This is a genomic window from Streptomyces sp. NPDC102283, from assembly GCF_044766265.1.
Classification (GTDB): domain Bacteria; phylum Actinomycetota; class Actinomycetes; order Streptomycetales; family Streptomycetaceae; genus Streptomyces.
Map to the genome: position 1 here is coordinate 1 of NZ_JBIWLQ010000016.1, position 57,671 is coordinate 57,671.

The following is a 57,671-nucleotide window of genomic DNA, read 5'->3' on the forward strand; positions in this document are numbered from 1 at the left end:
CTTTCGCGTTTTCCCTTTCCGGCGAGTCCGACTTTACCAGACTCTTTTCCGTTCCGTTTCCGGTCCGAATTTGATTTCCGGTGGCCAGCGGAGTGGCCTTGCCTTTCGGCGGATCCGACTTTATCAGAGGTTCTGAGTCGGAATTTCCGCCCCGTTCGCGATTTTCCCAGCACACGAGTGCGCGTGGTGCTTCCCGTTCAGGCGGAAACGTAAACGTACTGGAGCGGGGCTCCCCGACGCAAATCGAGGGCCCCGCTCCAGGTCAGGCGGTCGTGAGGGGTCAGACCTCGACGACGACCGGGAGGATCATCGGACGTCGGCGGTAGGTGTCGGACACCCACTTACCGACCGTCCGGCGGACCATCTGCTGGAGCTGGTGGGGCTCCATCACGCCGTCCTGCGCCGACTTGTCCAGGGCTTCCTGGATCTTCGGCGTGACGGCCACGAAGGCGCTGTCGTCGATGCCGGAGCCCCGGGCCTGGATGTGGGGGCCGCCCACGATCTTGCCGGAGGAGCTGTCGACCACGATGAACACCGAGATGATGCCCTCGTCGCCGAGGATGCGGCGGTCCTTGAGGGAGGTCTCGGTGACGTCGCCGACGGAGAGGCCGTCGACGTAGACGTAACCGGCCTGGACCTTGCCGACGATCTTCGCCTTGCCGTCGATGAGGTCGACGACCACGCCGTCCTCGGCGATGACGATGTGGTCCTTCGGCACGCCGGTGAGGGCGCCCAGCTCGGCGTTGGCGCGCAGGTGGCGCCATTCGCCGTGGACCGGCATCAGGTTCTTCGGCTTGCAGATGTTGTAGAAGTACAGCAGCTCGCCGGCCGAGGCGTGGCCCGAGACGTGGACCTTGGCGTTGCCCTTGTGGACGACGTTGGCGCCCCAGCGGGTCAGGCCGTTGATCACGCGGTAGACCGCGTTCTCGTTGCCAGGGATCAGGGACGACGCGAGGATCACCGTGTCGCCCGGGACGATCCGGATCTGGTGGTCGCGGTTGGCCATCCGGGAGAGGGCGGCCATCGGCTCGCCCTGCGAACCCGTGCAGACCAGCACGACCTCGTCGTCCGGGAGGTCGTCGAGGGTCTTGACGTCGACGACCAGTCCGGCGGGAACCTTCAGGTAGCCCAGGTCGCGGGCGATGCCCATGTTGCGGACCATCGAGCGGCCGACGAAGGCGACCCTCCGGCCGTATTCGTGTGCGGCGTCCAGGATCTGCTGGATGCGGTGCACATGACTGGCGAAGCTCGCCACGATGATGCGCTTCTGGGCGTTCGCGAAGACCGTGCGCAGGACGTTGGAGATGTCCCGCTCCGGCGGCACGAAGCCGGGAACCTCGGCGTTCGTGGAGTCGGAGAGGAGGAGATCGATGCCCTCCTCGCTCAGCCGGGCGAACGCGTGCAGGTCGGTGAGACGGCCGTCCAGCGGAAGCTGGTCCATCTTGAAGTCACCGGTGGCCACGGCCATGCCCGCGGGGGTGCGGATGGCGACGGCGAGAGCGTCCGGGATGGAGTGGTTGACCGCGATGAACTCGCAGTCGAAGACGCCGATGCGCTCGCGCTGACCCTCGGTGACCTCAAGGGTGTACGGGCGGATCCGGTGCTCCTGGAGCTTCGCCTCGATGAGCGCGAGGGTCAGCTTGGAGCCGATGAGGGGGATGTCCGGCTTCAGGCGCAGCAGGTACGGGACACCACCGATGTGGTCCTCGTGGCCGTGCGTGAGGACGATGCCCTCGATGTCGTCCAGGCGGTCCCGGATCGTGGTGAAGTCCGGAAGGATCAGGTCGATGCCCGGCTGTTCCTCCTCGGGGAAGAGGACGCCGCAGTCGACGATGAGCAGGCGGCCGCCGTACTCGAAGACCGTCATGTTGCGGCCGATCTCGCCCAGGCCGCCGAGCGGGGTGACCCGCAGGGCGCCCTTCGGGAGCTTCGGCGGGGTACCGAGTTCAGGATGCGGATGACTCAAAAGACTCTCCTTACCACGCGCGCCACGTACCGCTGAGGCACGTGGCGCGTATGTCATTCGTGCACTTGCTGTTGTCTTGGGGTGGTGCTCGATGCGAGTCGCCTCGCCTGTTCAGTTGTGAAGTCCGTGTTCAAAGAAGTCGGTGCTTAGAGCTGTACCCCGCCGGCGGCGAGATCGATCTTGAGCTGGGCCGTCTCCTGGGCGCTGAGCTCCACCAGCGGCAGGCGCAGCGGTCCGGCCGGGAGTCCCTGGAGGGTCAGGGCGGCCTTCGTGGTGATGACGCCCTGGGTACGGAACATCCCGGTGAACACCGGGAGCAGCTTCTGGTGGATCTCGGTGGCCTTCTGGACGTCGCCGCTCACGTACGCGTCGATCAGGGCCCGCAGCTCCGGGGTGACCATGTGGCCGACCACGGAGACGAAGCCGACCGCGCCGACCGAGAGGAGCGGCAGGTTGAGCATGTCGTCGCCGGAGTACCAGGCGAGTCCCGATTCGGCGATGGCCCAGCTGGCGCGGCCCAGGTCGCCCTTGGCGTCCTTGTTCGCGACGATCCGCGGGTGGTCGGCCAGCCGGACGAGGGTCTCCGTGTCGATCGGCACCCCGCTGCGGCCGGGGATGTCGTACAGCATCACGGGCAGGCCGGTGGAGTCGGCGATGGCCGTGAAGTGCCGGAGCAGGCCCTCCTGGGGCGGCTTGTTGTAGTACGGCGTCACCGCGAGCAGGCCGTGGGCACCGGTGCGCTCGGCCGTCCGGGCGAGCTCGACGCTGTGCCGGGTGTCGTTGGTGCCGATGCCGGCGACGACATGCGCTCGGTCGCCGACCGCTTCGAGCACCGCCCGTACGAGCTGGTCCTTCTCCGTGTCACTGGTGGTCGGGGACTCACCGGTGGTGCCGTTGACGATCAGGCCGTCATTGCCTGCGTCCACCAGGTGGGCGGCGAGCCGCTGGGCGCCGTCGAGGTCGAGAGCGCCGTCCGCCGTGAAGGGCGTGACCATAGCGGTGAGGACCCGCCCGAAGGGGGTCTGCGGAGTGGAGATCGGAGCCATGGGTAACACGCTACTCGCTGCTCAGCGCGCGGGGTCCCCTCGGGGGGACGAGGAAGAGGAGCCCGGCACTGCCTGCTCGGGGGTTCAAGCAGTGCCGGGTCCGTTTGATCAGCCTAGATGAACTTCTCGAAACGCCGCAATACGGACACCGCCTACGGGGCTACCCGTCCATTTTTGTTGAAGGCCGCATGAGTGAGCGGCATGAGCCGCTCCCAGTGGGCTTCCATCTGTTCGCCGACCATCTCGATCTCGCGCTGCGGGAAGGACGGAACCTTCGCCAGCTCGTGCTGGGTGCGCAGACCGAGGAAGTGCATCAGGGAGCGTGCGTTGCAGGTGGCGTACATCGTGGAGAAGAGGCCGACCGGCAGGACCGCACGGGCGACCTCGCGGGCCACGCCCGCGGCCAGCATCTCCTGGTACGCCGTGTAGGAGGCCCGGTAGGACTCCTCCATGGCGCGGGTCGTCAGGTCGTACTGCTCCTCGGTGCCCTCGACGAACTCGTACTTCCCGGGGCGGCCCTGCTGGACCAGCCTGCGGGAGGTTCCGGGGACGTAGAAGACCGGGTCCAGCTCCCTGTAGCGGCCCGATTCCTCGTTGTACGACCAGCCGACGCGGTGCCGCATGAACTCGCGGAAGACGAAGATCGGGGCGCTGATGAAGAACGTCATCGAGTTGTGCTCGAACGGGCTGCCGTGCCGGTCCCGCATGAGGTAGTTGATGAGCCCCTTGGAGCGCTCGGGGTCCTTGGTGACCTCTTCGAGCGACTGCTCGCCGGCGGTGGAGACCCGGGCGGCGAACAGCACGTCCGCGTCGCGCGCGTCGCTCTTCACCAGCTCGACGGTGACGTCACTGCGGAAGTGGGGCTTTGCGGGTTCGGGGGTGTCGGTCACCGACAGGGGTCCTTCCAATGGCGTCGCTCGGGCGGCGACCACTTTACGGGCCGGGCGGGCGGCGCATGCACGCGACGGTCTCGGGCAGCCGTTCGTGGAGTCCTTCAAACGTTACGGCGATTCGGGGCACCGATCGAGCCGTTCGTACGTCTGACTCATTAGCAGCACCCGTCACTGAGATCAAGGAGAGTTTCCTCATGTTCCGCCGGCGTGAAGCCGTCCCGTTCTCGTTCGTCGCCGAGTCCGACCGATTCCGCAGCAATGTCACTCCCCCTCCCTCGACCCGTGCCACCGTTCCGGAGCTTCTGGGGCGGTCCCTCGTCGGGCTTACCGTGGTCGCCGGCCTCGTGGGCTCACTGCTGCTGGGGCTCCCGGCTCTCGAATCCCCGCAGTCCCCGGCGCACGGCAAGCAGTCCGAAGCGTCGCAGGGTCGCTGACCCGTACGCCGCTGACTCATGAGCCGCTGACTCGTACGGACCCCCTGGGGTGGTCGCGCCGGTGGCACTCTCGGTAGCCTCACCGGGCACAGCAATCGAGCGTGCTTGTGAGTGAGGATGAGTCGTGCCCCTGCCCTTTCTGACGGCCGACCGCGCATTCGACGCGAGCGCGGAGGACGTCGCGCTGCCGTTCGACGACCACGACAGCTGGCGGCGGCCCTACCGCCCCGGCCCGTGGCGGGTCGCGGCGGCGGCCACCCTGTTGTTGCTGGCCTCGTTCGTTCTGCTCGCGGCCATGATCATCGGTGTGGCCGGAGCGCCTTCGGGCGCCAGCGTGTGTCTGGTTCTGGCCGGTGCGCTGATCGCCGCCGCCCTGCGACTTCTGCGGGTCGGCGCGTGGGTCAGCCGCCACGGAGTGCGGCGCGTCGCGTTCTTCCGGACCACCACGGTGGCCTGGAGCGGCACGTCCGCGGTCCGTACGGTCCAGCAGCCCGTCAAGTGGATGGGTCTTCCCCGTACGGTCCAGGGCCAGGCGCTCGTCGTGGTCCGGCAGAGCGGTGAGACGCTGCCTCCGCTGACCACCGACCACAACGCGGACTTCCTCGGGCGCGAGGAGGCGTTCGAGCGGGCCACGGACGCGGTGGAGGCCTGGGCGGACGAGTACGGGCAGGGGTGAGCCCCTGCCTGCCGCCCCCTGTACGTGGATGAGCCCGGAACCCCTTGAGGGGTTCCGGGCTCATCTGCGTACGGCGGGAAAGACGTCCTCACTCGCCGGACGGGCCGGGGGGCGCGGACGGGCTGAGCAGGGGGGACGGGATGGATCTGTGCAGTGCGATCGCCCTTTGCATCGCCTTGCGGGCTCGCGGGGTGTCCCTCGCGTCCTGGTAGGCGACAGCCAGCCTGAACCAGGTGTGCCAGTCGTCCGGGGCGTCCTCGGTCTCCTCGCGGCGCTTGGTGAAGACCGCGTCGGCGGAGTCCCGGTCGATGCGGCCGGACGGCGTGCGGGCCAGGTCGTCGACCGGCAGGCCGCCCTCCGCGTCCAGCTCGGCTGCCAGGGCGTTGGCGCGGCGGACGAACTGGGTGTTCTTCCAGAGGAACCAGACGCCGACCACCGGCAGGATCAGCACGGCGACCCCGAACGTGACCGTGACCAGTGTGCCGTGCCGGATGAGCATCATGCCGCGGCTGCCGACCAGGACGAAGTAGAAGACCAGGACGGCGGCCGTGACGATGTACGTGATCTTTGCGCGCATGGTGGGCTCAGTCAGTTCAGGTCGAGGAAGTGTTCCAGGCCGAACGTGAGGCCCGGAGTGGTCACCACACGGCGGACGCCGAGCAGGATGCCCGGCATGAAGCTGCTGTGGTGGAGCGAGTCGTGGCGGATGGTGAGGGTCTCGCCCTCGCCGCCGAGGAGCACTTCCTGGTGGGCCAGCAGGCCGCGGAGCCGGATCGCGTGGACCGGGACGCCGTCGACGTCCGCACCTCGCGCGCCGTCCAGGGCGGTGGCGGTGGCGTCCGGCTGGGGTGCGCTGCCGGCCTTCGCGCGGGCCGCCGCGATGAGCTGGGCGGTGCGGGTGGCGGTGCCGGAGGGGGCGTCGACCTTGTTCGGGTGGTGCAGTTCGACGACCTCGACGGACTCGAAGTAGCGGGCGGCCTGCTCCGCGAACTTCATGGTCAGGACGGCACCGATGGAGAAGTTCGGGGCGATCAGGACGCCCGTTTCCGGGGAGTTGTCCAGCCAGGTGGTCAGCTGCGCGAGCCGTTCGTCGGTCCAGCCCGTGGTACCGACGACGGCGTGGATGCCGTGCCGGACGCAGAAGTCGAGGTTGCCCATCACCGACGCGGGGGTGGTGAGCTCGACGACGGCCTGGGCGCCGGTGTCGGCGAGGGTCTCCAGCTTGTCGCCCCGGCCCAGGGCCGCCACCAGCTCCAGGTCGTCGGCGGCCTCGATCGCGGTTACGGCCTCGGAGCCGATGCGGCCCTTCGCACCGAGAACGGCTACGCGCAGCTTACTCATGGTGATTCCTTAAGGGATTAGGAGACCGCTTCGTGGAGGCGGTCCGCCTGCTTGTCCTTGAGCGGGCCGATGACCGAGAGCGAGGGGCGCTGGGTGAGGAGTTCGCCCGCCACTTCCCGTACGTCGTCGGGGGTGACCTCCGCGATGCGCGCGAGCATGTCGTCGACGGACATCTGCTCGCCCCAGCACAGCTCGCTCTTGCCGATACGGTTCATCAGCGCGCCGGTGTCCTCCAGGCCGAGGACGGTGGAGCCGGAGAGCTGCCCGATGGCGCGGGCGACCTCGTCGTCGTCCAGTCCGTACGTGGCGACCCGGTCGAGCTCGTCGCGGCAGATCTTGAGGACGTCGTGGACCTGGTTCGGGCGGCAGCCCGCGTACACGCCGAAGAGGCCGCAGTCGGCGAAGCCCGAGGTGTACGAGTACACGCTGTAGGCCAGGCCGCGCTTCTCCCGGACCTCCTGGAAGAGGCGGGAGCTCATGCCGCCGCCGAGGGCGGTGTTGAGGACGCCCAGAGCCCAGCGGCGCTCGTCGGTGCGGGCGAGGCCGGGCATGCCGAGGACCACGTGGGCCTGCTCGGTCTTGCGGTTCAGCAGCTCGACCTTGCCGGCGGTGCGCAGGGTGCGGGATCCCTCGCGGGGCGCCATGGGGACGGCGTCGTGGCGGGAGAGGGCCCCGGCGCGCTCGAAGGCCTTGCGGACCTGTCGTACGACCGTGGCGTGGTCGACGTTGCCGGCGGCGGCGACGACGAGGTGCGTGGGGTCGTAGTGCTTCTTGTAGAAGCGGGCGATCTGGCCGCGGTTCAGCGCGTTGATCGTGTCGACGGTGCCGAGGACCGGGCGGCCGAGGGGGGTGTCGCCGAGCATGGTGTGCGCGAACAGGTCGTGCACACAGTCGCCCGGGTCGTCCTCGGTCATCGCGATCTCTTCGAGGATGACGCCGCGCTCGGCGTCGACGTCCTCGGGGGCGATCAGCGATCCGGTCAGCATGTCGCAGACGACGTCGATGGCCAGCGGCAGGTCGGTGTCCAGCACCCGCGCGTAGTAGCAGGTGTACTCCTTCGCCGTGAAGGCGTTCATCTCGCCGCCGACCGCGTCGATCGCGGAGGAGATGTCGAGGGCGGTGCGCTTGGCGGTGCCCTTGAAGAGGAGGTGTTCGAGGTAGTGGGTCGCGCCGTTCAGGGTGGGCGTCTCGTCGCGGGAACCGACGTTGGCCCAGATGCCGAAGGTGGCGGACCGGACGGAGGGCAGGGTCTCGGTGACGATCCGCAGACCGCCGGGGAGGACGGTCCGGCGGACGGTGCCGATGCCGTCCTTGCCCTTCAGAAGCGTTTGGGTACGGGCGACGGCCCGCGCCTCGGAGGAGGCGCGGGCCGTCGTCGCGGAACTACGGGACGTCACTTGTCGGTGTCGTCCTTCTTCTCGTCCTCTTCGCCCTCGATGACGGGGATGAGGGAGAGCTTGCCGCGGGAGTCGATCTCGGCGATCTCCACCTGGACCTTGGAGCCGACCGCGAGCACGTCCTCGACGTTCTCCACGCGCTTGCCACCGGCCAGCTTGCGGATCTGCGAGATGTGCAGCAGACCGTCCTTGCCCGGCATGAGCGAGACGAACGCACCGAAGGTGGTGGTCTTGACGACCGTACCCAGGTAACGCTCGCCGACCTCCGGCATGGTCGGGTTGGCGATCGCGTTGATCGTGGCGCGGGCGGCCTCGGCCTGCGAACCCTGCTGGGCACCGATGTAGATGGTGCCGTCGTCCTCGATCGTGATGTCGGCGCCGGTGTCCTCCTGGATCTGGTTGATCATCTTGCCCTTGGGGCCGATGACCTCACCGATCTTGTCCACCGGGATCTTGACGGTGATGATCCGCGGGGCGTTCGGGGACATCTCGTCCGGGACGTCGATGGCCTCGTTCATGACGTCCAGGATGTGCAGACGCGCGTCACGGGCCTGCTTCAGCGCGGCGGCCAGGACCGAGGCGGGGATGCCGTCGAGCTTGGTGTCGAGCTGGAGCGCGGTCACGAACTGCTTCGTGCCGGCGACCTTGAAGTCCATGTCGCCGAAGGCGTCCTCCGCACCGAGGATGTCGGTGAGGGCGACGTAGTGGGTCTTGCCGTCGATCTCCTCGGAGATCAGGCCCATGGCGATACCGGCGACGGCGGCCTTGAGGGGCACACCGGCGTTCAGCAGCGACATGGTGGAGGCGCAGACCGAGCCCATGGACGTCGAGCCGTTGGAGCCCAGCGCCTCGGAGACCTGGCGGATCGCGTAGGGGAAGTCCTCGCGCGAGGGCAGCACCGGCACGATGGCGCGCTCGGCGAGCGCTCCGTGGCCGATCTCGCGGCGCTTGGGCGAACCCACGCGGCCGGTCTCGCCGACCGAGTACGGCGGGAAGTTGTAATTGTGCATGTAGCGCTTGCGGGTCACCGGGGAGAGGGTGTCCAGCTGCTGCTCCATACGGAGCATGTTGAGGGTGGTGACGCCCAGGATCTGGGTCTCGCCACGCTCGAACAGCGCCGAACCGTGCACGCGCGGGATGGCCTCGACCTCGGCGGCGAGCGTACGGATGTCCGTGACGCCACGGCCGTCGATGCGGACCTTGTCCTTGATGACGCGCTCGCGGATCAGCTTCTTGGTCAGCGCGCGGTAGGCACCGGAGATCTCCTTCTCGCGACCCTCGAAGGCCGGGAGCAGCTTCTCGGCGGCGATCTCCTTGACGCGGTCCAGCTCGGCCTCGCGGTCCTGCTTGCCGGCGATGGTGAGCGCCTGCTTGAGCTCGGAGGTGACGGCCTTGGAGAGCGCCTCGAAGACGTCGTCCTGGTAGTCCAGGAAGACCGGGAACTCGCCGACCGGCTTGGCGGCCTTGGAGGCCAGGTCCGACTGGGCCTTGCAGAGCGCCTTGATGAAGGGCTTCGCGGCGTCCAGACCGGCGGCGACGATCTCCTCGGTGGGAGCCTCGGCACCATCCTTGACGAGCTGGATGGTCTTCTCGGTGGCCTCGGCCTCGACCATCATGATCGCGACGTCGCCGTCCTCCAGGACGCGACCGGCGACGACCATGTCGAAGACGGCGTCCTCGAGCTCGGTGTGCGTCGGGAACGCGACCCACTGGCCCTTGATCAGGGCGACGCGGGTGGCGCCGATCGGGCCGGAGAAGGGCAGGCCCGCCAGGATGGTGGAGCAGGAGGCTGCGTTGATCGCGACCACGTCGTACAGGTGGTCGGGGTTGAGCGCCATGATCGTCTCGACGATCTGGATCTCGTTGCGCAGGCCCTTCTTGAAGGAGGGGCGCAGCGGCCGGTCGATCAGGCGGCAGGTGAGGATCGCGTCCTCGGAGGGCCGGCCCTCACGGCGGAAGAAGGAGCCGGGGATCTTGCCGGCCGCGTACTGCCGCTCCTCGACGTCCACCGTGAGGGGGAAGAAGTCCAGGTTGTCCTTGGGCCGCTTGGAAGCGGTGGTGGCCGACAGCACCATGGTGTCGTCGTCCAGGTACGCGACGGCGGAGCCGGCGGCCTGCTTGGCCAGGCGGCCCGTCTCGAAGCGGATGGTGCGGGTGCCGAAGGTTCCGTTGTCGATAACGGCCTCGGCGTAGTGGGTCTCGTTCTCCACTAGTGATTTCTCCATACTCGTCGTCTTTCGTCCTCACGCCCGTGTGGCGGGGGACGGTGCGGGAGAGGCGCACCGTGGATGCGGGCCGGTCTTCGATCGAAGCTCCCGGGCATGTTCCCGGGGGCCACTACCGAGGACCGGCGGCGGCGTCGTCGCGCCTCTCCCTCGTACTTCGGGTCCTGCGTTCCTGCGTTCTTACGGTCCTGCGTTCTTGCTCGTGCGTTCCCGCTGACGCGTTCTCGCTCGGGCGGGTGTCACTGCACCCAGGTTACTGAGCTTGACACCGGTCGCGCACGTACGGCAAAGGGAGCGGTCCCCTCAAACGCGGGAACCGCTCCCTTTTCCACAGCGTCCTTACTTGGCGCCGCCGGCCGCGCCACGGCGGATGCCGAGGCGGTCGACGAGCGCACGGAAGCGCTGGATGTCCTTCTTGGCCAGGTACTGCAGGAGGCGGCGACGCTGGCCGACCAGGATCAGCAGACCACGACGGGAGTGGTGGTCGTGCTTGTGCGTCTTGAGGTGCTCCGTCAGGTCCGAGATCCGGCGGGAGAGCATGGCGACCTGGACCTCGGGGGATCCGGTGTCACCCTCCTTCTGGGCGAACTCGGACATGATCTGCTTCTTCGTAGCGGCGTCGAGCGGCACGCGTACTCCTCTTGATGTTCGAAGCGCCCACGAGTGCCCCTGGTCTTGATCTCAGGAGAGCTTCCGTGACTCGGAGGCGAAGGTCCGATGAGCGCAGCCCCCAGGATGATCCGAGGACGCGTACACAAACGGCCACTGGACAGAGTACCAGCCATTCGGGTCACGCCCAGCCGCCGGTCAGCCGGTGCCCACTGCTGGTCAGTCGGCGTTCGCCGCTGGTCAGCCGATGCCCTTCGGTGATCGGTTCGGCGCGTTCGGCGCCTTCCGATGATCAGCTGGTGAGTGCGCGGATCGAGTGGTAGACGTCGAAGACCGCGAGGCAGAGCGGGAGCAGGGTCAGCAGGACGACCGTCTCCGCGATCTCCAGGAAGCGTCCCCAGAACGGGGTCACCCCCTTGCGCGGCACGATCAGGCCGATGGCGGTGATCAGGACGGCGACGCCGGCTACCGCGGCGGCGAGCCACACCGTACGGATGTCGAGTGCGGCGCCCTCGCCGCGCAGAGCGTCGCGCACCATGGCGACCGGCGGGTTGAGGGAGAGCCCCAGGCCCAGCAGGACGAGGGACCCGAGGCCCGCGGCGAGCGCGCAGCCGACCTGGGCCGTGTAGCGGAACAGATGGGCGCGCATCAGCATGGCGACGCCGGTGGCCAGGGCGAGCAGCTGGCCCCAGACGTTGTTCGAGAACCCCAGCACCACCGCGGCCGCCACGGCGACCAGGGCGCAGCCTCCGACCAGGCCGAGGAGCAGTTCATGGCCGCGCCGCGCCTGGGCGGCGAGGCGTACGGCGTCCACCGGGCCGGTGGCCGCGGGCTCGGAGGTCCCGTAGTCGCCGACCGTGGTGCGGGGCGGCTCGAATCCGATGGGCAGCCGGGCGAAGCGGGTGGAGAGTCCCGGCAGGAAGGCGAGGGCCCCCACGGCGAGCGGGGAGCACACGGCGGCGGCCTCGATCGGCTTCATGTCGCTCAGGATCGCGATGAACGTGACCAGCAGGCCGACGGCGCTCGCGAAGACGAACGCGACGAACGGCCCGTCCCCGCCGGGCGCGACGATCATCAGAATGACCGCCACGACCAGGACCGCCGCACAGGCGAGCAGGAACTGAAGCCGCCCGATGCCCTGTCCGGCGCTCAGGGGAAGCAGGCCGGAGCCGGCCACCGCCGCGTTCACCAGGGCGCCGGTGCCGAGCGCGATCGACGAGGCGCGGTCGTCGTACACCCGCGCACGCACGCAGGCGAAGGCGAGCAGGAGCAGGGCGACGACGGCCGCCAGGATGCCCGGCAGGCCGTGCATGTCGTGGAGCGGGTCGGCCGTCCACAGCACGAAACCGAGCAGGGCCAGCAGGACGGAGCCGCCGAAGAGGCCGGCGCCGCGCATGAGTGCGTCACCCCAGAGCGTGCGGTCCTTGGCCACTGCGGTGGCCACGGCGTCCGAGACGTCGTCGAAGACGGCGGGGGGCAGTGATTCGGAGAAGGGCCGCATCGACAGCAGCTCGCCGTCGAGGATGCGGTGGCCGGCGAGCGTGCGCGCGCTGTCCAGGACGGTGCCGTCGCGGCGCACCAGGTGGTAGCCGACCGGTGCGCCGGGGGCGGGGCTCTGTCCGGACAGCCGGAGGATCTCGGGATACAGATCGGCTACGGGGATGTCCTCGGGCAGGGCCACGTCGACCCGGCTGTCGGGCGCGACGACCGTGACCCGGCAGAATCCGGTGCCGCTGCCGGACGGGGTCCCGTGACTTTGCCGACCGGATCCGGTGGCTGCCGCTTGGGCCGTCATGGTCACCTGGTGCTCCCCCTACTACTGGCTTGACTGGCTTGCTTGACTAGCTTGTTCTGCGCTTCTGCGCGGCTGTTCGCCCTGTTGCTGTCTCGCTCGACTGCTGCCGTCTCGCTCGACTGCCGCCGTCTTGTCTCTCTTGCTGCTGCCTGGCTCAGCTGCTGCTGTCTCGCACAGCTGTCGCCGCGGCTCCCGCCGACCGGCTTTCCGCTGCCCCGCTTCCGCCGGACCGCGTCCGCCGGGGCCACGTCCGCTTCCGCCGGAAACACACCGCCGGGAGCACGGATCGCACCGCACGTCCCGAATGACCGTCTTCTCTCGACAGTTAGCGGATGCGTACACGCGTCGCGACACCCTACCGCCATGGGACCGCCGTCACGCCAGTAGGATCCTTCCCGCGGATGGAGCCCGTCGCCACGGGGGCGCCGATAGGAACACTTCCGTCCGGCAAGGGAATTGGTGAGCTGTGAGCCAGATCGTCGTCAAGCGCCCGCCGCGGGCCCTGCCCACCGAAGTGCCGGTCGAGCAGGTGCAGTTGCAACCTCCGCCGGAACTCCCCCGGGGCCAGCAGGAGGGGGCGCTGATGCAGCTCCTGCCGATGCTGGGCATGGGTGGCTCCGTCGTCTTCTTCTTCATGACGCCGAACCCGATCATGCGCATCATGGGCATGATCATGATCGCCTCGACGTTGGCCATGGCCATCGCGATGCTCGTGCGGTACCGACGCGGCACTCAGGGCGAGCTGGCGGACATGCGCCGCGACTACCTGAAGTACCTGACGCAGACCCGGCGCACGGTGCTGAAGACGGCCCGCAAGCAGCGGGACGCGCAGTTCTACCTCCACCCGTCTCCCGAGCAGCTGTGGGCGCTCGTCGCCGAGGGCAGCCGGGTGTGGGAGCGGCGTGCCGGTGACGCGGACTTCGCGCAGGTGCGCATCGGGCTGGGCAGTCAGGAGCTGGCCACGCCGCTCATCGCGCCCGAGACGGCGCCCGTGGACGAACTGGAGCCGCTGGCCGCCGGGGCGATGCAGCAGTTCCTGGCGACGCACTCCACGCTGGACGGTCTGCCCATGGCCGTCTCGTTGCGGGCGTTCTACCACCTCACGATCAGCGGCCACACGGATTCCGCGCGCTCCGCGGCGCGGGCCATGGTCGGCGGGCTGGCCTCTCTGCACTCCCCGCAGGACCTGGTGATCGCGGTCGCGACCGGTGCGGAGGCCGCGCCGCAGTGGGAGTGGGCGAAGTGGCTCCCGCACGCCCAGATCTCCGGGCCCGTGGACGGTGCGGGGAGCCGGCGCCTCATCACCACCAACGCCCTGGCCCTGGAGGAACTGCTGGCGGGCCGCCTGGAGGGCAGGCCCCGCTTCCAGCCCGGCGGTCAGCCGCTCCTGGAGCAGCCGCACGTCGTCGTGGTCCTGGACGGTGAGTCGGTGCCCCCCATGTCGGTGCTCGCCTCGGCGGAGGGCCTCCAGGGTGTGACGGTCATCGAAGTGGTGCCGGGTGAGGTCACCGGGTCCCGCGGGGGCCTCTCCGTCGTGGTACAGCCGACGTCGTTGCAACTGGAGTCGGGCCAGGGGCTCGTCTACGACGGCCTTCCGGACCTGCTGAGCTACGAGGCAGCCGAGGCGCTCGCCCGCCAGTTGGCCCCGCTGCACATGGCGACGGGCGGGGACGACGACGAACCCCTGCTGGCCAACCTGGAGTTCACCGACCTGCTGAACCTGGGGGACGCCGCCTCGATCGAGGTCAGCCGGACCTGGCGGCCGCGCTCGCAGGCGGAGCGGCTGCGGGTGCCGATCGGTGTGGGCGAGGACGGCTCGCCCGTGATGCTGGACCTCAAGGAGGCGGCCCAGGAGGGCATGGGCCCGCACGGTCTGTGCGTGGGCGCCACCGGTTCCGGCAAGTCCGAGCTGCTGCGTACATTGGTGCTCGGTCTCGCCGTCACCCACACCTCGGAGACGCTGAACTTCGTTCTCGCCGACTTCAAGGGCGGCGCGACCTTCGCCGGTATGGCGCAGATGCCCCACGTCGCGGCCGTGATCACCAACCTCGCGGACGACCTGACGCTGGTCGACCGTATGGGTGATTCCATCAGCGGTGAACTCAACCGTCGGCAGGAGATGCTGCGCGACGCGGGCAACTACGCCAACATCCACGACTACGAGAAGGCGCGCGCGGCCGGTGCGCCGCTGCAGCCCATTCCCTCGCTCGTCCTGGTCATCGACGAGTTCAGCGAACTCCTCACCGCCAAACCGGACTTCATCGAGATGTTCGTCCAGATCGGCCGTATCGGCCGGTCGCTGGGTGTGCACCTGCTGCTGGCCTCGCAGCGCCTGGAGGAGGGGCGGCTGCGCGGTCTGGAGACGTACCTGTCCTACCGGGTGGGTCTGCGGACGTTCTCGGCGGCCGAGTCCCGGGCCGCGATCGGTGTGCCCGACGCCTACCACCTTCCCAACGTGCCCGGTTCCGGGCTGCTCAAGTTCGGTACGGAGGAGATGGTCCGGTTCAAGGCCGCCTACGTCTCCGGGGTGTACCGCTCGGGCGCGCACCGGGCCGCCACGCCGGGTGCGCCGCTTCCGGTGGACCGCAGGCCGGTTCCGTTCACGGCCGCGCCGGTTCCGGTGCGGTACGTCCAGCCGGCGGCGCAGCCCGGAGGCGTACCGGACCAGCGCTCGACGCAGGACGACGCGCTGGCGGACACGGTGCTCGACGTGATCGTGCGCCGCCTGGAGGGCCGTGGGGCCTCCGCCCACCAGGTGTGGCTGCCGCCGCTGGACAATCCGCCGTCGCTGGACGAGCTGCTGCCCGGGCTCTCCCCGGTGCAGGGCCGGGGGCTGACACAGCCCGGCTTCGAGGGCGCGGGCCGACTGGTCGTACCCCTGGGCGTCATCGACAAGCCGTTCGAGCAGCGGCGTGACACCCTCTACCGGGACTTCTCCGGCGCCGCCGGCCATATGCAGATCACCGGAGGGCCGCAGTCGGGGAAGTCGACGCTGCTGCGGACGCTCATCGCCGGCTTCGCGCTCACCCACACACCGGAGGAGGTCCAGTTCTACGGCCTCGACTTCGGTGGCGGCGGCATGTCCTCGATCGCGGGTCTCCCGCACGTCGGCGGCATCGCGTCCCGCCTCGACCCCGAGCGGGTACGCCGTACGGTCGCCGAGGTGTACGGCATCATGGCGCGGCGCGAGGAGTACTTCCGCAGCGCCGGGATCGACTCCATCGCCACGTTCCGCAGGCTGCGGGCGCGCGGTGACATCTCCGCGACGGACCAGCCGTGGGGTGACGTCTTCCTGGTCATCGACGGGTGGGGCAACTTCCGGACGGACTACGAGGCGCTGGAGGCGGCTGCCACGGACATCGCGGCCCGCGGACTCGGCTACGGCATCCACCTGATCGTCACGGCGTCGCGTTCCATGGAGGTGCGGGCCAGCCTGAAGGACCACCTCATGAACCGCCTGGAGCTGAGGCTCGGCGACGTGATGGACTCCGAACTGGACCGCAAGGTGGCGGCGAACGTGCCCGCCGGGGTGCCGGGCCGCGGCCTGACCCCGGAGAAGCTGCACTTCATGGCGGCGGTGCCGCGGATCGACAGCATCAACTCCGACAGCGACCTCTCGGAGGCCACCGCGGCGATGAACCAGGAGGTCGCCCGCCACTGGACGGCCGCGCCCGCCCCGGCGGTGCGTCTGCTGCCGCGTGCGCTGCCCGCGGGCGAGCTTCCGGCCGGCTACGCGGTGCCGGAGCGCGGCGTCGCCTTCGGCATCGACGAGAACAACCTGGAGCCGGTGTTCCTGAACTTCGAACAGGACCCGTTCTTCCTGGCGTTCGGCGAGAGCGAGTCCGGGAAGTCCAACCTGCTGCGGCTGCTCATCAAGCAGCTGACCGAGCGGTACGACGGAGATTCCTGCAAGCTCTTCGTCATCGACAACCGGCGTTCGCTGCTTGATGTGACCCCGCGGTCGCACCTGGCGGAGTACATCCCGATGTCCAACAACATGGAACATCACATGGCGGCGCTGCACGACCTGATGAAGCGCCGCACACCGTCCGCCGACGTCACGGCGCAGGAGCTGCGCGACCAGAGCTGGTGGCAGGGCCCCACGGTGTACGTCGTCATCGACGACTTCGACCTGGTCTCCACGTCGAGCGGCAACCCGCTCTCGGCGATCACGGAGCTGCTGCCGTTCGCCCGCGACGTGGGCGTCCGCTTCATCATCGCCCGCAACACGGCCGGGGCGAGCCGGGCCCTGTACGAGCCCTTCCTCCAGCGCATGATCGAGCTGGGCGCGCAGGGCGTGGTGCTGTCGGGCGACCCGAACGAGGGCGACATCCTCGGCAACGTACGACCGCGCCCGATGCCTGCGGGCCGGGGCATCTTCGTCACCCGGCGGCGGGGGAACCCGCTGGTGCAGACGGGGCTGGTGGAGGGGTAGCGGCGGGCCGGGGAGGCGGAGGCCGGAGCGGGGGCGGGACGCACGGATTTTCCGTGGGTCCCGCCCCCGCCCTCGCCTCCGCTCCGAGGCTCTTGAACAGGCCCGGCTCGGCTTCGGGGTACAGCTCAGGGTGGACACCTCCCGCGCGTGTCCACCCTGATGTGCTGTGCTGTGTCTGTGCAGTGCTGTGCTGTGCTGTGGTGCTTTTGGTGCTGGGTCGAACTTCGTCAGAAGTTCGCTGCCGCCCGCTTGTCACCGCTGCGGTAGATGGGCGACGCCTCGCTGACCTTCCTGGCGATGTCGTCGAGGTTGCCGCGGATGGCGTCGGCGTCCGTCCTCCACCTGTCCTGGGCGGCGGTGTAGGCCTGCTTCGCCTCTCCCTCCCACACTTCCGAAACCTTCGCGATCATGGACTGGATCTCCTTGAGGTCCATGTCGAGCTGCTTGGCCTGCTTCCGGATCTCACCGGCCGCGAGATCCAGGCTCGCGTAAGTGACGACCGTCGTACCGTCGTTGTTTCCCATGCGGTCCTCCGCTGCTTTCGAGTTACGGGATAAGGGTCAGAAGCTGTTCAGGCTGGACGACTGTTCCTTCGCGCTGGTGTTGTGGCCGTCGACAACGTCCACACCCGCGAGGGCCTGGCGAATCTCGTCCTCGTTGTCGCCCGAGATGGTACGGGCGGCCTTGATGGACTCCTGGAAACGGACCAGCTGCTTGGCCAGGCTGACCATGCGGTTGTTGATCTCGGTCTGCTTCTGGTTGAAGTGGTTGGCGCCGATGCCCTTCCACTTGCCTTCGAGGTTGTCGATCGTCGCCTGGAGCTGCCGGAGCTGCCCCTTCACCGAGTCGAACTTGATGCTGAGGTCACCCTCCAGCTTCAGGAGCGCGGCATCTGAGACCTTCTGATCTGCCATGGTTCTCTTTCCTTTTCGGTTGGTTCTGCAAGGCCGGCATGGATCGCCGGCCGGTACATGCGGACCGTGCGGTCAAGCGGCCCTACGCCTGCGGACCACGGCGTAAGCCACTCCTCCGAGCACGACCACAACTGCGGCCACTCCGAGGATCAGGCCCAACTGGCTGTCTTCCCCCGAGGACTTGGTTTCTTCCGCCGCTACGGGCTTGTCGCCTTCCGGGCCGTTCTTGGCGGGCTGCGGCGAAGCGGAGGTGGAGGCGTCGGGCTTGGAGGACCCGGCGGCGGCACCGGTCGTCCTCTCCTTGGTGAGCGGGCTGATGTCCGGGTCGCCGGGGTCGCCCTTGCCCTTGAGGACGTTCATCGAAGGGCGGATCAGACCGTGACCGAGGTACTTGCTTGTCTCGCCCTTCTTCCAGTCACGGCCGGCCGTGTCGAAGAGGACGTTGAGCACCTGGTTGGCAGTCCAGTCGGGGTGGAGGGACCAGACGAGGGCGGCGGAGGCGGAGGCGATGGCGGTGGCGGCGCTGGTGCCGCCGTCGCCGTCGCAGTAACTCTTGAAGGAGTTGTCACACCACACTGGAACGTCGCTCCCGGGAGACGCGACATCCACTGTGCCCGCGTGTTGCGAATAGAACGAGACCTTCCCCTCGCGGTCTGCTGAAGCAACACCAACTACCTCAGGATATGCGGCCGGATACCCCCGCTTGTTCTGCTTATGCCCTTCGTTCCCTACGGCCGCGAAGAGCAGCTTTCCCTTTCCTTCGGCGTACTTGATCGCTTCACGTTGCTGAGGCGAAGAATAGAAACTACCGAAGGACATGCTGATGATCCGTGCATCGCTGTCGGCCGCAGCACGGATAGCGTTCGCAGTGTCCTGGATCGTGATGGAAGGCTTCTCTTCCTCAAACTCACCGAAGGCAATGCGCAGAGGAATGATCTTGGCTCCCGGGGCGAGCCCCTTAAGACCGCCTCCTTTGCCCGTCCCGGCGATCATCTCAGCCATCGTCGTACCGTGACCGCTGTAGTCGTCGGTTTCGTCGCCTGCCGCCTCGGTTGCGTCGACCCCTCTGAGGACTTGTCCCCGCAGCGACGGCGTGGACGAGTTCACACCCGAGTCAATGACAGCGACCTTGACGCCTTCGCCCGTCGTGACCTTCCACATGTCCTCAGCCTGCATCGCGCTGAGGTACCACTGCTTCGCCTGTGTGTCGGCTGCGGCAGGCTGCGCCGCGCCGACAAACACCACACTCCACGAAGCGGCCACAGCCAGCGCGCCGAGCACACGCACGCGCCTCTGAGCTCGGCCCATTCCTGCTGTCATCCCGACTTCCGAACCTTCCCTGGAGCTGTTATTCGACCACCGGCGGCACAGCTCCGCGCCGTCCGGCGTTCCATGTCTCTTCGTCTTCCGTCAGGTAGTCGGGGCGGGTCGAACCATTGTCTTCCTCTTCCTCCCGGCCGGAGTTCCTCCGACCGGCGGGACCGCGTACGAGCCCTGCCCCGCCCGATGTGAAGCCCTTGGCGTTCGATCCCGCTCCGGCAGCCTTGCGCGGAGCACCCACGACACCGTTGGCACCCGAAGCCTGGGCAGGTCGACCGCCGGGGCGGGCGGCGGCAGCAGCTGCTCCGCGCCCTCCGATCACTCCCCGCTGGCCGGGAGCGCCGGCAGCGGCTCTGCCCTGAAGCGCACTCTGGGGAGTTCCACCGACAATGCCGGCTCTACCACCCGAACGAGGTCCGCCGACCGTGGACGTACCCCCCTGGCCGGTGATCGGCCGTCCGGTCGTAGGAGTGGGACGGCCGGTGACCGGCGACTGCGTGCCGACCGGCGGACGGCCGGTGGACGATCCTCCACCCCCCATGGGGCTGGGGCGTCCGACCGGAGGCCCACCACCAGGCCCCTTGGCCACGGGACTTCCCCCTGCGGACTGCGCCTTGCCCACCCCCAGGCCGGGCTGGTTCGCCATCCGTTGCGTTGGAGGCCCGGCCGTACGCGACGGGTTTCCCTGCATGGTGTTCATGAAGGGCGGCGACACTGTCGTCGGCGGCATCCCGGTCGGCCCCGTCGAGGTCGTGGGCGACGGCAGCGGAGGCGTGGCGGCGATCGTCGTCGGAGCCAGCGGAGGCGCGACGCTGTTGATCTCCGTACCCGTTCCCCTGTCCGGCAAGGGTGCCGAGGCGAGGACCTCAGCCGGTGGCCGATTGGCTGCTGCTACTGGAGCGGGTCCCCCCTGCGTAGAGCGTCCTGCAGCGTCTGGCACTGCATTGCTACCGAGACTCTCGGAGCGCTCGCCGGAAGTACCGGATGACGGTGGGAACCAGCCGTGGTCGCTCGGCGGCGGCATATTAATGCCCAGTTGCTTCTCGAACCGCGGCGGCTCCTGCCCCGCCAGCACCTCCTCGGAGACCGAGTAGTACGACGCCAACCGGTTGATCTGGTTGATGGCTTCCTGGCGGTTCTTCTCCACCTCAAGCGCAGCCGCGTACTGCGGATTGGTCTCCGTCCGGGCCGGGAACAGGATGTCCTTCACGTCCGTCTGGATCATCCGGCGGTCACGCGGCGGCATCGCGCTCTTCACCGACGCCAGACCGGAGCCCGCGACCGTGATCTGGGTGCCCGCCGCGTCCGCGAAGTCACCCAGCTTCTCGGCGTGGGCGACCAGGCCCGTACCGAAGGCCCGGAAGGCCGTGCCCGACTCGCCCTCCCAGTCGACCCCCTTGAGGTGGTCCTTCAGCTCCTTCGCCGCGCGCCGGATGGCGTCCCTGGCCTTCCAGAGGGCCTCGCCCGCACTCTCCAGGTGCTCCGGGTTGGAGTTCTCCACCATGTCGATGAGGGCGTTGAGCTGGTGTCCCTCGAAGGAAGTACGCCCGCCGGTGCGGGGGTTGCCGAAGCCGAAGGATTCCAGGGCCCGGCCGGCCATCTCCGTCATGTCCGTGACGACGATCTGGGTCTGGACCCGTCCCTCGTCCTGCTTGTGCTGCTCGGCCGGAGTCAGGTTCGGCTGCTTCTCGTCGCTCATTCCGCTGCCCACCCGGAGTCCGACTGCTGGTCATTGTTGGTCTGTTCAGGCTTCGCCTGCTCGGACTTCGCGTGCTTCTCGCGTTCCTCGTCCATGCGCGTCTGGATCTCGTAGAACCGCCGCCTGATGTCGTCCTCGACGTTGTCGAAGCCGACGGTCGCCGCGTGCACGCCCAGGCTCAGGTACTCGATCTGATCGCCGAGGGACTTGGAGAGCGACACGAGGGAGGAGTGGACCCGGTTGTACTGGGTGTAGAGGCCGTCCGCCTCGGCGAAGCGTGCGTTCGGGCCGCTCAGTGAGGCCCGCGAGACCTTCTGGTCGGCGACCTTCGTCTTGCTGGCGGCCGAGCCCTCGAAGTCCGCCAGCAGTGCGTCGACACGACCCTTGAACTTCTCCAGCGCACCCACTCCGCGCCTGAGGTCACCCGTACCGCCACCGCCACCTGGATCGGTCACAATGCCGTCCTCCCCGTTCTGCATCCCCGTTTGCTCGGATCGTCCCGCGTTGCTATCGCACTGACGCGGTCCGCTCCGATCTCATCCCGACAACTCTAGTCACTGCGTACGACAGCGCCAATCGACTTGAGACGCACGTGACTTGTCTCATGACCGAGTCTTCACTGTTCTTCACCGTTCCCGTCGTTATGCCTCGCTCGCCAGTCGCCCCGCGCGTCTCCGCTTGTCCCGTACCGCCACAGCCGTACCCGCGATGGCCGCCACCAGGACGCCGCCGCCGACCATCACGTACGTCGCCAGGCGCGCGTTCCGCTCGTCGGCCGTTTCGCCCAGGTGGAGCTCTGCGGGGGCGGGGGCTTTGCCCTTGCTCATCCCCTCGCCGGCGATCGGGCGGTCGATCGGCTTGTCGTCCTCGGTGAGGGCGCGTACCGGGTCCACCACGCCCCAGCCGACCAGGCGGTCGTGGCCCGCCACCGAGCGTTCCGCCGTCTGCTGCATCTGCGCGACGATCTGCGCCTGCGTCCACTCGGGGTGCTTCGCCCTGATCAGGGCGGCGACGCCGGCGACGTAAGGGGCGGAGAAGCTGGTTCCGTTGTCGGCGCAGTGTCCGCCGCCGGGGACCGTGGAGATCATGTCCACGCCGGGGGCTGCGATGCCGACGAAGTCGCCGGACTGGGAGAAGGCCGCCCTTTCGTTGTTCCGGTCCGAGGAGGCGACGGCGAGGACCCCCTTGAAGGACGCCGGGTAGGTCTCCTTGACGTTGCCGCCCAGCCCGTCGTTGCCTGCCGAGGCGACGACCACGACGTCCTGGGCGAGGGCGTTGTCCACGGCCTGCCGCAGTCGCGCGGACGGCTTCACGGCGTCGGCGGTGTCCTGGGAGATGTTGATGACGTCCGCGTCCGCGTCGTTGACGGCGTACTGGATCGCTCGGGCGAGGCTGTCGGTCGTGCCGTTGCCCTCGGCGTCGTTCTGCTGGATCGGGATGATCGTCGCGTCGGGGGCGAGGCCGCTGAAGCCCGTGCCCTTCATCTCGCGCGCGGCGATGATGCCGGCGACCTTGGTGCCGTGGCCCACGGTGTCCGTGGTGCCGTTCTCCTTGCCACGTTCGATCTTCGTTCCGTCGTCGGCCTTGAGGTCCTTCGGCAGGAAGTTCCGGCCGGCCCCGGTGTCCACAGCGGGCTTGAGCTGTTTGTTCCTGACGTCGACGCCGGTGTCGATGACCGCGACGCGTACGCCTTTGCCGGTGGACTGCTTCCACACCTCGTCGAGCAGGACGCGCTGCAACGCCCAGGGGCGGCCCGGGTAGTTCTTCGAGGGGAACGTGCACTGGGCCGAGTCGGCCGCGGCGGCGGGCAGCGCCGGCAGGGTGACAGCCAGGACGGCCGCCGCCGCCGCGGCGGTGAGCAGGCGGCGGGCCGGGCGGTGGTGGTGGTCGTGGGTCGCCATGCCCGTGCCCCCGCTCACGAACCCTGCGGCTGGCTGGCCGCGCCGGTGGAGAGCCGGGGGCCGGTCGGCAGGAGGGCGGACCAGACCGCCGGTACGGGGTTGGGGTCGACGTCCTTGTAGCCGAGCCGGTTCTGCGCCTGCTGCGCCTCCTGCTGCTGGGACTCCCGCTCCTTCTTCGAGCCGGATGCGCCGATGCCGGAGTCGTCCTGGCCGCTGTCGCTGTTGGACTGCATCGCGTAGCGCAGGCCGGTGTCGGTGACCAGGAACAGGAAGCCGGCGCTGGTCGTGGAGCCCTTGAACTGGCGGAAGAACTCGCCCGATCCCGGCGTGACGTAGGCGCTGCTGGAGCCGGTGGGGAGCGTCGCGGGGAAGCTCGTACCCACCCAGGTGCTCAGCGTGGTGGCACCGCTGTCCGCGTCGACGCCGCGCAGTACGTTGCACACGGTGTTTCGGCTGCCCTTCTTGACGTCCGGGGAGTTGACGGCCTCGGGCTTGCTGACCGGCCAGTCCCTCTTCTGGTTGAAGGGGGCGCCCGGTTCGAGTTCGGCGGCGCTGACCGGTTTGGCGTTGCCCGCCTGCTTGAGGTCCACCAGTTGCCGGCTGCTGAGCAGGAGCTTGGCGGTGAAGTCCGAGACGGGGGCGACCCTGCCCGGCAGGACGACGTAACTCTGGGTCCTGGTTCCCGCCGTGGCGGTCAGGACCATGCCGACCCGGTTCGACTGATCGTCCAGGGTGCCGGGGGCGCCCGCGGGGGCCCCCGGGGTGCCGTCCACCGTCGGGAAGGTGATCGGGGCCCCGGTGTGGAGCGTCGCCAGCCAGGCGGCCGAGACCCGTTGGGGCTCGGCACCCTGGTCGACCAGGGTGCGCAGGAGCAGTTCGTCCTTCTGGACGGGGTAGGCCTTGCCCGCGGCGTCCACGATGTAGCGGGTCCGGTCCGGTCCCTCGATGTACATCAGCTCACCGCCGTCCAGGGCGTTCTCGCCCTCGGTCTTCTTCTCCTCGCGCTCGGCGAAGATGAAGGTCGCCTTCTGGATGGCCCTGCCGCCCTCGCCGGGCCGTTCGCAGACCGCCCAGCGCTTGGCCGCGCCCGCTTCCTTGGCGTCGGGCAGCCGGTCGGGGGCGTACGGGATGCCGAGCGTCGCACCGTGCGGAATCTTGCCGCTGTCCAGGACCGACTCGTTGACGTTGACGACGGTGCCCTTGTCCGGGGCGAGCAGGAGCTTGGCGGAGGCCATGTTCAGGACGGGGTGCAACTGCTTCTTGCCGTCGGTCTCCAGCACCACGTACCGGGTGGTGGATTTGCTGGCGATGATGACGTGTTCCTTGGCGACGTTCCACTTCTGGGGGGCCACCGGCTTGAACATGCCCCAGGCGCCGAAGACGGCGAGAACCACGACGGCGACGATGGCCCCGGGCAGTACCGCGCGCAGCGGTTTGGGGGCGCCTTCCTCGGAACCTGTGGGGTTGGGTTGCAGGAACTGTGCGATCAACCTCCGCTTCGCAAAGGTATAGGCGTTGAGCTCATCCCGCCGTGATGCCATGTGTCCGCTGACCCTTCTCCCCAGTGATCGAACAGGGTCCCACGCGCACCGTCGGCCCCCGCTGCCGTACCGCGCCCCTACTATGCCTGCTGGGGTTCCGCTCCCTGTGCTCAGGTAGGGTGACGACCCGATCAACACCCGTGTAAAAAGCGGTGAATACGGACACGAGGGGGCAACGCGGCGATGGGTGCAGCTACGCGCGAGCGTACCGGGCGGGGCGGCCGTCGAACCTCCGGGGCTTCCCGGAGGCAACGTAGCAACGAGTCGCCCGCGACACCTCCCGCACAGCCCTCCGGCGCCCACGGGCCGAACGCCCCCGCCGCGACGACGCTTCGTTCGATCTCCCGGACCGACCGGGTACGCCCGGTGCTGCGGCAGCTGGTGATCGTCGAGGCGGGCCTCGTGATCGCCGCCGTGGGCGCGGCGCTCGGTGGGGCCTGGCTGATCCCGTCGCTCGTGGTGCTCTGTCTGCTGGTCGCCCTCGCGGTGGTACGCCGTCGGGGCCGCGCGCTCCAGGACTGGGTGTCGAGCGCCCTCGGGCTCCGGGCCCGGCGCCGGTCCGCGGCCACGCCGCCCTCGGACGCGGAGCCGATGCTGGCGCCGGTCGCCGAGAACGTGCCCGGCTTCGGCCCGCAGGTGTATGTGGACCGGGCCCACCGGACGGTCGGCATGCTCGGCGACGGCACGTTCCTGACGGCCGTGGTGCGGGTGGAGGCCAGCGGCGAGTCGCTGCGGCCCGCGTTCGGCGCCCGGTCGCTCCCGCTGTCACTGCTGGGCGACGCGCTCCAGGTGGACGACATCGTGCTGGAGTCGGCCCAGTTGGTGCAGCAGGTGCGGTGCGCACCGGCCCCTCATCTGCCGCAGCAGTCGGTGGCCCGGCTCAGTTACGCGCCGTTGCAGGACCAGACCGGGGCGCCCGCCCTGCGGATGACGTGGGTGGCGGTGAAGCTGGATCCCGAGCTGTGCCGTGAGGCCATCGAGGCGCGCGGCGGCGGGCTGGAGGGTGCGCAGCGCTGCCTGGTGCGGGTCGCGGACCATGTGGCGAGCCGGGTGACGGGCGCCGGTTTCCAGGCCGCGGTGCTGGACCAGGACGAGTTGAACTCCGCCGTGGCCACCTCCGCTTGCGCCAATCCCATCCTGTCGGGGCGGGCGGGCCGGCCGGACGCCTCTCCGCAGCGGCGCACGATGGAGACGTCCCGGGTCTGGCGGTGCGACGACCGCTGGCACACCACGTACGCCGTGGACCGCTGGCCCGAGCTGGGCCGGGGCGCGACGCCGCTGCCGCAGCTGGTCGCGCTGCTGACCTCGGTGCCCGCGTACGCGACGACGTTCAGCCTGACGGTGCGCCGCGGGGTGCGCCAGGGCTCGACGAGCGTGGCCGGGCATGTGCGGGTCACCGGCGGTTCGGACACCGAACTGATCGGTGTGAGAAGGACGTTGGAGCAGGCAGCCCGGCACGCCAAGGTGGGGCTGGCACGACTGGACCGCGAGCAGTTGCCGGGCGTCCTGGCCACGCTCCCGCTGGGAGGCGCACAGTGAGCAACCGGACCGAGCCCCGGCGCGGGCTGCGCGGCCCCCGTCACGCGGGTCACACCGTGGCCGCGGACCACCTGGGGGCGTTGTCGCTGCCGGTCGGCGACGACGGCGTGATCATCGGCAACGACGCGAACAACAAGCCGCAGCTGATCGGCTTCCACCGCCCGGTGCCGTACGACGTCACCCTGATCGGCGGGCTGTGGACGGCACAGATCCTGGCGCTGCGGGCGGCGGGCACCGGAGCGCGGGTCGCGGTCGAGACCGGTCGCGTCCAGGCCTGGACGACGCTCGCCCAGGCGGCGGGCGCGGGGCTGGAGTGCGTGTCCCTGTACGACGTGGGCCGTGTTCCGCCGACGGGAGCGACCGTGGGCAGCCCCGTGGTCGTCGTGCGGGACTGCGGGATGCGTCCGCCGCGCGGCCGGGTGGTGTCCTCGCCGTGGCAGTCCGTACTGACACTGCTTCCCTATCTGAGCCCTGTGGCACCGCGGTTGATGCGGTCGTCCGCGCTGGTGGGCATCCAGCGGGTCTCGCCCGGCGAGGCCGAGCAGATCGGCCGGATCCTGGGGCTCGCTCGCGCGGAGTACGAGGCGCTGCCCACCCTGGCGGACGGTGTCACCCTCTGGGTGGCGGGGCCCGAACACCATTGGGTGATGACGAACGCGACGGACGCCGAGACCGGACTGCTGGGCACAGCTCGCCGGATGGACTGATTCCTGCACCGTTCGGCCCACGGACACCTCTCCCTCCGGGGAACATGGACCACGCACCGAATCCGTTCGATCGAAGGGACGCCGTCATGGGCACCCAGCAGGAAAAGGACGAGCTCTACGCTCTCGACATCTCGGATGTGACGTGGCTCAGTGCGCCCGGCACCGAGGAGGCCGAGGAGCGGGTCGAGATCGCGCATCTTCCGGGCGGTGCCGTCGCCATGCGCTCCTCGCTGGACCCGGGCACCGTCCTGCGGTACACGGAGGCGGAGTGGACGGCGTTCGTCCTGGGCGCCCGCGACGGTGAGTTCGACCTCACGTAGCTCCCTCGCGTAGCCCCCTCACGTGAGGTCGGGCGTCGCGCGGGCTCGGCCTCGCCGAGGCGCGGAGGCCGCGAAGGGTGGCCGCCGGAGCGAGCTGCCACCCTTCGCCCTGTACGTGTATGGCATGGATTGACCGTCTCATCGTTCCCTTTCCGTCGCGCGTCCTTCACCGGGGTGTGACTCATGGTCCGTGGGGCGGAGTTTGCCGTTCCCTACGCCCTGCCTGGGTTCGCCGGATGGCGATTAGGGTGGGTGGGGCGCGGCAGAAGAAACCTGCGAGCAGGTGATGCGCGTCGCAAGGGGGAGAGCCGGGCGGACCGGCACATCGGGAACGGTCGCCCCCACCCACCACGGCACAAGGGTGCTCGACCACACCAGGAGGCAAAGTGAACGGCGATCGGAACGAGATCCGCGGCGGATGGGACCTGCCCGTCGACGAGTCGTCCGACGCGGATCCCGCCGAGATGACGGGTGAGTTCACCATCGACTACACCCCTCCCGCCTGGTACACGCAGAACGCGGCGGGGGACTCGTCGGGAGGAGCGGGCTCGCACCTGGCGCCCCCTCCGCCGCCGATCGGTGCGCCCCTGTCATCGCCCGACCTGTCGGCGACGCCCGGCGGCTTCGACCCCAACTGGGCGCCCGCTCCTCCGGCGCACGCCGAGCCGGCCGTCCCCGCGGCTCCGGAGGCCCCGGTCTCCCCCGCCGTGCCGGAGACGCCGCACGCTCCGGCTCCGCACACGCAGGTGCCGGGTGCCACGCGGGCTCCGGATGCCCCGACCGCTCCTGCGGCCGACAGCGGGGACGCCGGTCCGTTCGGCGGCGGCGATGTGGAGAGCGGCTCGACGATGCGGTTCTCGCCCGCGGCGCTCAAGCGGGAGATGGCGGAGCGCGAGGCGGAAGCCGTAGCCGGATCCACCGACGGGACGGGGGCCGGGTCCACCTCGGACGGCCTGCCCGGTGCCGGGACGACGGACGACGCGAAGGCCGACGCCTTCGCGTCCGGTACGGACTCCGAGGTAGCGTCCCCGTCCGCCACGTCATCCGAGTCGGCCGCCCCCCTTCCCTCCCTCGCCGAAACGGATTCCGAGGCCGCCTCCCGTACGGACGCGGGTTCCGAGGACGGCGGCGCGGCCGGTGCGAGTACCGGCGAGGCCCACGGCCCCGGCGACCTGCCCGCCCCCGACATCGCCACGGTCGCGGGCGCGGCCGCGCAGGGCGTCGTACCGCAGAGCGCGGGCCCCCAGGACGTTCCTCCCCCCGTCGCCGACGCCCCGCAGGCCGCTGCCGCACCGGTGCCGTGGTCGCCGCCCGCGCAGGGCGGCGCGCTGCCGCCGCTGCCGCCCGCCTTCCACCCGGCCGCTCCGGGGCCCTCCGCACCGCAGCCCGCGGCGCAGTGGCCCGGTTCCGCCCCGGCGAACGAGGCGCCCGGCGGCTACGGCTTCCCGCCGCAGGGACAGCCGCCACAGGCACCCCAGGCTCCCCAGCAGCCGCACCAGCAACAGCCGTTCCCCGGCTACCCAGGTCAGCAGGGAGCCGGCGCACCGCTGCCGCCGCAGGCACACCCCCAGGCCCCCCAGGCCGCCGCCGGGTACGGCTTCCCGCCGCAGGGCGGCTACGGCTTCCCGCACCCCGGCCAGCCGGGGCAGCCGGGTCAGCCGGGACAGCCGGGGCAAGCGCCCACCGCTCCGCAGCCACAGCAGCAGCACGCGCCCTTCCCTGCCCAGGGCACCCCGAACCTCCCCGCTCCCGTCGCCCCGCAGCAGCCGGCCCCGTACGGACAGCAACCCCACGCCGCCCAGGCCCCGCCGCCGCCGCAGCAGCAGCAACAGCCGCCTGTCGACCCTCGTACGGGCGGAGCCTGGCCCACCCCGGTCGCGCACGACCAGCGCGAGCGGTCGGTGCCCGGCGCCCCGCTCGGGTACACGGCGGCCGTCGAGCTCTCCTCCGACCGGCTGGTGCGCGGCAAGCAGAAGGCCAAGAGCAGCCGCAACCCCTCCGCCGCCTCCCGGTTCAAGCTGGGCGGCAAGAAGGAGGAGGCCGAGCGGCTGCGCAAGCTGGAGCTGATCCGCACCCCGGTGCTGTCCTGCTACCGGATCGCCGTCATCAGCCTCAAGGGCGGTGTCGGCAAGACCACCACGACGACCGCGCTGGGTTCGACGCTGGCCACCGAGCGGCAGGACAAGATCCTCGCCATCGACGCCAACCCGGACGCCGGGACGCTGGGCCGACGGGTGCGCCGGGAGACCGGGGCGACCATCCGCGACCTGGTGCAGGCGATCCCGTACCTCAACTCGTACATGGACATCCGGCGGTTCACCTCGCAGGCGCCCTCCGGTCTGGAGATCATCGCCAACGACGTCGACCCGGCGGTCTCCACGACGTTCAACGACGAGGACTACCGGCGCGCGATCGAGGTGCTCGGCAAGCAGTACCCGATCATCCTCACCGACTCGGGCACCGGACTGCTCTACAGCGCGATGCGCGGGGTGCTCGACCTCGCCGATCAGCTGATCATCATCTCGACGCCCTCGGTGGACGGCGCGTCCAGCGCGTCGACGACGCTGGACTGGCTCTCGGCGCACGGCTACGCCGACCTGGTGCAGCGTTCGCTCACCGTCATCTCCGGCGTCCGCGAGACCGGCAAGATGATCAAGGTGGACGACATCGTCCAGCACTTCGAGACGCGCTGCCGCGGAGTCGTCGTCGTGCCGTTCGACGAGCACCTGGCAGCGGGCGCCGAGGTCGACCTCGACATGATGCGGCCCAAGACCCGTGAGGCGTACTTCCACCTCTCGGCCCTGGTGGCCGAGGACTTCGCGCGGGCCCAGCAGCAGCAGGGGCTCTGGACGGGGGACGGCCAGAACCCGCCGCCGCAGTTCGCCCCGCCCATGCCCAGCCAGCAGGGCTACCCGGCTCCGGCCCAGCCCATGCCCGGACAGCAGGTTCCCGGACAGCAGATCCCGGGCCAGCAGCCGTACGCACCGCACCAGCCCGGCCCCGGCCAGCCCTACCCGCAGCAGCAGCCGCAGCACCCCGGGCAGCCCCACCAGGGACACCAAGGACAGCAGGGACAGCAGGGACAGCAGGGACAGCAGGGACAGCAGGGACAGCAGCAGCCGTACGCCCAGCAGCAGCCCTACGGTGGACAGCCGCCGTACGGGGGATATCAGGCGGCCGGTCAGCCGGGTGGCCCCTATGCCCCGCAGGGGGCGCCGGGCGGACCGCAGAGCGGGTGGCTCCAGGCACCTCCCCCGCAGGCCGGGCCCGGAGCGCCCGGGACCGGCGCACCGCAGCAGGCACAGCCGGAGCCGCAGGGCGGGCAGGCCAACCCGGCAGGCCAGCCCGAGTTGCAGGGTCCGGTGCCTCCCGCGGGCTGGCAGCAGACGCCTCCGCAGCCGCCGCCGGCGCCTCAGCAGTAGGACCAAAGTGGTGTAGACCAATGGGGGCCGATGCAGGGCCGGTGAAGGACCCGTACCGCTCGCGCGGTGCGGGTCCTTCCGCTATTCCCGCAGCCCACACGCTGTTTGACTGACCGTTGACGAGCCTCGACCACCGCTGATAAACCTTCGCTTCACCAACTGGCGAACCAGAGATCTACCCGCCTTCTTCAGCGAGTGATGACGCGAGGTCCCCGTCCATGGTCACTAGAGTTCCCCACCACTCCACCCGGCCACGCCGACGCCTGCGCCTCCTGCTGGCCTCCGGCGTGGCCGCCCTGGCGCTCACCGCCGGATCCGTCGTACCCGGAAACCTGCTCGCGCCCGCCCCCTCCGAGGCGCGTGCGGACGACGGGAAGACGACGCTCACGGTCGCCGTCGCGCAGAGCGTCGACTCGCTCAGCCCGTTCCTGGCGCAGCGGCTGCTCAGCACGAGCGTCCTGCGGCTGATGTATGACTTCCTCACCAACTACGACCCCAAGGACAACAAGGCGATCCCGGGCCTCGCCACCGCGTGGGAGCCCTCCGCGGACAAGCTGACGTGGACGTACACGATCCGCTCGGACTCGAAGTGGTCCGACGGGCAGCAGGCCACCGCCGAGGACGCGGCCTGGACGTTCAACAAGATGATGACCGACGAGGCCGCGGCGACCTCGAACGGCAGCTTCGTCGGCAACTTCGAGAAGGTGACCGCCCCCAGCAAGGACAAGCTGGTCATCACGTTGAAGGAGCCGCAGGCCACGATGGCCGCGCTCGACGTGCCGATCGTCCCGAAGCACCTCTGGGAGAAGGTCGGCGACTTCTCGAAGTTCAACAACGACAAGGAGTTCCCCATCGTGGGGAACGGTCCGTTCATCGTGACGGACTACAAGGTCGACAGCTATGTGAAGCTGAAGGCCAACAAGGACTTCTGGCGCGGGTCCCCCAAGTTCGACGAGCTGGTCTTCCGCTACTACAAGGACCAGGACGCCGCCGTGGCCGCCCTGCGCAAGGGCGAGGTGTCCTTCGTCGCGGGCAGCCCCAGCCTGACCCCGGCCCAGTCCGCATCGCTGGAGAGCGCACCGGACATCAAGGTGAACGACGCTCCGGGCCGCCGCTTCTTCGCGCTCGCCGTCAACCCCGGCGCCCGCACCAAGGACGGACAGAAGTTCGGTGACGGGCACCCGGCGCTGCTGGACCAGAAGGTGCGGCACGCGCTGTTCATGGCGGTCGACCGCAAGACCATCATCGACAAGGTCTTCCAGGGCCACGCGGTCGAGGGCGAGGGCTACATCCCGCCACGCTTCGGCGACTACTTCTGGAAGCCGTCGGCGGACCAGAAGCTGGCCTACGACCCGGCGAAGGCCGCGACCCTGCTGGACGAGGCCGGGTACAAGAAGAACAGCGCGGGCAAGCGCGTCGGCAAGGACGGCAAGCCGCTCGACTTCCGCATCCTCTGCCACGCCACCGACCCCAACGACAAGGCGATCGGCAAGTACCTCCAGGAGTGGTGGGGTGAGCAGGGCATCGGGCTGAAGGTCGACTGCCTCGACAACGTTTCCGACCCCTGGTACGCCGGTGAGTACGACCTCGCCTTCGACGGCTGGTCCGTCAACCCCGACCCCGACTTCGTCCTGTCGATCCACACCTGCGACGCGCTGCCGGCCAAGGCGAAGGAGACGGCCTCGACCGACAACTTCATCTGCGACAAGCAGTACGACGAGCTCTACAAGAAGCAACTGGCCGAGTACGACCCCGCCAAGCGGGCGGATCTGGTCAAGCAACTGGAGTCGCGGCTGTACGACACCGGGTACATGAATGTCATGGCGTACCCGAATGCCGTCGAGGCCTACCGCACCGACCACATCGAGTCCATCACCACCATGCCGTCGGCCGCGGGCAACATCTACGGCCAGGACGGTTACTGGAGCTGGTGGTCGGCGGTCCCTGCCGCCGGGGCCTCCTCCTCCGGTTCCTCCGACTCCGGTGGCAGCTCCACCGGGGTGCTCATCGGGGTCGGGATCGCCGTCGTCGTCCTCGCCGGTGGCGGACTCCTGTTCGCCATGCGTCGCCGCTCCACCGCGGAAGACCGTGAATAGTCCATGAGCTCAGAAAGCACTCCCGCCCTGCGAGAGGGCGCGGCGGGCGTGGAGAGCACCGAATCCGGCGGCCCGGCTCCGGCCGGGCCGTCGGCCCGCTCCCCGCGCTCCCGCTCCGCCACCGCCTACGCCCGCTACGCGGCGGGCAAGCTCGCCGGGGCGGCCGTCTCCCTCTTCGCCGTCCTCGTCACCAGCTTCTTCCTCTTCCGGCTGATCCCCGGCGACCCGGTCAAGCAGATGACCGGCGGCCGTCAGGTGTCGACCGAGCAGATCGCGGCGATGCGCCGTGAGTTCGGCCTCGACCTGCCGCTGTGGGAGCAGTTCACCCAGTACTGCGGCAAGGCGCTGACCGGCGACTTCGGTACGTCGTACCAGTTCCGCGCCCCGGTCGTCGACAAGATCGCCGAGGCCCTGCCGGCCACCCTGCTGCTGACCGGCACGGCCTTCGTGATCTACACGCTGCTCGGCATCTGGCTGGGCGCGCGCTCCGCCTGGCGCAACGGAAGTGCCGGGGACCGCGCCAACACCGCGTTCGCGCTGACGCTGTACTCGGTGCCCTCGTTCTGGCTCGGTCTGCTCCTCATCATCACCCTGTCGGTAGGCATCGGTCCGATCCCCGGGCTCTTTCCGACCGGCGGTATGGAGTCCGGCAGCACCGAGGGCTTCGACCGGGTGCTGGACATCGCCCACCACATGGTGCTGCCCGTCATCACGCTCGTCGCCGTGGAGTACGCGCGCACCCTCCTGGTGATGCGCTCCTCGCTGCTGGACGAGATGGGCAGCGACTATCTGACGACCGCCCGCGCCAAGGGGCTGCGCGACGACCTCGTCCGCCGGAGGCACGCCGTGCCGAACGCGATGCTGCCGACCGTGACGCTGCTCTTCGTGAACCTCGGCACGACGGTCGCCGGGGCGATCCTGGTGGAGACGGTGTTCTCCTGGCCGGGGCTCGGCGGCCTCTTCTACCAGGCGCTGAGCGTGCCCGACCTGCCGTTGGTGCAGGCGCTGTTCTTCGTGTTCGCCGCCGCGGTGATCCTGATGAACACGCTGGCCGACGTGATCTATCCGCTGCTCGATCCCCGGGTGGGCCGATGACGACGTCGATGCAGAAGCCCGAGCCGCTGGAGCCGGACGCCCCGACGCCCTCCGGGCAGCCGGAGAAGGCAGTCCCGGTGCAGAGCCCGCGCGCCCTCACCCGGGCCCGGCGGCGGCAGGCGGTCGCCCGCTTCTGGCGGCAGTACCGCACGCACCGCGCCGGTCTCGTCGGACTCGCCGTGCTGGCGGTGATCGCCCTGCTCGCGCTGACCGCCCCGCTGCTGGTCGGGGCCGACTCGCAGAGCGTGACCAACGCCCCGGGCGGCCCGATGGAGGCGCCGAGCGGTGAATTCCCGCTCGGGACCGACCAGTTCGGCCGCAGCCTGCTGGTCCTGATGCTCTGGGGCACCCGGGTCTCGCTGACGGTAGGGCTGCTCGCCGCCTTCCTGTCCGTGGCGATCGGCACCCTCATCGGGATCACCGCGGGCCACTTCAAGGGCTGGTACGCCACCGTCATCATGCGGGTCACCGACTGGTTCCTGGTGATGCCGACCCTCGTGCTGGCCATCGCCCTGGCCACGGTCCTGTCCCGGTCGGTGTGGACGACGATCCTGGCGATCGGCGTGACGACCTGGCCGACGACCGCCCGGCTGGTCCGCGCCCAGACGCTGTCCGTCGAGTCCCGCCCGTACATCGAACGCTCCCGGGCGCTCGGCGGCGGACACCGCCACATCATGTCGCGTCACGTCCTGCCCAATGTGATGCCGCTGGTGCTGGCCCAGACCACGCTCGTGATCTCCACCGCCATCCTCACCGAGGCGACCCTCGCCTTCCTCGGGCTCAGCGATCCCACGATCGTCTCCTGGGGCGGTCTGCTCCAGGACGCCCGCGAGGCCGGCGCGGTCAGCTCCGGCAACTGGTGGTACCTCGCTCCGCCCGGACTCGCCATCGCCGTGGTCGCCCTCGCCTTCACGCTGTGCGGCCGCGCCATCGAGTCCGTGCTCAACCCCAAGCTGGGGGTGTCCCGTTGACCGCCACGACCACGACCACCACGCCGAACCCGGACCCGGCCGGCTCCTCCGACCCGACGAGGCCCACCGGCGATCCGCCGCTCCTGGAGGTACGGAATCTGACGGTCACCTACGGGAGCGGGGCCGACGCCGTCCCCGCGGTTCGGGGGGTCGATCTGCGGGTCGAGGCCGGGCAGAAGCTCGGCATCGCCGGGGAGTCCGGCTGCGGCAAGTCGACGCTGGCCCTCGCACTGCTGCGGCTGCTGCCCGCGACGGCCACGCTGACCGGCGAGATCCTGCTCGACGGCGAGGACGTCCTGACCATGAAGTGGGGGCGGCTGCGGGCGGTCCGCTGGGCGGGCGCGTCGATCGTCTTCCAGGGCGCGATGCACTCGCTGAACGCCGTGCACCGGGTCGGGGACCAGATCGCCGAACCGATCCTGCTCCACAGCAGGGCGACCCCCGCCGCCGCCCGCAAACGGGCGGGTGAGCTGCTGGAGCAGGTGGGGCTGCCGGCCGCGCGGGCCCAGGCCTATCCGCACGAGCTGTCGGGCGGTCAGCGGCAGCGCGTGATGATCGCCATGGCGCTGGCCTGCGATCCGCGGCTGATCGTCGCGGACGAGCCGACCACCGCCCTCGACGTGATGATCCAGGCGCAGATCCTGCGGCTGATCGAGGCGCTCGTCGCGGAGCAGGGCGTCGGGCTGATCATGATCAGCCACGATCTCGCGGTGCTCGCCGACACCTGTGACCGGCTCTCGGTGATGTACGCGGGCCGGGTCGTCGAGGAGGGCCCCGCCCGGCAGGTGTACGCGGATGCCCGCCACCCCTACGGCAAGGCGCTCTCCGCCGCGTTCCCCAGGATCGGGGACCCCTCCTCCCGGCGCGCCCCGCGCGGTCTGCCGGGAGACCCGCCGGACCCCTCGGCGCTGCCGGGCGGCTGCACCTTCCATCCGCGCTGCCCGGTGGCGCTCGACTCCTGCGCCACCGAGGACCAGGAGCTGCGGGAGGCCGGGGCCGAACGCCGGGCCGCCTGCGTCCTGGTGGACGCGCCGGCCGCCGACGACGCGAGGAGCACGACATGAGCACCATCCCTGCGACCGGTGCCACGCCCCCCGTCGCCGCCGCTCCCCTGCTCAGCGCCGAGACGCTGAAGGTCGCCTTCCCCGGCCGGCGCGGGGCCGCCACCGCCCGTGCCGTCGACGGCGTCGACCTCGACATCCGGCCCGGCGAGATCGTCGCGCTGGTGGGCGAGTCCGGCTGCGGCAAGACGACGCTGGCCCGGTCCCTGCTCGGCCTGGTCGCTCCCACCTCGGGCCGGGTCACCTTCGGCGGCGCACCGCTCGACTACACGGGCCGGGCGCTGAAGGCGTACCGCAAGCGCGTGCAGCTCGTCCTCCAGGACCCGAGCGGCTCGCTCAATCCCCGGCACACGGTGTACGACGCGGTGGCCGAGGGCCTGCGCATCCACGGGTACGCGGGCGACGAGCGGGCCGCCGTCTCGGAAGCCCTCTCCCGGGCCGGGCTGCGGCCGCCGGAGCGGTTCTTCCTGCGCTTCCCGCACGAGCTGTCGGGCGGTCAGCGCCAGCGTGTGGTGATCGCCGGGGCCCTGGTGCTGGAGCCGGAGCTGATCGTGGCCGACGAGCCGGTGGCATCGCTGGACGCGTCGGTACGGGGCGAGATCCTGGCGCTGCTGCTGCGCCTGCGGGACGAGCTGGGCCTCTCGGCGCTGGTGGTCACGCACGATCTGGGGCTCGCCTGGAACATCGCGGACCGGGTGGCGGTGATGTATCTGGGCCGGATCGTCGAGACGGGCCCGGTCGAGCAGCTGCTGACGGCCCCTCGGCACCCGTATACGCGGGCCCTGTTGTCCGTGCTCCCGGAGGCGGAGGGCGAGCCGGTCGTGCTGGCCGGGGAGCCGCCGGACCCCTCGAAGGTGCCCGGCGGCTGCCGGTTCCACGTCCGCTGCCAGGTCCTGGCCTCGGGCGAGGCGGAGCGGGCGGGAGTGGCGGAGGCGTGCCGCACGGTGGATCTGCCGGTGCTGGGCGGCGGCGGGGACACCCAGGTGGCGTGCCACTGGGCGGCGGCGTGCGGCGAGGAGGACCGGCGCGGGCCCGCCTGAGGCCTGTGCTGTTCAGCGGGTCCGGTAGCGGGCGTAGATCAGTCCACTGGCGAAGGCGCGCTCCTCGACCAGTTCGAGGTCGAGGCGCACGTCGTCGGGGAAGAACCGCTTGCCGCCGCCCACCACGCTCGTGGTGATGAAGAGGTGGTACTCGTCCACCAGGCAGGCCGCGATGGCCTGGGCGGCGAGGTTCGGGCCGTCGACGGTGAGGTCGTGGTCGGCCTCGGCCTTGAGCCGTCGCACCGCGTCCGGGTCGAAGGCCCGCTCGATCCTGGTCCTCGCGCTGGACACCTCATCGAGCGTCGTGGAGTACACGACCTTCTCGGCGGCCTGCCAGTCACGGGCGTACCGCAGGATGTGCGGCGGCTGGCCGGGCTCGGTGTGCGCGGTCTCCCAGTAGACCATCGTCTCGTACATCCGCCGTCCGTAGAGGTACGTGCCGACGGGGCGGAAGAGGTCACCGACGAAGGTGTGCACTTCCGGGTCCTCGGCCCCGGTGCCGAGGTTGCCGTCCGCCGCCTCCGCGTAGCCGTCGAGCGAGGTGATCATGGAGTAGATGAGCTTGGCCACGGTGTCTCCTTCGGGTGCGAGCGCTTGTCCGACGACCGCTTGCCTGTCGGCGGTCCTGTAGCAATGACCTCCACCCGGCCCGGAACTCATCGGTCGGACAGCCCCGGCACAGACCGCGAAGAGTTCTTCGCGAAGAATCCTTTGCGAAGAACTCTTTGCGGTCTAGGCTGTTCGTATGACAACAGATGACGCGTCGGACCGGTCGGACGCCCCGGCCACCGGAGAGGGATCGGTCGTCCTGGACGCCAAGGGGCTGCGTGCTCTGGCGCATCCGGTACGCGTGCGGTTGGTCGGGCTGCTGGGGAAGCACGGCCCGTCCACGGCCACCCGCCTCGCGGAGCGGCTGGGGGTGAACTCCGGGACGGCCAGCTACCACCTGCGTCAGCTCGGCGCGGCCGGCTTCGTCGAGGAGGACACGGAGCGCGGCAACGCACGCGAGCGCTGGTGGCGTTCGGTGCACCGGACGATCTGGTTCAACGATCCGGAGCTGACCGAGCAGGAGCCCGAGGCCGCACTCGCCTACCAGCAGTCCGTCGCCGCCATCCACACCCTGCGCACCCAGCAGGCCGTGAACGGGCTGCGGACGATGGACCGCGCCTGGCGGAACGCCTTCGACATGAGCGACTGGGCCCTACGGCTCACGCCCGAGGAGACAGCCACCCTGTACGAAGAGCTGGCCGAGGTCATCACGCGCTACCGGCGGGACACGCCCGAAGCCGCGGCAGGCGCCCCCGAGGGCGCCGAGCGGGTCGGCCTCATCACCCACATCCTGCCCGAGCCCGAGGCCCCCGCGCCAGGAACGGAGACGCGGTGACCTCGGACGCTCCCGGCGGCGCCGGCGGAGCATCCGCGAAGCGTTCCTTACGGCCCCTGGTCGGGGTGCTGGCGGCCATCGCCGTGTCCGTGACCGGCACGCGGATCTCGCTGGTGGCCCTGCCCTGGTTCGTGCTCGTCACCACGGGCAGCGTCACCATGACCGGTCTTGTCGCCTTCTGCGAGATGGCGCCCTACGTGGCGGTCAAAGCGTTCACCGGCCCTCTGGTGGATCGGATCGGGCCGCGGGCCGTCTCCTGGACCACGGATCTGGCGAGCGCGGCCGCCGCAGCGGCGATCCCGCTGCTCCACGCCCTGGACCGGCTCTCCTTCCCCGTCCTGCTGGGCCTGGTCGCGGTGATCGGCGCGGCGCGCGGCCCGGGCGATCTGGCCAAGGAGGTCATGGTCCCGGAGGCAGCCGAGCGCTGCGGGACACCCCTGGTGCGGGCCGCCGGCCTGTCCGGTGTGATCGAGCGGCTCGCCTCCACGATCGGTCCGGCGACGGGCGGCGCCCTGGTGGCGCTGCTCGGCCCCATGACGGGCCTGGTCGTCAACGCGGGCTGCTTCGCCCTCGGTTCGGTGATCGTCGCCGTCGCGCTGCCTCGCGGTATGGGGCATCCGGTCGTGGACCCCTCGGCACCGGCCGGCGGAGAGGAGGCGGGCTACTGGCGCCGGTTCGGCGAGGGCTTCACCTTCCTCCGGCACGAGCCGCTGCTGCTCGCCGTGATCGTCATGGTCGGGATCACCAACCTGCTGGACGCGGCGATGACCACCCTGTTGGTTCCCGTGTGGGCGGGGGAATCCGGAAACGGCCCGGCGGCGATCGGCCTGATCGGCAGTGTGATGGGGGCGGCCGCGGTGGGCGGGAGTCTCATCGCCGCGCTGGCCGCGCACCGGCTCCGCCGCAGGTTGATGGTCCTCGGCGGATTCCTGCTGGCCGGGGCGCCGAGATTCCTGGTCCTCGCCGTCGACGCCCCCCTGGGTGCGGTCCTGGCCGTCTTCGCCGTCAGCGGGTTCGGCGCCGGGTTCATCAACCCCGTGCTGGGGGCCGTCCTCGTGGAACGGGTGCCGCGCCGGATGCTGGGCCGGGTCAACGCGCTGGGTGACTCACTGTCCTGGTCCGGAATCCCGCTCGGTGGGCTGCTCGCCGGGGTGGCGGTGTCCGCGGTCGGCCTGACTCCGGTGCTTCTCGCCTGCGGGGCCGCGTACTTCCTCACCACGAATCTGACGGGGCTGCGGCCGGAGTGGCGCGCGATGGACCGTCCGGGCGAGGGCGACGGCGAGGGCCAAGGCGACGGCGTCCTGCCGCCGCAGGCGGAGAAGGGCGCCGAGCGAGGCGGTGCGACGGTGCCCTGACTACTTCCGGGCGGCCGGTCCGCCGTGGTGGATCGCCCCCGTCAGTTCGCCGAGCGGTCGGCCCGTGCCGCCCCAGCGGTGCTGGACGATCTCGGCGGCGATCGAGACCGCCGTCTCCTCCGGCGTACGGGCTCCGAGGTCGAGGCCCACGGGTGAGGCGAGGCGCGCGAGGTGCGCCTCGTCCACCCCGGCCGCGCGCAGCCGGGCCAGCCGGTCGCGGTGGGTGCGGCGGCTGCCCATCACCCCGATGTACGCGGCGGGCGTGCGCAGAGCCGCGACGAGCAGGGGCACGTCGAACCTGGGGTCGTGGGTGAGCACGCAGATCACGGTGCGGGCATCGACCGCGGTGGACTCCAGGTAGGTGTGCGGCCAGGCGCGGACGACCTCGTCCGCCGTGGGGAAGCGTTCCCGGGTGGCGAAGGCGGGGCGGGCGTCGCAGACGGTGACCCGGTAGCCGAGGAACGAGCCGATGCGGGCGGTGGCCGCCGCGTGGTCGATCGCGCCGAAGACGAGCATGCGGGGCGGCGGGGCGTACGTCCGGACGAAGACGGCGACCTCCTGCATCCGGCGCTGGCCCCGCGCCCCGTACCGCTGGATCGCGGTGTGCCCCTGGGCCAGCAGCCCCCGGGCGTCGTCCGTGACGGCGGCGTCCAGCCCTTCGGAACCGAGAGTGCCGCGGCTGCCGGGGGTGTCGGCCGGCCGGACGACCAGGCGGGCCCCGGTCTCCGCCGCGCCGGACAGGACCGTGGCCTCGGCCACCGGCAGACCGGCGGCGATCAGGTCCAGCACGGCCGCGAGATCCTCGCGTTCGACGGCGGTCGCACAGGCGCGCACCAGGACCTCGATGGTGCCGCCGCAGGTCAGGCCTACGCCGAACGCCTCGTCGTCGCTGATCCCGTACGACACCACGCGCGGCGCGGCCCCGGCGAGCACCTCGCGGGCGACCTCGTACACATCGCCTTCGACACAGCCTCCGGAGACGCTGCCGAGCACCGTCCCCGCCGCGTCGACGGCCAGCACGGCGCCCGGGTCGCGGGGCGCGCTGCCGTGCACGGCGACGACGGTCGCCAGGGCGAAGGGGATGCCGTCGGCGCACCGGGCGCGGAGGTCGGGCAGGATGTCGCGCATCCTGTCAGCATCCGCCGTCCCCGGGCGGATCGCACGGCGGGGTGGGGCCTGTCGTCAGTGGGTGCCGTCGTACGCGGCGGTCAGCTCGCTGGAGCGCTTCACATCGGCGGCCATGGCGACCAGGAGGTCGTCGACCGAGTCGAACTTCAGCATGCCGCGGACGTACGCGAGGAAGTCGACGGCCACGTGCAGCCCGTACAGCTCCAGGTCGACGCGGTCGATGGCGTACGCCTCGACGGTCCGCTCGACGCCGTCGAACTGCGGATTCGTGCCGACCGAGATCGCGGCGGGCATCGACTCGCCGGCCACCTCCAGCCATCCGGCGTAGACGCCGTCGGCGGGAATCGCGGTGTGCGGCAGGGTCTCGACGTTGGCCGTCGGGAAGCCCAGCTTCCGGCCGCGCTGCGCGCCGCGCACCACGATGCCCTCGACCCGGTGCGGGCGGCCGAGGATCTCGGCGGCGCCGGAGACGTCCCCCTCGGCGATCAGCCGCCGGGTGAGCGTGGAGGAGAACGGCTGTCCGCCGCCCGCCTCGCCGGTGACGTACAGGTCGATGACCTCGACGGTGTAGTCGTAGGCGACGCCCAGCTCGGTCAGGAGCGCGACGTTCCCTGCGGCCTTGTGGCCGAAGCGGAAGTTGGGGCCCTCGATGACGGTCCTGGCGTGCAGCCGGTCGACGAGGACCTTCGCGATGAAGTCGGCGGGCGACAGCTTGGAGAACTCGGCGGTGAACGGCAGGATCAGCAGGGCGTCCACGCCCAGCCGGTCCATCAGCTCGGCGCGGCGGTGGTGCGGGGCGAGCAGCGGCGGGTGGCTGCCGGGGCGGACGACCTCGCTGGGGTGCGGGTCGAAGGTGACGACGACGGACGGGACGCCCAGCTCACGGGCGCGCTCGACGGCCCGGCCGATGATCAGCTGGTGTCCGCGGTGCACGCCGTCGTAGGAGCCGATGGTGACGACGCTGCGTCCCCAGTCCTGGGGGATGTCCTCCAAGCCACGCCAGCGCTGCACTGTGACCGCTCCTCGCCCGAACCTGTGTACGTGTGTATGTCGATTACGCAGGTCTAAGACTGCCATGCTCACGTCCCGCCGCCTGCATCGGCATCGGCATCGACGGGCGTGATGTCTCCAACGCCTCGACCGTGCGCCGGGCGCTCGGCCCCACGACCGCCGCCCACTCCTGCGGGGCGTCGGCCAGCCAGCGGGTGACGAGTGCGGCGAATCCGGGCACGTCGCGGGCGAGCTCGACCAGGCCCCGGTCGAAGCGGGCGGCGCCCTCGGGGGTGCGGACCAACAGCATCCCGGTGCGGTGGACGAGTGCGCGCGTACGGACCTCCGGGCGGCGCTCGGAGCCCTCGGCGGCGGCCCGGAGCAGGGCCTCCAGCACATCCGGGTCCCGGCCGGTGACCTGCTCGAACTCCAGCAGGACCTCCAGCAGCTCCGCCCGCAGCGGCCGGGACTCGGCGCTCCCCGCCCCGGCGAGGACCCGGGCGAGCGCGGCGCGCACCGGCGGCGGTGCGGGGCGGTCCCGCAGCAGCCCGGTCACCAGGGGCAGGAGAAGTGCCCGGGCGGCCGGACCGTGCTCCAGGCGCAGGTCGACGTACTCGGCGGCGTGCGTGCCGTCCTCGGGATGGGCGTCGATGTACTCCCGTACGAGTCCGGCGACGTGCAGCGCGAGCGCGGGCGTGTCGAGCCCGGCCAGCGCCCGCAGCACCGCTCCCCCACCGTCTCCGGGGCGGGCGAGGCGGGCACGGAGGGCGGCGAGGACCGCCTTCTGGTGAGCGGGGAACACCTCGGCGAGCAGTTCGACGGGCAGCCGGGGGTCTCCGGCGGCGAACGCCCGCAGGGCATCGGGGAGGTGGCTCGCCCTCGCCACCGGGTCGCGGACGAGGAGGCTGAGGGCGGCGGCGTGCAGGGCGACGTCCTCGGGCCGGTCCAGCAGCACGAGAGCGGCGGAGCGCAGCAGGGCCAGGTCGCCCTCGGCCGTGACCCGCTGCTGGAGGAGCCCGGCGTAGCGGGCGGCGGCGGAGCGGCGGGCCGGGCGGTCCTCGTCGCGGGCCCAGCGCTCCACGGCCCGGCAGAGCGCGGTGGGCCCGTCCTCGGCGAGGGCGAGCAGCAGTTCCCCGGCGCGTCGGTGCGGAGTGGCGATCAGCGCGTCGGCCAGGCCGTCGGGGGCGAGGTCGCGGCGGGCGTACAGCAGGGCCTGCGCGGCGGCGGCGACCGTGGGCCGCAGCGGGACGTCCGGAGCGTCGGGGCCCACGAGCAGCGGGCGTTCGTCGGTGAACCAGCGGCACAGCAGCGGCTGCACGGCCGGGGCGTCGAGGGTGAGGCGGCGGGCGACCGCGTCCAGATAGCGTTCGTCGCCGTCGGTGCGGGGCAGCCCGTCGGCGGGCACCAGGCGGCGGAGCAGATCGATCCGGTCCTCCTCGGGCAGCCTCAGCCGCCGCCAGAACCAGGGCCCGAACTCCCCGTACGCCCCGAGGCCGCCGGGTCCTCCGGGGGCGGCGGAGCGGCGGGTGATGCGTCCGGCGAGGACCCGCAGGACGCCGAGATAGGGGCGGGCGTCGGGCACTCGCAGCAGGCTGCCGTTCAGCAGGTGGGCCGCCCACCAGGCGGCGTCCTCGTCGCGCGGGCCCGCGTCGGTCCACAGCCGGTCCAGCGCCTCGATCAGGTCGGCCATCCGGTGCGCGAGCGCGGCGGTGCCCTGACGGCGGCCCAGGAGGACCATCGCCTGGATCACCGGTCCGATGCGGTGCCGGGGCACGGGCAGGCTGCGGGGTTCTCCGGCGGTGCGGGGGTGCGGCACCCGGTCCGGGCCGCCACTCCCCCGGTGCCAGCGGTGCACCAGGGACCGCAGGGCCGCGTCCAGGTCGAGGTGGGCGCCCTGCACCCAGTCGCCGAGCTCCTCGTGGGCGAAGCGGTAGCCCGCCCCGGCGGGGACGAGGAGGCCCTCGGTGAGGACGGCGGAGGCCCAGCCGGTGCGCCAGGGGAAGACCTCCTCGAACGCCACCCGGTCCAGCTCGCCCTGGCCCGGGCCCAGGCAGCGGCGGGCCGCCTCGTGGACCTGGCCCGCCACGCGCGCGGCGAGCCGGCGCACGGCGGCGCCGCGGGGCTGTTCGTCGGCGGCGGCCGCGATCCGGACCGCGACGCGCACGCACAGCAGGTCGAGGTGGGCGCCGAAGACGTCCTCCGCGTCGGGGCGGCCCGGCACACCGGGCGGCAGTGCGGCGCGGACCTCGGCGAGGAGCCGCAGGGTGAGCGGGTGCCGGTCGTGGCCGGGGGCGAGGGCGGCGGCCGGGATGCCGTAGGCCTCCTTGGCCCGCTCGGCCTGATCGGGTGCGAGGTCGCCGAGGCGCAGGGCGGGCGGCAGCCGGCGGGCGGGGCGGTCCGGGAGGTGCAGGGCGCCCGGCGGGTAGAGGAGGCCCGCGGTCTCCCAGTGCTCGGGGCGGCAGGCCACGACGAGCATGACGCCCCGTTCGCGCAGCCAGGCGGCGGTGCCCGCCGTCCAGGCGGCGAGCCGGTGGGCCAGCAGTGGCGGCATCTCCTCGGGGCCGTCGAGGACCACCAGGAGCGGCTGCCCGGCGTCGGCGGCGAGCCGGGCGACGCGCTCCGGGGTGGCCGTGTTCATGTCGCCGCGGGCGCCGGCGGCGGTGACGATCCGGGCCGCGCGGGTGAGCGTGCGGCCCGCGGCGTCCGCGATCGAGGAGTCCTCCGCCAGCAGGTCCGCGCCGCGCAGCCAGAGGGTGGGCGCGGGCGTGCCACCGTCCGCGCGGCGGGCGGCGAGGGCGGCCAGCTCGGTGGTGCGGCCGGTGCCGGGCGCTCCGACGAGGCCGAGGACCGGGCCCGTACCGGCTGCGAAGGCGGCGAGCTCGGCGTGGACGTCGGCGCGCTCGACGGGGGCGGTGCGGGCTCGGGGGCCGTCCGCCGAGCCGACGGAGGTGGCGGTGAGCTGGAGGGCCCCGGCGAGGTTGAGGTCGGGGCCGTAGGCGGGGGCGGCGGTGGCGTTGCGGCGCAGCAGGGCGTCCAGCGCGTCGTCCGCGCCCCGGGTGATCGGGAGGGCGAGGCCGGCCGCCTCGTGCGGGGCGGTGAGGGCGGTGCAGAGGATGCCGACGACCGCGCCGGTGGCCGGGTCGGTGACGGGCCCGCCGATGGCCGCGCCCCCGGAGCGCAGGGCGTCGCGGCCGTCGGTGCCGAGGGCCAGCTCCAGGGCGGCGGGGACCGGGTGGCCGACGCCGTCCGGTGCGGTGTAGGTGGCGGGGGTGGTGCCGAGCACCCGGGCCTCGCGCCGTCCGTGGGCGGCGATGTCCACGTAGCCGCCGGGTTCGGCGCGGTCGCGTCCGGCGATGGGCAGGGGCTCCGCGTCGAGGGCGTCGGGGCCGCCGGTGCGCAAGAGGGCGAGGCCGAGGGCGGGCAGCGCGGTGATGTCGTCGGGGGCGACGGCGCGGGTGCGTCCGTCGGTGCCGTGGAGGAGGAGCGGGCCCGGTGAGGTCACGGCCTGGTGGGCGGTGACGACCGTGCCGCGGTCGTCCGCGACGAATCCCGTCCCTCGCGGCCGGCCGGCCTGATCACAGATTCTTACCAGCTTCGACCGGTCCCCACTGCCCATGGTGCGACGTTAGGCCGCCGGTGATCGCCCGGAGCGCGCGGACGGTGAAAGCGCCCCCCACGCCCCCGGTATTCACTCCGAGCGCCCGTCCGATGGGGTGAATAGGCGTGTCCCTCGGAGAGCAGGAATGGTGCCGGGGAGGGGAACGTGGAGCGGGCACCGGGTGGGGCACGGGTGCCCGCTCCACGGATGACGGGGTGTGGCTCAGGCGAAGACGGCGAGGCTCTTGGCCTTGCCCTTCTCCTCCTCGACGAGCACGAGGAACGCGCCGTCGGGCCCGAAGACCGCGACGGGCCCCGGCGGATGGGCGGGCATGTCCAGCCGTACGCCGTTGAGGAGCAGCTTGGCGCGCTTCTCGTCCACGTCCCAGCGGGAGAACGCCGAGGCGGCCGCCTCGGCGACCGGCATCACGGTCAACTCCTCCTGGTGCTGGTCGAGCGTCCGGGCCGCGTCCAGTCCGTACGGGCCGACCCGGGTGCGGCGCAGCGCGGTGAGGTGGCCGCCGACGCCGAGCCCTGCGCCGAGGTCGCGGGCGATGGCCCGGATGTACGTGCCCGAGGAGCAGACCACGGAGACGACCAGGTCGAGGACGGGGGTGCCGTCCTCGGCGACGGCCTCGCGGACGTCGTAGACGCGGAAGGAGGAGACGGTCACCGGGCGGGCCGGGATCTCGAACTCCTCGCCGCCGCGCACCCGCGCGTAGGACCTCTTGCCGTCGATCTTGATGGCGCTGACCTTGGACGGGACCTGCATGATCCGGCCGGTCAGCGCGGCGACCCCGGCGTCGATGGACTCGCGGGTCACGCCGGAGGCGTCGGTGGACGAGGTGATCTCGCCCTCGGCGTCGTCGGTGACGGTGTCCTGGCCGAGCCGGATCGTGCCGAGGTACTCCTTCTCGGTCAGGGCGAGGTGGCCCAGCAGCTTGGTGGCCCGCTGGACGCCGAGCACGAGGACGCCGGTCGCCATCGGGTCCAGCGTGCCGGCGTGGCCGACCCGCCGGGTGCGGGCGATGCCGCGCATCTTGGCGACGACGTCGTGCGAAGTGAAGCCGGACGGCTTGTCGACGATGACAAGGCCGTCCGGCGTGGTGGTCTGCTCGGTCATGCGGAGGCCGGGCCCTCGTTCTTCTCGGAGGATCCGTCGGTCCCGGTCCCGGTCTCGTCGGTCCCGGTCTCGTCGTCCTCGTCCTCGGGCTTGCGGTACGGGTCGGCGTCGCCGGCGTAGCTCGCGCCCGTGGACACCTGGCGCACCTCCGCGTCCTTGGCCCGCGCCTTGTCGAGGAGGTCCTCGATGGTGCGGGCGTTGTCCGGGAGGGCGTCCGGGACGAAGGCCAGGCTCGGCGTGAACCTGACCCCGGTCTGCCGGCCGACCTCGGTGCGGAGGACGCCCTTGGCGCTCTCCAGTGCCGCGGCGGAGGCCGCGCGCTCCTCGTCGTCGCCGTAGACCGTGTAGAAGACCGTGGCCTCCCGCAGGTCTCCGGTGACCCGGGCGTCCGTGATCGTCACGAATCCCAGCCGCGGATCCTTGATTCGCCGGTCCAGGGTCTCCGCGACCACGACCTGGATGCGATCGGCCAGCTTGCGGGCCCGCGCGTTGTCGGTCACCGGTCCGTCACTCTTCCTTCTGATTTCGCTCGACTGTCAGTCTTCGTCACTGTGCAGCCGCCGTCTCACCGACAGCAGCTCCACCTCGGGGCGTCCCGCGACCAGCCGTTCGCAGCGGTCCAGTACGTCCGTGAGGTGTCCGGTGTCACCGGAGACCACGGCAAGGCCGATCTCGGCCCTGCGGTGGAGATTCTGTCCGCCTGTCTCGGCCACGCTCACCGCGCATCTGCGCTGGAGCTCGGCGACGATCGGGCGGACGACGGAACGCTTCTCCTTCAACGACCGTACGTCGCCGAGGAGCAGATCGAAGGACAGGGTCCCCACATACATGTGTGTCCGGATGTCCCGCCGGTTCGGGTTCGTGCCCCGCCAGAGCTTGCCGGGGACATCAGAACCGTACCGGAACGGCCGGAGCCGATCGACGGAAATACGACCCGTCGACCGGCCCCGACCTCGGTGGAGGGGGTCCGGGAGCGAACTCCCGGACCTCTTCCGCATCCCTGCGGATCCTCGCGGACCCGAGAGTTGATCAGCCTCGCGGCTTCTCGCGCATCTCGTACGTCGCGATGACGTCGTCGATCTTGATGTCGTTGAAGTTTCCGAGGTTGATACCGCCCTCGAAGCCTTCGCGGATCTCGGTGACGTCGTCCTTGAAGCGGCGCAGACCGGAGATGTTGAGGCTCTCCGCGATGACCTTGCCATCGCGCAGCAGGCGCGCCTTGGTGTTGCGCTTGACCTCGCCGGAGCGGACCAGCACACCGGCGATGTTGCCCAGCTTGGACGAGCGGAAGATCTCGCGGATCTCCGCCGTGCCGAGCTCGACCTCTTCGTACTCCGGCTTGAGCAGACCCTTGAGGGCCGCTTCGATCTCTTCGATCGCCTGGTAGATGACCGAGTAGTACCGGACGTCCACGCCTTCGCGCTCGGCCATCTGCTCGGCACGCCCTGCGGCGCGCACGTTGAAGCCGATCACGATGGCGTCGGAGCCGGTCGCCAGGTTGATGTCCGACTCGGTGACCGCACCCACACCGCGGTGCAGGATCCGGATGTCGACCTCTTCGCCGACGTCGAGCTGGAGCAGCGAGGACTCGAGAGCCTCCACCGAACCGGACGCGTCGCCCTTGATGATGAGGTTGAGCTCCTGGACCAGACCGGCCTTGAGCGCCTCGTCCAGGTTCTCCAGGGAGAACCGGACGCCCTTGCGGGCGAAGTTGGCGTTGCGCTCACGGGCGGCACGCTTCTCGGCGATCTGACGGGCCGTACGGTCCTCGTCGACCACCAGGAGGTTGTCGCCGGCTCCCGGGACGTTGGTGAGACCGAGCACCAGGACGGGGGTCGAGGGACCCGCTTCCTGGACGTTCTGACCGCTGTCGTCGAGCATGGCGCGGACTCGGCCGTAGGCGTCGCCCACGACCACCGTGTCACCGATGCGCAGCGTTCCGCGCTGGACCAGGACGGTCGAGACGGCACCGCGACCGCGGTCGAGGTGGGACTCGATCGCAATACCCTGCGCGTCCTGCTCCGGGTTGGCCCGCAGGTCGAGCGAGGCGTCGGCGGTGAGGACGACGGCCTCCAGGAGGGCCTCGATGTTGAGGCCCTGCTTGGCGGAGATGTCGACGAACATGGTGTCGCCGCCGTACTCCTCGGCCACCAGACCGAACTCGGTGAGCTGACCGCGCACCTTGGTCGGGTCGGCGCCCTCGACGTCGATCTTGTTGACCGCGACCACGATCGGCACCTCGGCCGCCTTGGCGTGGTTCAGCGCCTCGATCGTCTGGGGCATCACACCGTCGTTGGCCGCCACCACGAGGATCGCGATGTCGGTCGACTTCGCACCACGGGCACGCATGGCGGTGAACGCCTCGTGACCGGGGGTGTCGATGAAGGTGATCTTGCGGTCCTCGCCGTTGACCTCGGAGGAGACCTGGTACGCACCGATGTGCTGCGTGATACCGCCGGCCTCGCCCGCGACCACGTTCGTCTTGCGGATCGCGTCCAGCAGTCGGGTCTTGCCGTGGTCGACGTGGCCCATGACGGTCACGACCGGCGGACGCGAGACCAGAGCCTCTTCGCCGCCCTCGTCCTCGCCGAACTCGATGTCGAAGGACTCGAGCAGCTCGCGGTCCTCCTCCTCGGGGCTGACGATCTCCAGGACGTAGTTCATCTCCTCGGCGAGAAGCCGGAGCGTCTCGTCGGAAACGGACTGCGTTGCGGTGACCATCTCGCCGAGGTTCATCATCACGGCGACGAGCGACGCCGGGTTGGCGTTGATCTTCTCCGCGAAGTCGGTGAGCGAGGCGCCGCGCGACAGCCGGACGGGCTGTCCGTTGCCGCGAGGCAGCATGACGCCGCCGACCGACGGGGCCTGCATGGCCTCGTACTCCTGGCGCCTCTGCCGCTTCGACTTGCGGCCACGACGCGCCGGACCGCCGGGACGGCCGAACGCACCCTGTGTTCCACCGCGGGCACCGGGGCCGCCGGGACGGCCACCGAAGCCGGGACGACCGCCGAAGCCGCCGCCGCCACCGGGACGACCGGCACCGCCGCCGCCACCGGGACCGGCCGGACGACCGGCGAAGCCGCCGCCACCGCCGCCACCGGGACGACCCGCGAAGCCGCCGCCGCCACCGGGACGACCGCCGCCACCGGCACCGCCGGGACGACCGCCACCGCCGCCGGGACCACGGCCACCGCCGGGGCCACCGCCGGGACGCGGACCCGCGGCGGGACGCTGCGGCATCATGCCCGGGTTCGGACGGTTACCGGCGGGACCGCCGCCGGGACGCGGGGACTGCGGGCGAGGCATGCCGCCCGGAGTGGGACGGGCGCCGCCCTGACCCTGACCGCCCTGCGGACGCGGGGCGCCGCCGGGGCCACTGCCCTGGGGACGCGGGGCGCCGGGGCGCTCCGAGCCGCCACCGGGGCGCGGGGCACCACCCGGACGGGGCGCGCCGGGGCGCGCCATGCCGGTGGAACCGCCGGAGGTGAAGGGGTTGTTGCCCGGACGGGGACCGGCCGGACGGGCGCCGCCGGGGCGCGGGGCGCCCTGGCCCGCGGGACGTGCGGGGCGGTCGCCGCCACGCTCGCCACCACGGCCGCCGTCGCGCTGGCCACCGTCACGGCCGCCGTCGCGCTGGCCGCCGTCACGCTGACCGCCGGCCGGAGCCGGACGGGCGGGTGCGGGACGGGGGCCGGGGGTGGCACCCGCGGGACGCGGGGCCTGGGACTGCTGCGGGGCAGCCGGCTGGGCCGGAGCCGGAGCCGAGAACTCGGCGGCCGGGACCGGGGTCACCGGGGCCGCCTTCGGCGCGGGCTTCGGGCCCGGACGGGGGCCCGTGGACGGCGCGGAGGGCGCCGCCGGGGTGCTGCTGGGGGTCTCGGCCTCGGCGGCCGGCTTGGGAGCCGGTGCGCCGGGCTTCGGGGCCCCGGGACGTGCCGCAGCGGCCGGGGAGGGCGCTGCGGGCTTCACGGGCGCCGCCTTGCGGGGCGCACCGGGCTTGGCAGCGGACTTGCCGGCGTTGCCGCCGGGCCCCTGCAGTGCGTCGGTCAACTTACGTACAACCGGCGCCTCGATCGTCGAGGACGCCGAACGGACGAATTCACCGAGTTCTTGGAGCTTGGCCATGACGACCTTGCTCTCGACGCCGAACTCCTTGGCGAGTTCGTATACCCGGACCTTAGCCACTTCGCTCCTTTTAGGTCCGGGTTACCGCCGGACCGTCGCTACTTCATGGGCGTACTCATCGCGTACTCATCGAGTGCTGCTCATCGCAATCTCGACCTACTTCCAACTCGCGAGGTACCTGACCGCACGGGGACCCGTGCCGTTCACTTTTCCTACGGTGCAACCCGCTCGACGAACCGCGTCAGTGCCGCGGTGTCGAACGGCCCCTTGGCCTTGAAGGCCCGGGAGAACGCCCGGCGGCGGACCGCCAGGTCGAGGCAGACGGAGACGGGGTGCACGTAAGCACCCCGGCCGGGCAGCGTACCGCGTGGATCAGGGGCGCAGGCGCCCTCGTCCACCACGATGCGCAGCAGCTCGCTCTTGATCGCTCGCTCCCGGCATCCCACACAGGTTCGCTCGGGGCAAGCGCGGGCTTGCGTCCGGCCAGACACGTTTAAGTCTACCTCCCCGTACCGACCTCGCCGCTTTGGGGCAAAAATCGAACGGATGTTGTCGTGATCTCAGCGGCGTACCGCTCAGATCTATTCCCTGGAGCCCCTCCGGGTCAACGCCTTTCCGAGCGCTCCCGGGCCCGCTCGGCCCGCTCGCGGTCGGCGTTCTCGCGCTCCTCGTCCGTCTCGGTGTCCGGACGGATGTCGATGCGCCAGCCGGTCAGGCGGGCGGCGAGGCGGGCGTTCTGGCCCTCCTTGCCGATCGCCAGCGACAGCTGGTAGTCCGGCACGGTGACGCGGGCGGAGCGGGCGCCGAGGTCGACGACCTCGACCTTGCTCACCCGGGCGGGCGAGAGGGCGTTGGCGACCATCTCGGCCGGGTCGTCGGACCAGTCCACGATGTCGATCTTCTCGCCGTGCAGTTCGGCCATGACGTTGCGCACACGGCTGCCCATCGGGCCGATGCAGGCACCCTTGGGGTTCAGGCCGGCCCGGGTGGAGCGCACGGCGATCTTGGTGCGGTGGCCGGCCTCGCGGGCGATGGCCTCGATGACCACCGAGCCGTCCGCGATCTCCGGGACCTCCAGCGCGAAGAGCTTCTTCACCAGGTTCGGGTGGGTGCGCGAGAGCGTCACCGACGGACCGCGGACGCCCTTGGCGACCCGTACGACATACGTACGAAGGCGCAGGCCGTGCACGTACTCCTCGCCCGGGACCTGCTCCTGGACCGGCAGCATGGCTTCCATCTTGCCGATGTCGACCAGGACGTTCTTGGGGTCCTTGCCCTGCTGGACGACGCCCGTGACGACATCGCCCTCGTGGCCCGCGTACTCCCCGAAGGTGCGGTCGTCCTCGGCGTCGCGCAGCCGCTGCAGGATGACCTGCTTGGCGGTGGTCGCGGCGATCCGGCCGAATCCGGACGGGGTGTCGTCGAACTCCTTGGGCTCCTGGCCCTCTTCGAGGTCGGCCGGGTCCTCCTTGGCCCACACCGTGACGTGACCGTTCGCGTCGAGCTCCACACGAGCACGGCGGTGGCTGCCGTCGGTGCGGTGGTAGGCGATGAGGAGGGCCGACTCGATCGCCCCGACGAGCACGTCGAAGGGGATCTCCTTGTCCTGCGCCAAGCCCTTCAGAAGCTTCACATCGATGTCCACGGCTACGCCTCCTCTTCCTTCTTGTCCTTGCGGTTGAATTCGATCTCCACGCGCGCCTTGGCGATCTCGTCGAAGGCGAGGCGGCGGGCGGTGGGCTTGCGGCCCTTGACGCCGGGCACTTCGAGGTCGAGCCCGTCCTCGTCCACCGCGAGGATGCGGGCGACCAGCTCACCGGAGCCGTCGCCGGCCAGGTGGAACCTGGCCAGCCGGCCGATGGCGCGTACGTAGTGGCGGTGCTCGGTCAGCGGGCGGTCAGCGCCGGGGGAGCTGACTTCGAGGACGTACTCGCCCTCGCCCATCGCGTCGGTCTCGTCCAGCTTCTCGGAGATCGCGCGGCTCAGCTCCGCGCAGGCGTCCAGCTCCACGCCCTCCTCGGAGTCCACGATGATCCGCAGCACTCCTCGGCGGCCGGCCCGGGACACCTCGATCTCCTCGAGGTCCAGTTGCTGCGCGCTGACGAGCGGTTCCAGCAACCCGCGCAGCCTTTCGCTCTGGGTGGTGCTCATCCGGGTGACTCCTCGGCCGCGTGTGCTGTTGTGGGGATCGTCGTGCGTCAGGTCAAAGGGTATCCGGTCGCCAGGGGTGTTGCCGTCCGCCTGCCGCTCGGCCGCGGGTACGCTCGCCTGCGGTGATCACAACAGGACAGATCCTGTCAGGACCGGTCCAGGCCCGAAGGAGAAACGTGCGGCGCACGGGGACGACGCGCAGGGGGGCGCTCACCGCTACGGGAGCCCTCGCCCTGGGTGCGGTGCTGACCGGCTGCGGGGGCGGCGACGAGGCGACGGACGGCGGAGAGCCCGCGCACTCCGGCGCGCGGGCCGCCGCCGCGAGGACCGAGAGGACCGTGCGCGAGAAGGCGGTGCGCGACGGTGCCCTCCTGCTCGCCCGGTACGACCTGGTGGCCGGGGCGCATCCGGCGACGGCCGCGGGCCTGGCGCCCCTGCGGGCCGCCGTGCGGGAGCACGGGAAGGCTCTGGCGCCGCCGCGTGCGAAGGGCGCCCCGAAGGCCGACGCCCCTCCGGCCGCGCCCGGCCCGGTGTCCGCCGACCCGAAGGCCGCGGTGCAGGAGCTGGCCGCCGACGAACGCCGCCGGGCCGACGCGTACGCCGGAGCGCTGCTGACCGCCGGGCCGGAGCTGGCCCGGCTGCTGGCCTCGGTGGCGGCGGCCGCGGCGGCGCACGCGTATCTGCTGACCGAACTGGCCGAGGAGGCAGCCGCATGAGCACCCGATCCGTCCGGCCGTCCGAGGAGGACGCCGACTCCCCCGAGCTGACCGCCGTCCAGGCGGCCCTGGCCGCCGAGCACGCCGCGGTGTACGGCTACGGGGTGCTGGGTGGCCGCGTCGGCGGGAAGCGCGGAGCCGAGGCCCGCGCCGCGTACGACGGGCACCGGGCCCGCCGGGACGCGCTGGCGCGCTCCGTACGGGACCTGGGCGGGAGGCCGGTGGCCTCGGACGCCGCGTACACCCTGCTGTTCGCCGTCGCGGACTCCCGCTCGGCGGTACGGCTGGCCGCGGTGCTGGAGGACCGGGTCGCGGGCGCCTACGCCGATCTCGTCCGGGCCACCGAGGGCGCTCGCCGCGAGGAGGCCGCCGGCGCGCTGCGGGAGGCCGCGGTGCGGTCGGCCCGCTGGCGGGGCGGCAACGTAGCCTTTCCGGGGCTCGCCGAGCGGGCCGCCGGTGCGGATCCGGACGCGACGGGCCCGGTGGAGGCCGCCGGCGCGGACGGCGCCCGCTGATCAGAAGAACCGGAAAGGGAACACACGACGTATGGGTTGCGAACCGCCGCAGCACTTGGTGCGCGCGCTCGGTGAGATGTACGGGGACGCCGCGGCGGCCGACTGGCTGGACGCGCTCCCCGCGCTGACCGAGCGGGCGCTCACCGCCGGGGACGGCCTCGCCGTGGAGCGGGTGGCCGCCCCCGGTGGGCGCAGCTCCCTGGTGGTCCTGGTGCGGCGGGCCGACGGGACCCCGGCCGCGCTGAAGATCGCCCCGCCGGTCGCCGGGCCCCGCCTGGAGCGGGCGGCGCTGGAGCACTGGAACGGGTGGGGCGCGGTGCGGCCGCTGGAGGCGCCGGAGCTCGACGCGTCCGGTGCGCTGCTGCTGGAGCGGCTGCACCACGAGGTGTCGCTGCGCTCGCTGCCGGAGGCGAAGGCGCTGCTGGAGGCGGCGGGCACGTTGCGGCGGCTGTGGGTGGAGCCGCCGGCCGGGCACGCCTTCGAGAGCGTGGCCGGGCGGACCGATCGGCAGAGCGCCGGGATGCGGGCGGCCGCCGAGGCCGATCCGGAGCTGGCGCCGCTGGTGGACGCGGCACTCGCGGCGCGGGCGGAGCTGGTCGGGGGGTCACCCGAACTCCTGCTGCTGCACGGCAACTTCCGGCAGAGCAAGGTGCTCTCCGGGGAGCGGGCGCCGTGGCTGACGGTGGGTCCGGAGCCGCTGGTGGGCGAGCGCGCCTATGACCTGGCGCGGCTGGTGCGGGACCGCGCGGAGGATCTGATCGCCTCCCCCGGCGGCCCGGTGACGGCCCGGCGGCGGGTCAAGAAGCTGGCGGAGTCGCTGGAGGTGGAGCAGGCGCGGCTGCACGGCTGGACGCTGTTCCGGGCGGTCGAGTCGGGCACCCGCGCGCTGGCCGAGGGGCGGCGGCAGATGGGCGAGGTCTCCCTGGAGTTCGCGGGCTGGCTGTAGTCACTCCGGTACGACGAAGGCCCCCGCGCGATCCTGCGCGGGGGCCTTTTCAGCGGTTGATCAGGCCAGGTCGGCCGTCAGGCGGGCGATGGCCTCGTCGACGGTCAGTTCCTCGCGCTCGCCGGTGCGGCGGTCCTTGAGCTCCAGGACGCCGTCGGCGGAGCGGCGGCCCGCGACCAGGATCTTGGGCACGCCGATCAGCTCGGAGTCGGTGAACTTCACACCGGGCGAGACGCCGGGGCGGTCGTCGACCAGGACGCGCAGGCCCGCCGCGTTGAGCTTCTCCGAGACGTCGAGGGCCAGCTCCGTCTGGAGGGCCTTGCCGGCGGCGACGACGTGGACGTCGGCCGGGGCGATCTCGCGGGGCCAGCACAGGCCCTTGTCGTCGGCGGTCTGCTCGGTGAGGGCGGCCACGGCGCGGGAGACGCCGATGCCGTACGAGCCCATGGTCACCCGGACGGGCTTGCCCTGCTGGCCGAGGACGTCGAGCTGGAAGGTGTCGGCGTACTTGCGGCCGAGCTGGAAGATGTGGCCGATCTCGATGGCGCGGTCCAGGGTGAGGCCGGTGCCGCACTGGGGGCAGGGGTCGCCCTCCTCGACCACGACGACATCGAGGTACTGGTCGACCTCGAAGTCCCGGCCCGCGACGACGTTCCTCGCGTGCTTGCCGTCCTGGTTGGCGCCGGTGACCCAGGCGGTGCCGGGGGCGACGCGGGGGTCGGCGAGATAGCGGACCTTCTCCAGGCCCTGGGGGCCGACGTAACCGCGTACGAGGTCGTCGCGGCCGACGAAGTCCTCGGCGGTGACCAGCTCGACGACGGCGGGGGCCAGGTGCTCGCCGAGCTTGCCGAGGTCGACCTCGCGGTGGCCGGGGACGCCGACGGCCACGATCTCGCCGTCCACCTTGACCAGCAGGTTCTTCAGGGTGGCGGAGGCGGGGACGCCCAGGTGTGCGGCGAGCGTCTCGATGGTCGGGGTGTCGGGGGTGTCCAGCTCCTCGACCGCGCCGTGCGCCGAGCCGTCGACCGGGGCGAGCGCGAAGGTCACGGCCTCGGTGTTGGCGGCGTAGTCGCAGTTCGGACAGTCCGCGAAGGTGTCCTCACCGGCGGCGGCGGGGGCGAGGAACTCCTCGGAGGCCGAACCGCCCATCGCGCCGGAGACGGCGGAGACGATGCGGTGGTCGAGGCCGAGACGCTCGAAGATCTTGATGTACGCGGCCCGGTGCAGGGCGTAGGAGTGCGCGAGGCCCTCGTCGGTGGTGTCGAAGCTGTACGAGTCCTTCATCTGGAACTCGCGGCCGCGGAGCACGCCGGAGCGGGGGCGGGCCTCGTCGCGGTACTTCGTCTGGATCTGGTAGAGCATCACCGGCAGGTCCTTGTAGGACGTGCACTGGTCCTTGACGGTCTGGGTGAAGATCTCCTCGTGGGTGGGGCCGAGGAGGTAGTCGCCGCCCTTGCGGTCCTTGAGGCGGAAGAGCAGGTCGCCGTACTCCTCCCAGCGGCCGGACGCCTCGTAGGGCTCCTTGGGCAGCAGGGCGGGGAGCAGGACCTCCTGGGCGCCGATGGCGTCCATCTCCTCGCGCACGACGCCCGAGATGTTGTCCAGGACCTTCTTGCCGAGCGGCAGCCAGGACCAGATGCCGGCCGCGTTGCGGCGGACGTACCCGGCGCGGACCAGCAGCTTGTGGCTGAGCGTCTCGGCGTCCGCCGGGTCGTCGCGCAGTGTCTTGACCATCAATCGGGACATGCGCTGGACCTGGGCCATGGTGAACTCCTGCTCGCAAGGGTGGTGAGCCCGAGGTTAGCCGGGCGGTGCGGGCTGGCGGAAATCCATTCAGGCCCCGGGCCTCGCGCGCAGCAGCGGCAGGGGCGCGCCCATGACCGCGTAGGGCTGCGGGGCGCTCGGGAAGACGACCTGGCGGGCCAGATCGCGGTAGCCGAGGGAGTGGTACAGGGCGCGGGCCGGGCTGTCCTTGTCGATCGCCGAGAGGATCGACCTCGGGTGGCCGACGGAGTCGGTGATGGCGGTGATCAGGGTGCGGCCGATGCCGCGTTGCTGGTGGTCCGGGTGGACGTGGAGTTCGGTGATGACGAAGGAGTCCTCCAGCCAGCCCTCGGAGCCGGTGGCCCGCAGATAGGGCTCGACGACGGTGGACCACCACTGGGTGCGGTCGTTGGGCAGCCCGTAGACGAAGCCGACGAGCCGTCCGTCGGGGGTGATGGCGCCGAGTGCGCGGGCGTGGGGGTGTTCCAGGTGCCTGAGGACGATGTGGCGGCGTACGTCGATCTCGTCCTGGCTCAGTCCGAAGGCGGCCGCCTGGACGCGCAGGGCTTCGTCGACGCGGGCGGCCAGGTCGACGGGGCCGATCTCGGCGTCGGGTGCTGCGGGGCCTTCTCCGGGGACTGCTGCTGCCATGCGCGAACCCTACTGGCCGGAACGGGCGGTCAGAACCGCGCGTTCCCGGGGCGTGCGCGGCGGACGGTTCAGAACAGGACGCTCATGAACGCGCCGACCTCGCGGAAGCCGACCCGGCGGTAGGCCTTGCGGGCGGGGGTGTTGTAGTCGTTCACGTACAGACTGACGACGGGGGCGACGTCGGCCAGCGCGTAGCGCAGGACCGCGGCCATGCCCGTTTCGGAGAGGCCCTTGCCGCGGTGCTCGGGGGCGACCCAGACGCCCTGGATCTGGCAGGCCTGCGGGGTGGCCGCGCCGATCTCCGCCTTGAAGACGACCTTGCCGTCGTCGATGCGGGCGAAGGAGCGGCCGGTGCCGATGAGTTCGGCGACACGGGCCTGGTAGAGGAGTCCGCCGTCGCCGGCGAGCGGGGAGATGCCGACCTCCTCGGTGAACATCGCCACGCAGGCCGGCATCAGGACCTCGCTCTCGTCCTTGCGGATGCGGCGGACGAGCGGGTCGGGCGTGACGTCGGCGGAGAGGCTCTCGGTGACCATGAGGGGCTGGTTGGCCCGGACCTCGCGGGCGGGGCCCCAGCTCGGTTCGAGGAGCCGCCAGAGCTGGGTGGTGGGTTCGGCCGGGCCGACGATGGAGGAGCAGCGGCGGCCGGCCCTGCGCGCCCGGTCGGCGAAGGCGCGGACGGCTTCGGGGCCGGCGCAGATGGGGACGAGGTTGGCGCCGGAGTAGCACAGGGAGCGGAGCATGCCGTCGGCGTACCAGCCCCACATCTCGCCGCCGAGGCGC

At 71.2% G+C, this 57,671-nt stretch carries 47 protein-coding genes (1 of these 47 running past the window's edge); 17 read left to right on the forward strand and 30 right to left on the reverse strand.

Annotated features, from left to right (window positions below; genetic code table 11):
* Window positions 1-280 precede the first annotated feature (280 nt).
* From ACIRJT_RS27650 to thyX, 3 genes are all read right to left on the reverse strand, one after another.
* Window positions 281-1,966 (reverse strand): ribonuclease J, encoded by a 1,686-nt coding sequence (locus ACIRJT_RS27650; RefSeq protein ID WP_164611654.1) that lies wholly within the window; start codon window positions 1,964-1,966, stop codon window positions 281-283.
* Window positions 1,967-2,112: 146 nt separating this feature from the next.
* Window positions 2,113-3,012 (reverse strand): 4-hydroxy-tetrahydrodipicolinate synthase, encoded by a 900-nt coding sequence (dapA, locus tag ACIRJT_RS27655; RefSeq protein ID WP_018960639.1) that lies wholly within the window; start codon window positions 3,010-3,012, stop codon window positions 2,113-2,115.
* Window positions 3,013-3,164: 152 nt separating this feature from the next.
* Window positions 3,165-3,902: an FAD-dependent thymidylate synthase gene (gene thyX / locus ACIRJT_RS27660; RefSeq protein ID WP_403914119.1), complete on the reverse strand. Its 738-nt coding sequence runs from the start codon at window positions 3,900-3,902 to the stop codon at window positions 3,165-3,167.
* Window positions 3,903-4,099: 197 nt separating this feature from the next.
* Here thyX and ACIRJT_RS27665 point away from each other — a divergent pair, with 197 nt between their 5' ends.
* Entirely contained in the window at window positions 4,100-4,339 is a 240-nt protein-coding gene (locus ACIRJT_RS27665; RefSeq protein ID WP_403914122.1) for a hypothetical protein, read from the forward strand.
* 124 nt (window positions 4,340-4,463) lie between these two features.
* Window positions 4,464-5,015 carry a hypothetical protein gene (locus ACIRJT_RS27670; RefSeq protein WP_403914124.1) on the forward strand — a complete coding sequence of 184 codons (552 nt, stop codon included), beginning with the start codon at window positions 4,464-4,466 and terminating at the stop codon, window positions 5,013-5,015.
* 88 nt (window positions 5,016-5,103) lie between these two features.
* On the opposite strand, the gene ACIRJT_RS27675 is transcribed toward ACIRJT_RS27670, so the two are convergent.
* The 6 genes from ACIRJT_RS27675 to eccD all read right to left on the reverse strand — a co-directional run bounded on the left by ACIRJT_RS27675 (window position 5,104) and on the right by eccD (window position 12,382).
* A complete protein-coding gene (locus tag ACIRJT_RS27675; protein ID WP_403914127.1) occupies window positions 5,104-5,592 on the reverse strand; it encodes a hypothetical protein in 489 nt (162 codons plus the stop codon).
* 11 nt (window positions 5,593-5,603) lie between these two features.
* A complete protein-coding gene (gene dapB / locus ACIRJT_RS27680) occupies window positions 5,604-6,356 on the reverse strand; it encodes a 4-hydroxy-tetrahydrodipicolinate reductase (protein WP_403914130.1) in 753 nt (250 codons plus the stop codon).
* Window positions 6,357-6,373: 17 nt separating this feature from the next.
* Entirely contained in the window at window positions 6,374-7,753 is a 1,380-nt protein-coding gene (locus ACIRJT_RS27685; protein ID WP_403914133.1) for a M16 family metallopeptidase, read from the reverse strand.
* Window positions 7,750-9,963, reverse strand: coding sequence for a polyribonucleotide nucleotidyltransferase (locus tag ACIRJT_RS27690; RefSeq protein ID WP_403914480.1), 2,214 nt, complete (start codon window positions 9,961-9,963; stop codon window positions 7,750-7,752). The genes ACIRJT_RS27685 and ACIRJT_RS27690 overlap by 4 nt, the downstream gene beginning before the upstream one ends.
* A gap of 354 nt (window positions 9,964-10,317) precedes the next feature.
* Window positions 10,318-10,608, reverse strand: a complete 291-nt coding sequence (gene rpsO / locus ACIRJT_RS27695) for a 30S ribosomal protein S15 (RefSeq protein ID WP_003965855.1) — start codon at window positions 10,606-10,608, stop codon at window positions 10,318-10,320.
* A 271-nt stretch (window positions 10,609-10,879) separates the two neighbouring features.
* Window positions 10,880-12,382 carry a type VII secretion integral membrane protein EccD gene (gene eccD / locus ACIRJT_RS27700; protein WP_403914482.1) on the reverse strand — a complete coding sequence of 501 codons (1,503 nt, stop codon included), beginning with the start codon at window positions 12,380-12,382 and terminating at the stop codon, window positions 10,880-10,882.
* Window positions 12,383-12,848: 466 nt separating this feature from the next.
* Between eccD and eccCa the strand changes: the two genes are divergently transcribed.
* The gene (gene eccCa, locus ACIRJT_RS27705) at window positions 12,849-16,817 is read left to right on the forward strand and encodes a type VII secretion protein EccCa (RefSeq protein WP_403914136.1); all 3,969 of its coding nucleotides are present in this window, start codon (window positions 12,849-12,851) and stop codon (window positions 16,815-16,817) included.
* 227 nt (window positions 16,818-17,044) lie between these two features.
* Here the strand turns inward: eccCa and ACIRJT_RS27710 are convergent, their stop codons facing one another.
* The 7 genes from ACIRJT_RS27710 to eccB form a co-directional block, all read right to left on the reverse strand.
* Entirely contained in the window at window positions 17,045-17,341 is a 297-nt protein-coding gene (locus tag ACIRJT_RS27710; RefSeq protein ID WP_403914138.1) for a WXG100 family type VII secretion target, read from the reverse strand.
* A gap of 36 nt (window positions 17,342-17,377) precedes the next feature.
* Entirely contained in the window at window positions 17,378-17,731 is a 354-nt protein-coding gene (locus ACIRJT_RS27715) for a WXG100 family type VII secretion target (RefSeq protein WP_265598987.1), read from the reverse strand.
* Between the two features lie 72 nt (window positions 17,732-17,803).
* Entirely contained in the window at window positions 17,804-19,051 is a 1,248-nt protein-coding gene (locus ACIRJT_RS27720) for a S8 family serine peptidase (protein WP_403914141.1), read from the reverse strand.
* Between the two features lie 28 nt (window positions 19,052-19,079).
* Window positions 19,080-20,750, reverse strand: coding sequence for a hypothetical protein (locus ACIRJT_RS27725; RefSeq protein WP_403914144.1), 1,671 nt, complete (start codon window positions 20,748-20,750; stop codon window positions 19,080-19,082).
* On the reverse strand, window positions 20,747-21,229 hold the full coding sequence (locus ACIRJT_RS27730; protein WP_403914147.1) for a hypothetical protein: 483 nt from the start codon (window positions 21,227-21,229) through the stop codon (window positions 20,747-20,749). The genes ACIRJT_RS27725 and ACIRJT_RS27730 overlap by 4 nt, the downstream gene beginning before the upstream one ends.
* A gap of 162 nt (window positions 21,230-21,391) precedes the next feature.
* Window positions 21,392-22,651: a type VII secretion-associated serine protease mycosin gene (gene mycP, locus ACIRJT_RS27735; protein WP_403914149.1), complete on the reverse strand. Its 1,260-nt coding sequence runs from the start codon at window positions 22,649-22,651 to the stop codon at window positions 21,392-21,394.
* A 14-nt stretch (window positions 22,652-22,665) separates the two neighbouring features.
* Complete coding sequence (gene eccB, locus ACIRJT_RS27740; protein WP_403914152.1) at window positions 22,666-24,192, reverse strand: type VII secretion protein EccB; 1,527 nt, start codon at window positions 24,190-24,192, stop codon at window positions 22,666-22,668.
* 183 nt (window positions 24,193-24,375) lie between these two features.
* Here eccB and eccE point away from each other — a divergent pair, with 183 nt between their 5' ends.
* From eccE to ACIRJT_RS27785, 9 genes are all read left to right on the forward strand, one after another.
* A complete protein-coding gene (eccE, locus tag ACIRJT_RS27745) occupies window positions 24,376-25,731 on the forward strand; it encodes a type VII secretion protein EccE (protein WP_403914155.1) in 1,356 nt (451 codons plus the stop codon).
* A complete protein-coding gene (locus ACIRJT_RS27750) occupies window positions 25,728-26,438 on the forward strand; it encodes a hypothetical protein (RefSeq protein ID WP_403914158.1) in 711 nt (236 codons plus the stop codon). The genes eccE and ACIRJT_RS27750 overlap by 4 nt, the downstream gene beginning before the upstream one ends.
* An 86-nt stretch (window positions 26,439-26,524) precedes the next feature.
* Window positions 26,525-26,758 (forward strand): DUF397 domain-containing protein, encoded by a 234-nt coding sequence (locus tag ACIRJT_RS27755; protein ID WP_265598994.1) that lies wholly within the window; start codon window positions 26,525-26,527, stop codon window positions 26,756-26,758.
* A 386-nt stretch (window positions 26,759-27,144) separates the two neighbouring features.
* Entirely contained in the window at window positions 27,145-30,180 is a 3,036-nt protein-coding gene (locus ACIRJT_RS27760; RefSeq protein WP_403914161.1) for an SCO5717 family growth-regulating ATPase, read from the forward strand.
* A gap of 218 nt (window positions 30,181-30,398) precedes the next feature.
* On the forward strand, window positions 30,399-32,276 hold the full coding sequence (locus ACIRJT_RS27765; protein WP_403914164.1) for an ABC transporter substrate-binding protein: 1,878 nt from the start codon (window positions 30,399-30,401) through the stop codon (window positions 32,274-32,276).
* A 3-nt stretch (window positions 32,277-32,279) separates the two neighbouring features.
* A complete protein-coding gene (locus tag ACIRJT_RS27770) occupies window positions 32,280-33,371 on the forward strand; it encodes an ABC transporter permease (RefSeq protein WP_403914167.1) in 1,092 nt (363 codons plus the stop codon).
* Window positions 33,368-34,342, forward strand: coding sequence for an ABC transporter permease (locus ACIRJT_RS27775; protein WP_403914169.1), 975 nt, complete (start codon window positions 33,368-33,370; stop codon window positions 34,340-34,342). Before ACIRJT_RS27770 ends, ACIRJT_RS27775 begins: the two co-directional genes overlap by 4 nt.
* Window positions 34,288-35,406: an ABC transporter ATP-binding protein gene (locus ACIRJT_RS27780; protein WP_403914172.1), complete on the forward strand. Its 1,119-nt coding sequence runs from the start codon at window positions 34,288-34,290 to the stop codon at window positions 35,404-35,406. The genes ACIRJT_RS27775 and ACIRJT_RS27780 overlap by 55 nt, the downstream gene beginning before the upstream one ends.
* Window positions 35,403-36,443: an oligopeptide/dipeptide ABC transporter ATP-binding protein gene (locus tag ACIRJT_RS27785; RefSeq protein WP_403914175.1), complete on the forward strand. Its 1,041-nt coding sequence runs from the start codon at window positions 35,403-35,405 to the stop codon at window positions 36,441-36,443. The genes ACIRJT_RS27780 and ACIRJT_RS27785 overlap by 4 nt, the downstream gene beginning before the upstream one ends.
* A 12-nt stretch (window positions 36,444-36,455) precedes the next feature.
* Here the strand turns inward: ACIRJT_RS27785 and ACIRJT_RS27790 are convergent, their stop codons facing one another.
* Window positions 36,456-37,013, reverse strand: a complete 558-nt coding sequence (locus ACIRJT_RS27790; RefSeq protein ID WP_403914177.1) for a dihydrofolate reductase family protein — start codon at window positions 37,011-37,013, stop codon at window positions 36,456-36,458.
* A gap of 175 nt (window positions 37,014-37,188) precedes the next feature.
* Between ACIRJT_RS27790 and ACIRJT_RS27795 the strand changes: the two genes are divergently transcribed.
* Complete coding sequence (locus ACIRJT_RS27795) at window positions 37,189-37,827, forward strand: ArsR/SmtB family transcription factor (protein WP_403914179.1); 639 nt, start codon at window positions 37,189-37,191, stop codon at window positions 37,825-37,827.
* Window positions 37,824-39,182: an MFS transporter gene (locus tag ACIRJT_RS27800; protein ID WP_403914182.1), complete on the forward strand. Its 1,359-nt coding sequence runs from the start codon at window positions 37,824-37,826 to the stop codon at window positions 39,180-39,182. The genes ACIRJT_RS27795 and ACIRJT_RS27800 overlap by 4 nt, the downstream gene beginning before the upstream one ends.
* Here the strand turns inward: ACIRJT_RS27800 and ACIRJT_RS27805 are convergent, their stop codons facing one another.
* The 10 genes from ACIRJT_RS27805 to rimP all read right to left on the reverse strand — a co-directional run bounded on the left by ACIRJT_RS27805 (window position 39,183) and on the right by rimP (window position 52,296).
* Window positions 39,183-40,310, reverse strand: coding sequence for an XdhC family protein (locus ACIRJT_RS27805; RefSeq protein ID WP_403914185.1), 1,128 nt, complete (start codon window positions 40,308-40,310; stop codon window positions 39,183-39,185).
* Window positions 40,311-40,364: 54 nt separating this feature from the next.
* Window positions 40,365-41,321: a bifunctional riboflavin kinase/FAD synthetase gene (locus ACIRJT_RS27810; protein ID WP_403914187.1), complete on the reverse strand. Its 957-nt coding sequence runs from the start codon at window positions 41,319-41,321 to the stop codon at window positions 40,365-40,367.
* A 43-nt stretch (window positions 41,322-41,364) separates the two neighbouring features.
* Window positions 41,365-44,916, reverse strand: a complete 3,552-nt coding sequence (locus ACIRJT_RS27815; RefSeq protein WP_403914190.1) for a trypsin-like peptidase domain-containing protein — start codon at window positions 44,914-44,916, stop codon at window positions 41,365-41,367.
* 204 nt (window positions 44,917-45,120) lie between these two features.
* Window positions 45,121-46,020 carry a tRNA pseudouridine(55) synthase TruB gene (gene truB, locus ACIRJT_RS27820; protein WP_403914192.1) on the reverse strand — a complete coding sequence of 300 codons (900 nt, stop codon included), beginning with the start codon at window positions 46,018-46,020 and terminating at the stop codon, window positions 45,121-45,123.
* Window positions 46,017-46,520, reverse strand: coding sequence for a 30S ribosome-binding factor RbfA (gene rbfA / locus ACIRJT_RS27825; RefSeq protein ID WP_403914195.1), 504 nt, complete (start codon window positions 46,518-46,520; stop codon window positions 46,017-46,019). Before rbfA ends, truB begins: the two co-directional genes overlap by 4 nt.
* Window positions 46,521-46,556: 36 nt before the next feature.
* Complete coding sequence (locus tag ACIRJT_RS27830) at window positions 46,557-46,850, reverse strand: DUF503 domain-containing protein (protein WP_403914196.1); 294 nt, start codon at window positions 46,848-46,850, stop codon at window positions 46,557-46,559.
* 199 nt (window positions 46,851-47,049) lie between these two features.
* Complete coding sequence (gene infB, locus ACIRJT_RS27835; RefSeq protein ID WP_403914199.1) at window positions 47,050-50,205, reverse strand: translation initiation factor IF-2; 3,156 nt, start codon at window positions 50,203-50,205, stop codon at window positions 47,050-47,052.
* Window positions 50,206-50,357: 152 nt separating this feature from the next.
* A complete protein-coding gene (locus ACIRJT_RS27840) occupies window positions 50,358-50,636 on the reverse strand; it encodes a YlxR family protein (RefSeq protein WP_179888882.1) in 279 nt (92 codons plus the stop codon).
* 113 nt (window positions 50,637-50,749) lie between these two features.
* Entirely contained in the window at window positions 50,750-51,790 is a 1,041-nt protein-coding gene (gene nusA, locus ACIRJT_RS27845; protein ID WP_007452815.1) for a transcription termination factor NusA, read from the reverse strand.
* Between the two features lie 2 nt (window positions 51,791-51,792).
* Window positions 51,793-52,296 (reverse strand): ribosome maturation factor RimP, encoded by a 504-nt coding sequence (gene rimP / locus ACIRJT_RS27850; protein ID WP_215107249.1) that lies wholly within the window; start codon window positions 52,294-52,296, stop codon window positions 51,793-51,795.
* Between the two features lie 176 nt (window positions 52,297-52,472).
* Here rimP and ACIRJT_RS27855 point away from each other — a divergent pair, with 176 nt between their 5' ends.
* Genes ACIRJT_RS27855 through ACIRJT_RS27865 form a run of 3 tightly spaced genes read left to right on the forward strand, consistent with a single transcriptional unit; the run spans window position 52,473 to window position 54,473 of the window.
* Complete coding sequence (locus ACIRJT_RS27855) at window positions 52,473-53,012, forward strand: hypothetical protein (RefSeq protein WP_403914202.1); 540 nt, start codon at window positions 52,473-52,475, stop codon at window positions 53,010-53,012.
* Window positions 53,009-53,527 (forward strand): ferritin-like domain-containing protein, encoded by a 519-nt coding sequence (locus ACIRJT_RS27860; RefSeq protein WP_403914204.1) that lies wholly within the window; start codon window positions 53,009-53,011, stop codon window positions 53,525-53,527. The genes ACIRJT_RS27855 and ACIRJT_RS27860 overlap by 4 nt, the downstream gene beginning before the upstream one ends.
* Before the next feature lie 31 nt (window positions 53,528-53,558).
* Window positions 53,559-54,473, forward strand: coding sequence for an aminoglycoside phosphotransferase family protein (locus ACIRJT_RS27865; protein ID WP_403914207.1), 915 nt, complete (start codon window positions 53,559-53,561; stop codon window positions 54,471-54,473).
* 60 nt (window positions 54,474-54,533) lie between these two features.
* Here ACIRJT_RS27865 and ACIRJT_RS27870 read toward each other — a convergent pair whose 3' ends face one another.
* From ACIRJT_RS27870 to ACIRJT_RS27880, 3 genes are all read right to left on the reverse strand, one after another.
* On the reverse strand, window positions 54,534-56,237 hold the full coding sequence (locus ACIRJT_RS27870) for a proline--tRNA ligase (RefSeq protein WP_403914210.1): 1,704 nt from the start codon (window positions 56,235-56,237) through the stop codon (window positions 54,534-54,536).
* A gap of 69 nt (window positions 56,238-56,306) precedes the next feature.
* Window positions 56,307-56,888, reverse strand: a complete 582-nt coding sequence (locus ACIRJT_RS27875) for a GNAT family N-acetyltransferase (protein ID WP_403914212.1) — start codon at window positions 56,886-56,888, stop codon at window positions 56,307-56,309.
* A gap of 68 nt (window positions 56,889-56,956) precedes the next feature.
* On the reverse strand, window positions 56,957-57,671 hold the 3' portion of the coding sequence (locus tag ACIRJT_RS27880; RefSeq protein ID WP_403914215.1) for a GNAT family N-acetyltransferase. The gene runs 131 nt beyond the window's last position; only the last 715 of its 846 coding nucleotides appear in the window; the start codon falls outside the window, past its right edge — the gene reads right to left on this strand; it ends in the stop codon at window positions 56,957-56,959.

Coding starts and splice junctions, on each gene's coding strand:
- ACIRJT_RS27755 (WP_265598994.1), top strand. CDS start 26,525: ATGGGCACCCAGCAGGAAAAGGACGAGCTCTACGCTCTCGACATCTCG.
- ACIRJT_RS27795 (WP_403914179.1), top strand. CDS start 37,189: ATGACAACAGATGACGCGTCGGACCGGTCGGACGCCCCGGCCACCGGA.
- ACIRJT_RS27805 (WP_403914185.1), bottom strand. CDS start 40,310: ATGCGCGACATCCTGCCCGACCTCCGCGCCCGGTGCGCCGACGGCATC.
- rimP (WP_215107249.1), bottom strand. CDS start 52,296: ATGAGCACCACCCAGAGCGAAAGGCTGCGCGGGTTGCTGGAACCGCTC.
- ACIRJT_RS27665 (WP_403914122.1), top strand. CDS start 4,100: ATGTTCCGCCGGCGTGAAGCCGTCCCGTTCTCGTTCGTCGCCGAGTCC.
- ACIRJT_RS27725 (WP_403914144.1), bottom strand. CDS start 20,750: ATGAGCGACGAGAAGCAGCCGAACCTGACTCCGGCCGAGCAGCACAAG.
- ACIRJT_RS27730 (WP_403914147.1), bottom strand. CDS start 21,229: ATGCAGAACGGGGAGGACGGCATTGTGACCGATCCAGGTGGCGGTGGC.
- ACIRJT_RS27710 (WP_403914138.1), bottom strand. CDS start 17,341: ATGGGAAACAACGACGGTACGACGGTCGTCACTTACGCGAGCCTGGAT.
- ACIRJT_RS27875 (WP_403914212.1), bottom strand. CDS start 56,888: ATGGCAGCAGCAGTCCCCGGAGAAGGCCCCGCAGCACCCGACGCCGAG.
- mycP (WP_403914149.1), bottom strand. CDS start 22,651: ATGGCGACCCACGACCACCACCACCGCCCGGCCCGCCGCCTGCTCACC.
- ACIRJT_RS27770 (WP_403914167.1), top strand. CDS start 32,280: ATGAGCTCAGAAAGCACTCCCGCCCTGCGAGAGGGCGCGGCGGGCGTG.
- ACIRJT_RS27785 (WP_403914175.1), top strand. CDS start 35,403: ATGAGCACCATCCCTGCGACCGGTGCCACGCCCCCCGTCGCCGCCGCT.
- ACIRJT_RS27860 (WP_403914204.1), top strand. CDS start 53,009: ATGAGCACCCGATCCGTCCGGCCGTCCGAGGAGGACGCCGACTCCCCC.
- ACIRJT_RS27870 (WP_403914210.1), bottom strand. CDS start 56,237: ATGGCCCAGGTCCAGCGCATGTCCCGATTGATGGTCAAGACACTGCGC.
- ACIRJT_RS27775 (WP_403914169.1), top strand. CDS start 33,368: ATGACGACGTCGATGCAGAAGCCCGAGCCGCTGGAGCCGGACGCCCCG.
- ACIRJT_RS27830 (WP_403914196.1), bottom strand. CDS start 46,850: ATGTATGTGGGGACCCTGTCCTTCGATCTGCTCCTCGGCGACGTACGG.
- eccE (WP_403914155.1), top strand. CDS start 24,376: ATGGGTGCAGCTACGCGCGAGCGTACCGGGCGGGGCGGCCGTCGAACC.
- dapA (WP_018960639.1), bottom strand. CDS start 3,012: ATGGCTCCGATCTCCACTCCGCAGACCCCCTTCGGGCGGGTCCTCACC.
- dapB (WP_403914130.1), bottom strand. CDS start 6,356: ATGAGTAAGCTGCGCGTAGCCGTTCTCGGTGCGAAGGGCCGCATCGGC.
- ACIRJT_RS27720 (WP_403914141.1), bottom strand. CDS start 19,051: ATGACAGCAGGAATGGGCCGAGCTCAGAGGCGCGTGCGTGTGCTCGGC.
- eccD (WP_403914482.1), bottom strand. CDS start 12,382: ATGACGGCCCAAGCGGCAGCCACCGGATCCGGTCGGCAAAGTCACGGG.
- ACIRJT_RS27815 (WP_403914190.1), bottom strand. CDS start 44,916: ATGGGCAGTGGGGACCGGTCGAAGCTGGTAAGAATCTGTGATCAGGCC.
- ACIRJT_RS27715 (WP_265598987.1), bottom strand. CDS start 17,731: ATGGCAGATCAGAAGGTCTCAGATGCCGCGCTCCTGAAGCTGGAGGGT.
- truB (WP_403914192.1), bottom strand. CDS start 46,020: ATGACCGAGCAGACCACCACGCCGGACGGCCTTGTCATCGTCGACAAG.
- ACIRJT_RS27765 (WP_403914164.1), top strand. CDS start 30,399: ATGGTCACTAGAGTTCCCCACCACTCCACCCGGCCACGCCGACGCCTG.
- ACIRJT_RS27675 (WP_403914127.1), bottom strand. CDS start 5,592: ATGCGCGCAAAGATCACGTACATCGTCACGGCCGCCGTCCTGGTCTTC.
- ACIRJT_RS27865 (WP_403914207.1), top strand. CDS start 53,559: ATGGGTTGCGAACCGCCGCAGCACTTGGTGCGCGCGCTCGGTGAGATG.
- eccB (WP_403914152.1), bottom strand. CDS start 24,192: ATGGCATCACGGCGGGATGAGCTCAACGCCTATACCTTTGCGAAGCGG.